The organism is Streptomyces sp. 7R007 (assembly GCF_054850255.1).
Map to the genome: position 1 here is coordinate 222199 of NZ_JBTWMV010000006.1, position 55857 is coordinate 278055.

Annotated in this window: 52 protein-coding genes (2 of these 52 cut by a window edge); 33 read left to right on the forward strand and 19 right to left on the reverse strand. The window is 72.8% G+C overall.

The features are described 5' to 3' along the window. The 6 genes in view from ACYF6T_RS10920 to ACYF6T_RS10945 are tightly spaced (at most 19 nt apart) and all read left to right on the forward strand, a layout consistent with a single transcriptional unit that may run on beyond the window. On the forward strand, positions 1–844 hold the 3' portion of the coding sequence (locus ACYF6T_RS10920; protein ID WP_461695509.1) for an acyl-CoA carboxylase subunit beta. 755 nt of this gene lie to the left of the window's left edge; 844 of the gene's 1599 nt are visible here — the last part of the coding sequence; its start codon lies off the left edge, out of view; it ends in the stop codon at positions 842–844. A gap of 5 nt (positions 845–849) precedes the next feature. Continuing rightward, positions 850–2694, forward strand: a complete 1845-nt coding sequence (locus ACYF6T_RS10925) for an acetyl/propionyl/methylcrotonyl-CoA carboxylase subunit alpha (protein WP_461695511.1) — start codon at positions 850–852, stop codon at positions 2692–2694. A 5-nt stretch (positions 2695–2699) separates the two neighbouring features. Beyond that, the gene (locus ACYF6T_RS10930; protein ID WP_461695513.1) at positions 2700–3824 is read left to right on the forward strand and encodes an acyl-CoA dehydrogenase family protein; all 1125 of its coding nucleotides are present in this window, start codon (positions 2700–2702) and stop codon (positions 3822–3824) included. A 19-nt stretch (positions 3825–3843) separates the two neighbouring features. After that, complete coding sequence (locus ACYF6T_RS10935; protein WP_461695515.1) at positions 3844–5412, forward strand: 4-coumarate--CoA ligase family protein; 1569 nt, start codon at positions 3844–3846, stop codon at positions 5410–5412. Then, entirely contained in the window at positions 5409–6143 is a 735-nt protein-coding gene (locus tag ACYF6T_RS10940) for an enoyl-CoA hydratase family protein (protein ID WP_461695517.1), read from the forward strand. The genes ACYF6T_RS10935 and ACYF6T_RS10940 overlap by 4 nt, the downstream gene beginning before the upstream one ends. Beyond that, positions 6131–6748 (forward strand): TetR/AcrR family transcriptional regulator, encoded by a 618-nt coding sequence (locus tag ACYF6T_RS10945; protein ID WP_461695519.1) that lies wholly within the window; start codon positions 6131–6133, stop codon positions 6746–6748. The genes ACYF6T_RS10940 and ACYF6T_RS10945 overlap by 13 nt, the downstream gene beginning before the upstream one ends. Before the next feature lie 43 nt (positions 6749–6791). Here the strand turns inward: ACYF6T_RS10945 and pdxH are convergent, their stop codons facing one another. Then, on the reverse strand, positions 6792–7421 hold the full coding sequence (pdxH, locus tag ACYF6T_RS10950) for a pyridoxamine 5'-phosphate oxidase (protein ID WP_461695650.1): 630 nt from the start codon (positions 7419–7421) through the stop codon (positions 6792–6794). A 344-nt stretch (positions 7422–7765) separates the two neighbouring features. Between pdxH and ACYF6T_RS10955 the strand changes: the two genes are divergently transcribed. The 3 genes from ACYF6T_RS10955 (at position 7766) to ACYF6T_RS10965 (ending at position 11621) form a co-directional block, all read left to right on the forward strand. After that, positions 7766–8866 (forward strand): citrate synthase 2, encoded by a 1101-nt coding sequence (locus tag ACYF6T_RS10955; protein WP_461695521.1) that lies wholly within the window; start codon positions 7766–7768, stop codon positions 8864–8866. 388 nt (positions 8867–9254) lie between these two features. Next, complete coding sequence (locus ACYF6T_RS10960) at positions 9255–10070, forward strand: GNAT family N-acetyltransferase (protein ID WP_461695522.1); 816 nt, start codon at positions 9255–9257, stop codon at positions 10068–10070. 141 nt (positions 10071–10211) lie between these two features. Beyond that, positions 10212–11621 (forward strand): PAS domain-containing protein, encoded by a 1410-nt coding sequence (locus ACYF6T_RS10965; RefSeq protein ID WP_461695524.1) that lies wholly within the window; start codon positions 10212–10214, stop codon positions 11619–11621. Between the two features lie 46 nt (positions 11622–11667). Here the strand turns inward: ACYF6T_RS10965 and ACYF6T_RS10970 are convergent, their stop codons facing one another. Then, positions 11668–12423 (reverse strand): SIS domain-containing protein, encoded by a 756-nt coding sequence (locus tag ACYF6T_RS10970; protein WP_461695525.1) that lies wholly within the window; start codon positions 12421–12423, stop codon positions 11668–11670. 250 nt (positions 12424–12673) lie between these two features. Here ACYF6T_RS10970 and ACYF6T_RS10975 point away from each other — a divergent pair, with 250 nt between their 5' ends. Together ACYF6T_RS10975 and ACYF6T_RS10980 are read left to right on the forward strand one after the other, a co-directional pair. Next, the gene (locus tag ACYF6T_RS10975; protein WP_461695526.1) at positions 12674–13366 is read left to right on the forward strand and encodes a metal-dependent transcriptional regulator; all 693 of its coding nucleotides are present in this window, start codon (positions 12674–12676) and stop codon (positions 13364–13366) included. Positions 13367–13918: 552 nt separating this feature from the next. Beyond that, entirely contained in the window at positions 13919–14872 is a 954-nt protein-coding gene (locus tag ACYF6T_RS10980) for an alpha/beta fold hydrolase (protein WP_461695528.1), read from the forward strand. Positions 14873–14890: 18 nt separating this feature from the next. Here ACYF6T_RS10980 and ACYF6T_RS10985 read toward each other — a convergent pair whose 3' ends face one another. From ACYF6T_RS10985 to ACYF6T_RS10995, 3 genes are all read right to left on the reverse strand, one after another. Continuing rightward, a complete protein-coding gene (locus ACYF6T_RS10985) occupies positions 14891–16486 on the reverse strand; it encodes a transporter (protein ID WP_461695529.1) in 1596 nt (531 codons plus the stop codon). Next, positions 16483–17253, reverse strand: a complete 771-nt coding sequence (locus tag ACYF6T_RS10990) for an ABC transporter ATP-binding protein (RefSeq protein ID WP_461695531.1) — start codon at positions 17251–17253, stop codon at positions 16483–16485. Before ACYF6T_RS10990 ends, ACYF6T_RS10985 begins: the two co-directional genes overlap by 4 nt. A 93-nt stretch (positions 17254–17346) precedes the next feature. Continuing rightward, positions 17347–18009, reverse strand: a complete 663-nt coding sequence (locus ACYF6T_RS10995) for a bifunctional DNA primase/polymerase (protein WP_461695532.1) — start codon at positions 18007–18009, stop codon at positions 17347–17349. A gap of 309 nt (positions 18010–18318) precedes the next feature. Here ACYF6T_RS10995 and ACYF6T_RS11000 point away from each other — a divergent pair, with 309 nt between their 5' ends. Both ACYF6T_RS11000 and ACYF6T_RS11005 read left to right on the forward strand, forming a co-directional pair. Then, a complete protein-coding gene (locus ACYF6T_RS11000) occupies positions 18319–19704 on the forward strand; it encodes a transcriptional regulator (RefSeq protein WP_461695534.1) in 1386 nt (461 codons plus the stop codon). Between the two features lie 201 nt (positions 19705–19905). Then, positions 19906–21579, forward strand: coding sequence for a hypothetical protein (locus ACYF6T_RS11005; protein ID WP_461695535.1), 1674 nt, complete (start codon positions 19906–19908; stop codon positions 21577–21579). A gap of 22 nt (positions 21580–21601) precedes the next feature. On the opposite strand, the gene ACYF6T_RS11010 is transcribed toward ACYF6T_RS11005, so the two are convergent. Then, a complete protein-coding gene (locus ACYF6T_RS11010; RefSeq protein WP_461695537.1) occupies positions 21602–22909 on the reverse strand; it encodes an ABC transporter substrate-binding protein in 1308 nt (435 codons plus the stop codon). A 117-nt stretch (positions 22910–23026) separates the two neighbouring features. Between ACYF6T_RS11010 and ACYF6T_RS11015 the strand changes: the two genes are divergently transcribed. Together ACYF6T_RS11015 and purU are read left to right on the forward strand one after the other, a co-directional pair. Continuing rightward, entirely contained in the window at positions 23027–23527 is a 501-nt protein-coding gene (locus ACYF6T_RS11015) for an SCO4402 family protein (RefSeq protein ID WP_461695538.1), read from the forward strand. Between the two features lie 60 nt (positions 23528–23587). Beyond that, positions 23588–24469: a formyltetrahydrofolate deformylase gene (gene purU / locus ACYF6T_RS11020; RefSeq protein WP_461695540.1), complete on the forward strand. Its 882-nt coding sequence runs from the start codon at positions 23588–23590 to the stop codon at positions 24467–24469. A 26-nt stretch (positions 24470–24495) separates the two neighbouring features. Here the strand turns inward: purU and ACYF6T_RS11025 are convergent, their stop codons facing one another. Both ACYF6T_RS11025 and ACYF6T_RS11030 read right to left on the reverse strand, forming a co-directional pair. After that, on the reverse strand, positions 24496–25890 hold the full coding sequence (locus ACYF6T_RS11025; RefSeq protein WP_461695541.1) for a zf-HC2 domain-containing protein: 1395 nt from the start codon (positions 25888–25890) through the stop codon (positions 24496–24498). Further along, positions 25887–26456: a sigma-70 family RNA polymerase sigma factor gene (locus ACYF6T_RS11030; RefSeq protein WP_461695543.1), complete on the reverse strand. Its 570-nt coding sequence runs from the start codon at positions 26454–26456 to the stop codon at positions 25887–25889. Before ACYF6T_RS11030 ends, ACYF6T_RS11025 begins: the two co-directional genes overlap by 4 nt. 312 nt (positions 26457–26768) lie before the next feature. On the opposite strand from ACYF6T_RS11030, the gene ACYF6T_RS11035 reads away from it, so the two are divergent. Then, a complete protein-coding gene (locus ACYF6T_RS11035; RefSeq protein ID WP_461695544.1) occupies positions 26769–27185 on the forward strand; it encodes an STAS domain-containing protein in 417 nt (138 codons plus the stop codon). Positions 27186–27330: 145 nt separating this feature from the next. Next, positions 27331–27843 carry an EF-hand domain-containing protein gene (locus ACYF6T_RS11040; RefSeq protein WP_461695546.1) on the forward strand — a complete coding sequence of 171 codons (513 nt, stop codon included), beginning with the start codon at positions 27331–27333 and terminating at the stop codon, positions 27841–27843. On the opposite strand, the gene ACYF6T_RS11045 is transcribed toward ACYF6T_RS11040, so the two are convergent. Then, the gene (locus tag ACYF6T_RS11045; protein WP_461695548.1) at positions 27827–29344 is read right to left on the reverse strand and encodes a class I adenylate-forming enzyme family protein; all 1518 of its coding nucleotides are present in this window, start codon (positions 29342–29344) and stop codon (positions 27827–27829) included. The two genes, ACYF6T_RS11040 and ACYF6T_RS11045, sit on opposite strands and share 17 nt — an antisense overlap. A gap of 86 nt (positions 29345–29430) precedes the next feature. Between ACYF6T_RS11045 and ACYF6T_RS11050 the strand changes: the two genes are divergently transcribed. The 4 genes from ACYF6T_RS11050 to ACYF6T_RS11065 all read left to right on the forward strand — a co-directional run bounded on the left by ACYF6T_RS11050 (position 29431) and on the right by ACYF6T_RS11065 (position 33629). Then, on the forward strand, positions 29431–30639 hold the full coding sequence (locus ACYF6T_RS11050) for an amidohydrolase family protein (protein WP_461695550.1): 1209 nt from the start codon (positions 29431–29433) through the stop codon (positions 30637–30639). After that, positions 30639–31772, forward strand: coding sequence for an acyl-CoA dehydrogenase family protein (locus ACYF6T_RS11055; protein ID WP_461695551.1), 1134 nt, complete (start codon positions 30639–30641; stop codon positions 31770–31772). The genes ACYF6T_RS11050 and ACYF6T_RS11055 overlap by 1 nt, the downstream gene beginning before the upstream one ends. A 5-nt stretch (positions 31773–31777) precedes the next feature. Beyond that, complete coding sequence (locus tag ACYF6T_RS11060; protein ID WP_461695553.1) at positions 31778–32707, forward strand: acyl-CoA dehydrogenase family protein; 930 nt, start codon at positions 31778–31780, stop codon at positions 32705–32707. Positions 32708–33182: 475 nt separating this feature from the next. After that, positions 33183–33629 carry an ATP-binding protein gene (locus ACYF6T_RS11065; RefSeq protein ID WP_461695651.1) on the forward strand — a complete coding sequence of 149 codons (447 nt, stop codon included), beginning with the start codon at positions 33183–33185 and terminating at the stop codon, positions 33627–33629. Between the two features lie 361 nt (positions 33630–33990). Here the strand turns inward: ACYF6T_RS11065 and ACYF6T_RS11070 are convergent, their stop codons facing one another. Next, positions 33991–34917 carry a cyclase family protein gene (locus ACYF6T_RS11070; protein WP_461695555.1) on the reverse strand — a complete coding sequence of 309 codons (927 nt, stop codon included), beginning with the start codon at positions 34915–34917 and terminating at the stop codon, positions 33991–33993. 84 nt (positions 34918–35001) lie between these two features. Here ACYF6T_RS11070 and ACYF6T_RS11075 point away from each other — a divergent pair, with 84 nt between their 5' ends. The 4 genes from ACYF6T_RS11075 (at position 35002) to ACYF6T_RS11090 (ending at position 39563) form a co-directional block, all read left to right on the forward strand. Next, complete coding sequence (locus ACYF6T_RS11075; protein ID WP_461695557.1) at positions 35002–35910, forward strand: SDR family oxidoreductase; 909 nt, start codon at positions 35002–35004, stop codon at positions 35908–35910. 53 nt (positions 35911–35963) lie between these two features. Continuing rightward, complete coding sequence (locus tag ACYF6T_RS11080; protein ID WP_461695559.1) at positions 35964–37115, forward strand: acyl-CoA dehydrogenase family protein; 1152 nt, start codon at positions 35964–35966, stop codon at positions 37113–37115. Further along, complete coding sequence (locus tag ACYF6T_RS11085; RefSeq protein ID WP_461695560.1) at positions 37115–38164, forward strand: Zn-dependent alcohol dehydrogenase; 1050 nt, start codon at positions 37115–37117, stop codon at positions 38162–38164. Before ACYF6T_RS11080 ends, ACYF6T_RS11085 begins: the two co-directional genes overlap by 1 nt. Positions 38165–38294: 130 nt before the next feature. After that, complete coding sequence (locus ACYF6T_RS11090) at positions 38295–39563, forward strand: MFS transporter (RefSeq protein WP_461695562.1); 1269 nt, start codon at positions 38295–38297, stop codon at positions 39561–39563. Here the strand turns inward: ACYF6T_RS11090 and ACYF6T_RS11095 are convergent. Beyond that, entirely contained in the window at positions 39453–40487 is a 1035-nt protein-coding gene (locus ACYF6T_RS11095) for a GlxA family transcriptional regulator (RefSeq protein WP_461695564.1), read from the reverse strand. The genes ACYF6T_RS11090 and ACYF6T_RS11095 overlap by 111 nt on opposite strands. A gap of 72 nt (positions 40488–40559) precedes the next feature. On the opposite strand from ACYF6T_RS11095, the gene ACYF6T_RS11100 reads away from it, so the two are divergent. Continuing rightward, the gene (locus ACYF6T_RS11100) at positions 40560–41864 is read left to right on the forward strand and encodes an MFS transporter (protein ID WP_461695565.1); all 1305 of its coding nucleotides are present in this window, start codon (positions 40560–40562) and stop codon (positions 41862–41864) included. Between the two features lie 7 nt (positions 41865–41871). On the opposite strand, the gene ACYF6T_RS11105 is transcribed toward ACYF6T_RS11100, so the two are convergent. The 6 genes from ACYF6T_RS11105 to ACYF6T_RS11130 form a co-directional block, all read right to left on the reverse strand. Continuing rightward, positions 41872–42450, reverse strand: coding sequence for a flavin reductase family protein (locus tag ACYF6T_RS11105; protein ID WP_461695567.1), 579 nt, complete (start codon positions 42448–42450; stop codon positions 41872–41874). Positions 42451–42493: 43 nt separating this feature from the next. After that, on the reverse strand, positions 42494–43288 hold the full coding sequence (locus ACYF6T_RS11110; protein WP_461695568.1) for an enoyl-CoA hydratase/isomerase family protein: 795 nt from the start codon (positions 43286–43288) through the stop codon (positions 42494–42496). After that, positions 43279–45504, reverse strand: coding sequence for an acetate--CoA ligase family protein (locus tag ACYF6T_RS11115; protein ID WP_461695570.1), 2226 nt, complete (start codon positions 45502–45504; stop codon positions 43279–43281). The genes ACYF6T_RS11110 and ACYF6T_RS11115 overlap by 10 nt, the downstream gene beginning before the upstream one ends. Before the next feature lie 149 nt (positions 45505–45653). Further along, positions 45654–47159, reverse strand: a complete 1506-nt coding sequence (locus tag ACYF6T_RS11120; RefSeq protein WP_461695572.1) for a flavin monoamine oxidase family protein — start codon at positions 47157–47159, stop codon at positions 45654–45656. A gap of 165 nt (positions 47160–47324) precedes the next feature. Then, positions 47325–48512 carry a flavin-containing monooxygenase gene (locus tag ACYF6T_RS11125; RefSeq protein WP_461695573.1) on the reverse strand — a complete coding sequence of 396 codons (1188 nt, stop codon included), beginning with the start codon at positions 48510–48512 and terminating at the stop codon, positions 47325–47327. 155 nt (positions 48513–48667) lie between these two features. Next, positions 48668–50293 carry a subtype B tannase gene (locus ACYF6T_RS11130; RefSeq protein WP_461695574.1) on the reverse strand — a complete coding sequence of 542 codons (1626 nt, stop codon included), beginning with the start codon at positions 50291–50293 and terminating at the stop codon, positions 48668–48670. A 187-nt stretch (positions 50294–50480) separates the two neighbouring features. Between ACYF6T_RS11130 and ACYF6T_RS11135 the strand changes: the two genes are divergently transcribed. The 4 genes from ACYF6T_RS11135 to ACYF6T_RS11150 are packed head-to-tail and all read left to right on the forward strand — an operon-like array spanning position 50481 to position 52848. Next, on the forward strand, positions 50481–50930 hold the full coding sequence (locus ACYF6T_RS11135; RefSeq protein WP_461695575.1) for a DoxX family protein: 450 nt from the start codon (positions 50481–50483) through the stop codon (positions 50928–50930). Next, on the forward strand, positions 50930–51355 hold the full coding sequence (locus tag ACYF6T_RS11140; RefSeq protein ID WP_461695576.1) for a Zn-ribbon domain-containing OB-fold protein: 426 nt from the start codon (positions 50930–50932) through the stop codon (positions 51353–51355). The genes ACYF6T_RS11135 and ACYF6T_RS11140 overlap by 1 nt, the downstream gene beginning before the upstream one ends. Positions 51356–51379: 24 nt before the next feature. Continuing rightward, positions 51380–51985, forward strand: a complete 606-nt coding sequence (locus ACYF6T_RS11145; RefSeq protein ID WP_461695577.1) for a GNAT family N-acetyltransferase — start codon at positions 51380–51382, stop codon at positions 51983–51985. Beyond that, the gene (locus tag ACYF6T_RS11150) at positions 51982–52848 is read left to right on the forward strand and encodes a GNAT family N-acetyltransferase (RefSeq protein ID WP_461695578.1); all 867 of its coding nucleotides are present in this window, start codon (positions 51982–51984) and stop codon (positions 52846–52848) included. The genes ACYF6T_RS11145 and ACYF6T_RS11150 overlap by 4 nt, the downstream gene beginning before the upstream one ends. Here ACYF6T_RS11150 and ACYF6T_RS11155 read toward each other — a convergent pair. Both ACYF6T_RS11155 and ACYF6T_RS11160 read right to left on the reverse strand, forming a co-directional pair. Beyond that, positions 52827–53492, reverse strand: coding sequence for a pyridoxine/pyridoxamine 5'-phosphate oxidase (locus ACYF6T_RS11155; RefSeq protein ID WP_461695580.1), 666 nt, complete (start codon positions 53490–53492; stop codon positions 52827–52829). The two genes, ACYF6T_RS11150 and ACYF6T_RS11155, sit on opposite strands and share 22 nt — an antisense overlap. 10 nt (positions 53493–53502) lie before the next feature. After that, positions 53503–53913 carry a hypothetical protein gene (locus tag ACYF6T_RS11160; RefSeq protein ID WP_461695582.1) on the reverse strand — a complete coding sequence of 137 codons (411 nt, stop codon included), beginning with the start codon at positions 53911–53913 and terminating at the stop codon, positions 53503–53505. Positions 53914–53987: 74 nt separating this feature from the next. On the opposite strand from ACYF6T_RS11160, the gene ACYF6T_RS11165 reads away from it, so the two are divergent. The 3 genes in view from ACYF6T_RS11165 to ACYF6T_RS11175 are tightly spaced (at most 17 nt apart) and all read left to right on the forward strand, a layout consistent with a single transcriptional unit that may run on beyond the window. Beyond that, entirely contained in the window at positions 53988–54797 is an 810-nt protein-coding gene (locus ACYF6T_RS11165; protein WP_461695584.1) for a helix-turn-helix domain-containing protein, read from the forward strand. Continuing rightward, a complete protein-coding gene (locus tag ACYF6T_RS11170) occupies positions 54794–54985 on the forward strand; it encodes a DUF397 domain-containing protein (protein ID WP_461695586.1) in 192 nt (63 codons plus the stop codon). Before ACYF6T_RS11165 ends, ACYF6T_RS11170 begins: the two co-directional genes overlap by 4 nt. A gap of 17 nt (positions 54986–55002) precedes the next feature. Then, positions 55003–55857: the 5' portion of a hypothetical protein gene (locus tag ACYF6T_RS11175; RefSeq protein ID WP_461695588.1), read on the forward strand. Its footprint extends 405 nt past the window's final position; 855 of the gene's 1260 nt are visible here — the first part of the coding sequence; its start codon is at positions 55003–55005; its stop codon lies off the right edge, out of view.

Sequence of the window (55857 nt, forward strand, 5' to 3'; positions counted from 1 at the left end):
GCAGGCGCGGCGGGTGGTGGCACGCCTGAACCACCGCAAGGCGTACGGCGATCCCGGACCCGCCGAGCCGCCCAAGTACGACCCCGAGGAGCTCCTCGGCATCGTCCCCGGTGACCTGAAGGTGCCCTTCGACCCCCGCGAGGTCATCGCCCGCGTCGTCGACGCCAGCGACTTCGACGAGTTCAAGCCGCTGTACGGCACCAGCCTGACGACCGGCTGGGCCACCCTGCACGGCTATCCCGTCGGCATCCTCGCCAACGCCCAGGGGGTGCTGTTCAGCGCGGAGTCCCAGAAGGCGGCCCAGTTCATCCAGCTCGCCAACCAGCGCGACATCCCGCTGGTCTTCCTGCACAACACCACCGGCTACATGGTCGGCAAGGAGTACGAGCAGGGCGGCATCATCAAGCACGGCGCGATGATGATCAACGCGGTGAGCAACTCGAAGGTCCCGCACCTGTCCGTGCTCATGGGCGCCTCCTACGGCGCCGGCCACTACGGCATGTGCGGCCGGGCCTACGACCCGCGCTTCCTGTTCGCCTGGCCCAGCGCCAAGTCGGCCGTCATGGGCCCGCAGCAGCTCGCCGGCGTCCTGTCGATCGTCGCCCGCCAGTCGGCCGCCGCCAAGGGTCAGCCCTACGACGAGGAGGCGGACGCCGCGCTGCGCGCCATGGTGGAGCAGCAGATCGAGTCCGAGTCGCTGCCGATGTTCCTGTCCGGGCGGCTCTACGACGACGGCGTCATCGACCCCCGCGACACCCGAACCGTCCTCGGCCTGTGCCTGTCCGCGATCCACACCGCCCCCTACCAGGGCGCGCGCGGCGGCTTCGGCGTCTTCCGGATGTGAGGCCCGTGATTACTTCCGTACTGGTGGCCAACCGCGGCGAGATCGCCTGCCGCATCTTCCGCACCTGTCGTGAGCTGGGAATCCGGACGGTCGCGGTGCACTCCGACGCCGACGCGGGCGCGCTCCACGCGCGCGTGGCGGACTCGGCGGTACGGCTGCCGGGGGCGGCGGCCGCGGAGACGTATCTGCGCGGCGACCTGATCGTGAAGGCCGCCGTCGCCTCCGGCGCGGACGCCGTGCACCCCGGCTACGGCTTCCTCTCCGAGAACGCCGACTTCGCGCGCGCCGTCCTCGACGCGGGCCTGGTGTGGATCGGGCCGCCCCCCGAGGCGATCGAGGCGATGGCGTCCAAGACGCGCGCCAAACAGCTCATGGGGCTCGCGCCGCTGGACGAGGTGGGCGAGGCCGACCTGCCGGTGCTGGTGAAGGCCGCCGCGGGCGGCGGGGGGCGCGGGATGCGGATCGTGCGCCGCCTGGAGGACCTCGGCGCCGCCCTGGAGGGCGCGCGCGCCGAGGCGGCGAGCGCCTTCGGGGACGGCGAGGTCTTCGTCGAGCCCTATGTGGAGGGCGGCCGGCACGTCGAGGTGCAGGTCCTGGCCGACACGCACGGCACGGTGTGGGCGCTCGGCACCCGCGACTGCTCCCTCCAGCGCCGCCACCAGAAGGTGATCGAGGAGGCACCCGCACCCGGCCTGTCCGCACGGCTCGACGGGGAACTGCGCGCGCTGGCCGTACGGGCCGCCCGCGCCGTCGACTACGTGGGCGCCGGCACCGTGGAGTTCCTCGTCGCCGACGACCGGCCGCACTTCCTGGAGATGAACACCCGCCTCCAGGTCGAACACCCCGTCACCGAGGCCGTCTTCGGCGTCGACCTGGTCGCCCTGCAACTGCGCGTCGCCGAGGGCCACGCCCTGGAGGCCGAGCCGCCACGCGCGCGTGGCCACGCCGTCGAGGCCCGCCTGTACGCCGAGGACCCGGCGGCCGACTGGGCCCCGCAGACCGGCACCCTGCACCGCCTGGCCGTCCCCGACGGCATCCGCCTGGACACCGGCTACACGGACGGCGACACCATCGGCGTCCACTACGACCCCATGCTCGCCAAGGCCGTCGCCCACGCCCCCACGCGCGAGGAGGCGATCCGCAAGCTGGCCGGCGCCCTCGAACGCGCCACGATCCACGGCCCGACGACCAACCGCGACCTCCTCGTGCGCTCCCTGCGGCACAAGGAGTTCACCACCGCCCGCATGGACACCGGCTTCTACGACCGCCACCTCGCGGAACTGACCGAGCCCGCCCGCGACCCGTACGCTCCCCTGGCCGCCGCGCTGGCCGACGCGCACGGCCGCTCCCGCTTCGGTGGCTGGCGCAACGTGCCCTCGCTGCCGCAGGTCAAGCGGTACGCCCTCGCGGGCGAGGAACACGAGGTGCGCTACCGGCACACGCGCGCGGGTCTGGAGGCGGACGGCGTGCGCGTGGTGCACGCCGACGCGCGCCTGGTCGTCCTCGAAGCGGACGGTGTGCAGCGGAAGTTCGAGGTGGCGCGGTACGGCGACCAGGTGTACGTCGGCCCGACCGCGCTGACGGCCCTGCCCCGCTTCCCCGACCCCGCCGCCCAGCACGCCCCCGGCTCCCTGCTGGCCCCCATGCCGGGCACGGTCGTCCGGGTCGCCGAGGGGCTGGCCGAGGGAGCCGCCGTACGCGCCGGAGAGCCCCTGCTGTGGCTGGAGGCGATGAAGATGCAGCACAGGATCACCGCCCCGGTCACCGGCCGGCTGACGGCCCTGCACGCCGTACCGGGACAACAGGTCGAGGTCAACGCATTGCTGGCGGTCGTCGAGGAGGAGCAGTGAGCGTGATGCAGGAAACGCAAGAGCACAGGGACCTGCGGGCCGCGGTCGCCGCCCTCGGCGCCCGTCACGGCCGTGCCTACGTGCGCGAGGAACTCTGGTCCGAGGCGGCCAAACTGGGCTACCTCGGCGTCAACCTCCCCGAGGAGTACGGCGGCGGAGGCGGCGGCATCGCGGAGCTGTCCATCGTCCTCGAGGAACTCGGCGCCGCCGGCTGCCCGTTGCTGATGATGGTCGTCTCCCCGGCGATCTGCGGCACGGTGATCTCCCGCTTCGGCACCGACGCCCAGAAGCGGGCCTGGCTGCCCGGCCTGGCCGACGGCACCCGCACCATGGCCTTCGGCATCACCGAACCCGACGCCGGCTCCAACAGCCACCGCATCACCACCACCGCCCGCAGGGACGGCACCGACTGGCTGCTCACCGGCCGCAAGGTCTTCATCTCCGGCGTCGACATCGCCGACGCCACCCTGATCGTCGGCCGCACCGAGGACGCCCGCACCGGCCGCCTCAAGCCCTGCCTGTTCATCGTCCCCCGGGACGCCGAAGGCTTCACCCGCCGACAGATCGACATGGAACTGCACGCCGTGGAGAAGCAGTTCGAGCTGGTCCTGGACGACGTACGGCTGCCCGCCGACGCCCTGGTCGGCGACGAGGACGCGGGACTGCTGCAACTGTTCGCCGGCCTCAACCCCGAGCGCGTCATGACCGCCGCCTTCGCCATCGGCATGGGCCGCTACGCGCTGGCCCAGGCGATCACCTACGCGCGCGAACGCACCGTCTGGAACGCCCCCATCGGCGCCCACCAGGCCATCGCCCACCCCCTCGCCCAGGCCCACATCGACCTCGAACTCGCCCGCCTGATGATGCAGAAGGCGGCCCACCTGTACGACGCCGGGGACGACGTCGGCGCCGGCGAGGCGGCGAACATGGCGAAGTACGCGGCGGGAGAGGCCTGCGTGAAGGCCGTCGACCAGGCCGTGCACACCCTCGGCGGCAACGGCCTCACCCGCGAGTTCGGGCTCGCCTCGCTGATAACCGCCGCGCGCGTGGCTCGTATTGCTCCGGTGAGCAGGGAGATGATTCTCAACTACGTCTCCCACCAGACCCTGGGCCTGCCCAAGTCGTACTGACCGTTCGCCAGGAGGAACCGTGTTCCGCAGCGAGTACGCCGATGTAGCCCCCGTCGACCTGCCCATCCACGACGCGGTGCTGGGCCGGGCCGCCGAGCACGGTGAGGCGCCCGCCCTGATCGACGGCACCGACGGCACCACCCTCAGCTACGAACAGCTCGACCGCTTCCACCGCCGCATCGCCGCCGCCCTCGCCGAGGCGGGCGTCCGCAAGGGCGACGTCCTGGCGCTGCACAGCCCCAACACCATCGCCTTCCCGACCGCGTTCTACGCCGCCACGCGCGCGGGGGCCGCCGTCACCACCGTCCACCCCCTGTGCACGGCCGAGGAGTTCGCCAAACAGCTGAAGGACTCCGCGGCCCGCTGGATCGTCACCGTCTCGCCGCTGCTGGAGACGGCCCGGCGCGCGGCCGAACTCGCCGGCGGCGTCGAGGAGATCCTCGTCTGCGACAGCGCCCCCGGCCACCGCTCCCTCATCGACATGCTGGCCTCGGCCGCCCCGGAACCGGTCGTCGACATCGACCCCGTCGCCGACGTGGCCGTACTGCCGTACTCCTCCGGGACCACCGGCATCCCCAAGGGCGTCATGCTCACCCACCGCCAGATCGGCACCAACCTCGCCCAGCTGGACTCCGTGATCGACGCCGGGCCCGGCGAGCGCATCCTCGCCGTGCTGCCGTTCTTCCACATCTACGGCCTGACCGCCCTGATGAACGCGCCGCTGCGCAAAGGCGCCACGGTCGTCGTCCTGCCCCGCTTCGAACTGGAGACCTTCCTCGCGGCCATCCAGAACCACCGCATCACCGGCCTGTACGTGGCCCCGCCCATCGTCCTGGCCCTCGCCAAGCACCCCCTGGTCGCCGAGTACGACCTGTCGTCCCTGAAGTACGTCATCAGCGCCGCCGCCCCCCTGGACGCGCAGCTCGCCGCCGCCTGCTCCCGGCGCCTCGGCCTGCCCCCCGTCGGCCAGGCCTACGGCATGACGGAACTCTCGCCCGGCACCCACGTCGTCCCCGTCGAGGCCATGCACGAGGCCCCGCCCGGCACGGTCGGCAAGCTCATCGCCGGCACCGAGATGCGGATCGTCTCCCTCGACGACCCCGACAAGGACCTCGGCGTCGGCGAGTCCGGCGAGATCCTCATCCGCGGCCCCCAGGTCATGAAGGGCTACCTCGGCCGCCCCGACGCCACCGCCGCGATGATCGACGCCGACGGCTGGCTGCACACCGGGGACGTCGGCCACGTCGACGCCGACGGCTGGCTGTTCGTCGTCGACCGGGTCAAGGAGCTCATCAAGTACAAGGGCTTCCAGGTGGCCCCCGCCGAGCTCGAAGCCCTCCTGCTCACCCACCCCGGCATCGCCGACGCCGCCGTCATCGGCGTCTACAACGACGAGGGCAACGAGGTCCCGCGGGCCTACGTCGTGCGCCGGCCCACCGCGCCCGACCTCTCCGAGGGCGAGGTCATGATGTACGTCGCCGAGCGCGTCGCCCCGTACAAACGCGTCCGCCAGGTCAGCTTCATCGACGGCGTCCCACGGGCCGCCTCCGGCAAGATCCTGCGGCGGGAACTCAGGGAGCGCCCGTGACGTCGATCGGCCGTACACGCGCGCGGGGCGTCGAAACCCTCACCCTCGACTCCCCGGCCAACCGCAACGCCCTGTCCGCGGCCCTCGTCGGGGAGCTCGCCGACGCGCTGACCGACGCCGGCAAGGACACCGGCGTACGGGCCGTGGTCCTCACCCACACCGGCGGCACCTTCTGCGCGGGCGCCGATCTGCGCGACCCCCCGCACCCCGACGCCCTCGTGGGACTGCTCCGGCAGATCGTCGAGCTGCGCAAACCGGTCGTCGCCCGCGTCACCGGCCACGTCCGCGCGGGCGGCCTCGGCCTGCTGGCCGCCTGCGACATCGCGGCGGCCTCGGGCGCGGCGACCTTCGCCTTCACCGAGGTACGGATCGGAGTCGCCCCCGCGGTCATCTCCCTGACGCTGCTGCCCCGCGCCGACCCCCGCGCCCTCGCCCGCTACTACCTCACCGGCGAGCGCTTCGGCGCCGCCGAGGCGGTCCGCGCCGGCCTGCTGACGGCGGCGGGCGAGGACGTGGACGCCGTACTGCAACCGGTCCTCGACGGGCTGCGACGGTCCGCACCCCAGGCCCTGGCGGAGACGAAAGCGCTGCTCACGGCTAGGGTGCTGGAAGCCTTCGAACGGGACGCGGAGGACCTGACCGCGCTCTCGGCCCGCCTGTTCGCCTCGGCGCAGGCACACGAGGGCATGACGGCCTTTCTGGAACGACGGGATCCCGCATGGGCGCTGTGAGCACGGTCGGCGACCGTGGAGTGGAACGGACCCCCAAACAGGACCGCAGCCGCGTCACCCGGCAGCGGCTCCTGGAGGCCGCCGTGGCCTGCCTCGCCGAGCGCGGCTGGGCGGGCTCCACGGTCTCCGTCGTCGCCGAACGCGCCGGTGTCTCCCGGGGCGCCGCCCAGCACCACTTCCCGACCCGCGAGGACCTCTTCACGGCGGCCGTCGAGTACGTGGCCGAGGAACGCTCCACCGCCCTGCGCGCCCTGTTCCCGCAGGGCGCCGCGGACCGCCGGGCCGTGGTCGCCGCGCTCGTCGACCTCTACACCGGCCCGCTCTTCCGCGCCGCCCTCCACCTGTGGGTCGCCGCCTCCAACGAGGAGCAGCTGCGGCCCCGCGTCACCGAACTCGAAGCCCGCGTCGGCCGCGAGACCCACCGCATCGCCGTCGACCTGCTCGGCGCCGACGAGTCCCGTCCCGGGGTCCGCGAGACCGTCCAGGGCCTGCTGGACATGGCCCGCGGCCTGGGCCTGGCCAACCTGCTGACCGACGACACCGGGCGCCGGGAACGCGTCGTGACCCAGTGGACGGCCATCCTGGACCGGGTGCTCGGGGACTGAGCGTTCCTCGCGGGCCGAGCGTGTGTCAGGGGCCGAGCCCGTGTCAGGGGCTGAGTCGCTCCACTCGCCAGCTGCCGTCCGCCTCCGCCACGTAGCGCAGCCGGTCGTGCAGCCGGTTCTCCCGGCCCTGCCAGAACTCCACCGACTGCGGGGCCACCCGGAAGCCGCCCCAGTTCGGCGGGACCGGGACCTGCTCGCCCTCCGGGTAGCGGGCCGCGAGCTCCGCGTAGGAGGCGTCGAGCGCGGCGCGCGAGGGGATCACGCTCGACTGCGCGCTGGCCCAGGCGCCGAGCTGGGAGCCGTGCGGGCGGGTGCGGAAGTACGCGGCGGTCTCGTCGCGGCCGGTGCGCCGGGCCAGACCCGAGACGATGACCTGGCGGGCCATCGGATGCCACGGGAACAGCAGCGAGACGTACGGGTTCTCGGCCAGGTCGCGGGCCTTGCGGGAGTCGTAGTTGGTGTAGAAGACGAAGCCCTGCTCGTCGAAGTGCTTCAGCAGCACCGTCCGGGAGGCGGGGCGGCCCTCGGCGTCCGCCGTGGAGACGACCATGGCGTTCGGCTCGAACAGATGGGCCTCCGTCGCGGCCTGCGCGAACCAGCGCCGGAACTGTTCCACCGGAGTGGCGGCCAGCTCGGACTCGGCGAGGCCCTCGGCCCGGTACTGCTTGCGCATGGCGGCGGGATCGGGGGAGACGGGGTCGTGGTCGCTCACGCGGTCATCTTGCCGTATGCCCGGGAGCCGTTCGCCACGGCGTCCGGTGCCGGGCTCTCGGCACGGTGTCGTCCGGCACGGTGTCGTTCGTCACTGAGTGGCACTGAGTGCCGCGATGGCTCCCCAAAGGTGGCACTCGGGGATATCGTGCTGGTGCCGTTCCGGTTGGGTGACCATCCGTACGGGGCATCACCACCGTGGCCACCCAGGACCCCGAGCCGCACCCGGCGACCGGGGATCCAGCGGCCGAGCCGCCCCTTTCCGCCCTGCACATCACTGCCGTACACCTCACGAGGAGCCGCCTGATGTCCGACTTCGTACCCGGACTTGAGGGAGTCGTCGCGTTCGAGACGGAGATCGCCGAACCGGACAAGGAGGGCGGCGCCCTGCGCTACCGCGGCGTCGACATCGAGGACCTGGTCGGCCACGTCTCCTTCGGCAACGTCTGGGGCCTGCTCGTCGACGGGGCCTTCAACCCCGGCCTGCCGCCCGCCGAGCCGTTCCCCATCCCGGTCCACTCCGGCGACATCCGCGTGGACGTCCAGTCGGCGCTCGCCATGCTCGCCCCCGTGTGGGGCCTGAAACCGCTGCTCGACATCGACGCCGCCCAGGCCCGCGAGGACCTCGCCCGGGCCGCCGTCATGGCCCTGTCCTACGTCGCCCAGTCGGCGCGCGGCCAGGGGCTGCCGATGGTCCCGCAGCGCGAGATCGACAAGGCGCACTCCATCACCGAGCGCTTCATGATCCGCTGGCGGGGCGAGCCGGACCCCAAGCACGTCGCCGCCGTCGACGCGTACTGGACCTCCGCCGCCGAGCACGGCATGAACGCCTCCACCTTCACCGCCCGCGTCATCGCCTCCACCGGCGCCGACGTGGCCGCCGCCCTCTCCGGCGCGGTGGGTGCCATGTCCGGCCCGCTGCACGGCGGCGCCCCGTCGCGCGTGCTGCACATGATCGAGGAGATCGAGCGCACCGGCGACGCGGAGGCCTACGTCAAGCAGGCCCTCGACAAGGGCGAGCGGCTGATGGGCTTCGGCCACCGCGTCTACCGCGCCGAGGACCCCCGCGCGCGCGTGCTGCGCCGCACCGCCCGCGAGCTGGGCGCCCCGCGCTACGAGATCGCCGAGGCGCTGGAGAAGGCCGCCCTCGCCGAGCTGCACGCCCGCCGCCCGGACCGGGTGCTCGCCACGAACGTCGAGTTCTGGGCGGCCATCGTGCTGGACTTCGCCGAGGTGCCGGCGCACATGTTCACGTCGATGTTCACGTGCGCGCGCACGGCGGGCTGGTCGGCGCACATCCTGGAACAGAAGCGCACGGGCCGCCTGGTCCGCCCGTCGGCCCGCTACGTGGGCCCGGGTCCGCGCGCCCCGCAGCAGATCGAGGGCTACGACACCATCGCCCGCTGACGACGCGCCCCAGACGCAGACGACCCGCGAGCTCGGTCCCTCCGCCTCGGCGAAGGAGCCGGCCGGACGTACCGGCGAGCTCGCGGGTCGGGTGACTGCTTGGGATTGGGCCGGCTGCACGTTTGCCTCACGTGCTGGTCCGGCACCGCACTTGGTGTGGTGGCGAGCCGCTAGCCCGCAGTCACCTCACGCGTCCGGTTTTCATACATCTGCCGAACCACCTCCCTTCTCGTGTACCCCACACCCTAAGAACCGCCCGCTGCTCGATCAACCACTTTTTTTCCGAAGGAGCGACACGGCTCGTCTCGTCCCGGCCGCCCTGGGTCGGAGCAGCAGACGAGGTCGCTCACCCGTGGATGGGGAACGCTCGCCCACTAGCGTTCGGGGTATGGCGCAGCGGCGAGTGGTACTCAGTGGGTCGGTGTTCGAGGAGCGGATCGGGTATGCCCGGGCCGTGGTGGACGGGGAGTGGGTGCATGTCTCCGGGACGACCGGGTTCGACTACGCGGCGATGACGATCTCCGACGACGTGGTGGAGCAGGCGGAGCAGTGTCTGCGGAACACAGAGGCCGCGCTGGCGGAGGCGGGGTGCACGTTCGCGGATGTCGTACGGGTGCGGTACCTGCTGCCCGAGCGGGCGGACTTCGAGCCGTGCCGGCCGGTGCTGCGGCGGGCGTTCGGGGAGGTGCGGCCGGCGGCGACGATGCTGGTGTGCGGGCTGGCGGACCCCCGGATGAGGATCGAGATCGAGGTGTACGCCCGCCGCCGGGAGCTGCGGATCGAGCCCGTGGTCGGGGAGGCCATGCTGCGGGAGTGGCGGGACGTGCACAACGCCGTCGTGCCGCCGGCCGCGATGTCCCTCGACGAGGCGCGGGAGCGGCTGGTGCGCTACCGGCTGGAGAACGCCTACGTGGGGGACGAGCTCGTCGGCTGCTCCACCGTGCGGCCGCCGGACGGCGAGAAGGGCGTGGCGACCGTCATCGCGCGTGTGCTGCCCGGTTTCCGGGGCAGGGGTTACGGCACGGCCCTGTACGAGCGCTCTCTCGCGCACGCGCGCGTGCTGGGCGCCGAGGTGATCGAGACGTGCGTGCTGGTGGCCAACGAGGACGGGCTGCGGTTCGCCGCCCGGCGCGGGTTCGTCGAGGTGGAGCGGTATGTGCTGGAGGGGGAGCAGGACGAGTGGGCGGACCTGCGGCTGGCCTGAACACGCCCCCGGAGGGAAGGTTGCAACGATTCCTTCAATCTTGGGGAACTCGGTGTGTGCTGCATCACGTTCGAGTTAGATGATGGCGAGTGAGTGAACCGACGCGCCGTACCTGCGGACGCAGCTTGGCAGGGGGTCCAGGTGAGTGCTTCCCGGCGTAGTGGGACCACCGACGAGCTGGGGCCGGACGAGCCCGAGCGGGCCGGCCCCGTGGGCCCGGACGGCTCCGACCTGCTGGCCGCGCTGCTGGACGGGATGGACGCGGCGCTGTGCGCCTTCGACGCCGACGGGATCGTGACGCACTGGAACCGCGAGGCGGAGCGCATCCTGGGCTGGACCGCGGCCGAGGCGGTGGGCCGGCACGGGTTCGCCGGGTGGGCGGTGCGCGAGGCCGACGCCGAGGAGGTCGAGGGGCGGCTGATGTCCGCCATGCACGCCCCCGGCCGGCAGGTGCACGAGTTCGCGCTGCTGACCAAGGACGGCGGACGGGTGCTCGTACGGACGCAGTCGGCGGCCGTGCGCGGGCCGGACGGCAAGCCCGCCGGGCTGTACTGCGCCTTCAGCGAGGTGCACGCGCAGATCGACCTGGAGCGTTCCATCGCGCTGAGCGAGGCCCTGTTCGAGGACGCGTCGTGGGGCGTCGTGCTCGTCGACGCGGATCTGCGGCCGGCCGTGGTCAACGCGCACGCCGCACGGGCGCTCGGCGTCGGGCGTACGTCCGCGCTGGGGCGGCCCCTGGGGGAACTGCTCGCCCAGGGCGTCGAGGAGCTGGAGAGCGCGCTGACGCATGTGCTGGCGGAGGGCGCGCCGCCCGCGCCGGCGGAGATCTGGGTGAGCGTGCGCGCGCCCGAGGGCGAGCAACGGCGCTGCTGGCGCTGCGGCTTCGTACGGCTGGCCTCCCCGCTGGCGGAGGAGCCGGTTCCGCTCGGGGTGGCGTGGCTGTTCCAGGACGTGACGGAGACCAGGCAGGGCGAGCAGGAGGCGGCCCTGCTGCGGTTCCGGACCAATCAGCTGCACCGGGCCGCGCGGGCCGCCGCCGAGTGCGAGGACCCGGCGGAGGCGGCGACGGTCCATCTGGACTTCGCGCTGGCCGGGTTCGCCGATCACGCCCTGATCGACCGGGTGGCGGGCGGCGCGCTCGTCGACGGCGAGTCGAACGGCCCGGTGCGGCTGGTGCGGGTGGCCGCGACGCCGGCCGGCGCGCCGGGGCCGAGCCTGCTGGGCGGGCAGGCCGGGCTTCCGGTGCGGTACGCGGAGGGGCATCCGGCGCTGCAGTGCGTGGACCGGGTCGGCTCGGTGCGGGCCAGCGTGGGCGCGGTCGCGCCGGAGCAGGCCCGGGAGTGGGCGGTGGCCCGGCAGTGGCCCGCGGACACGGTGCACGCGCTGTGCGCGGTGCTGCGCAGCCGGGGCCGGACGCTCGGGGTCGTGACGTTCCTGCGCGGCGGCGGGCGCAGCCAGTTCGAGCGGTTGGACGCGGTGTACGGGGAGGACGTGGCGGTACGCATCGCCGCGGCGCTGGACCTGGCGGAGGTGCTGGGGCGGGGGGAGTAGCCCCGCCCGCGCCCACCGGTGCCCGGGCCCGGACCGGCCCGCCGCGTCAGCGCCGGTAGAAGATCCTGTCGCCGTACTCCTCCATCACCCGGCCGTTCCACTCGTGCCCGCCGTCCACGTTTCCCGAGCGCAGGAGCGGGGGTTCGATGCCGCGTTCCGCCAGGGTGCCTGCGGCCGTCGCCGTGATCGCCTGCATGAGGGCCGAGGTGACGACCGTGGAGGCGGGGGCGAAGGGGGCCGGGATGGTGTCGAGGGTGAGTTCCGCGTCGCCGACGGCGATCTTGGAGTCGAGGACGACGTCGCAGTGGTCCTTGAGGTAGGTGCCGGAGACGTGCCGGGACTTCGTCTGAGAGGCGTACGCCACCGACGTCACGCCGATGACCTTCACGCCGAGCGCGCGGGCGTTCATGGCCATCTCGACGGGCAGGGCGTTGCGTCCGGAGAGGGAGATGATCACCAGGGCGTCCCCGGCGCGCAGCGGCGAGGTGTCCAGGACGGCGCCCGCCAGCCCGTCGACCCGCTCCAGCGCGGAGCCCAGCGTGGCCGGCATCACGTCCACGCCGACCACCCCCGGCACGGCGAGCAGGTTCATCAGGGCGAGCCCGCCGGCCCGGTAGACGACGTCCTGCGCGGCGAGGGAGGAGTGCCCGGCGCCGAAGGCGAACAGGCGGCCCCCCTCGGCGACCGTGTCGGCGAGCAGCGTGCCGGCGGCGACGATGTGCTCGGCCTCCTCGTCGCGGACCCGCTTGAGAAGGTTGATCGCGGCGTCGAGGAACTGGTCGGCCAGTTTGCCGTCGCTCATACGGCTCGGGTCCTTCCGGGACGGAGGGGGGACAGGGCGCGTCTGTGTCGCGGATCACCGTGCGGTCTGGACCACTGCCGTGTCAATACGGCGGACCGCCGGCCGCGCACCGGGCCGGGTACGGGCCCGTAACCCCCCGGTTTCACCGGCACGGCACGGTTGTCAGTGGGATGCGTCAGAATTGAATCCAGGGCCAGCGCACGAGCCGCGAAGCCTTCGCGCTTCCGGCAGATCTCATCGAGGGGCACGTATGTCCGGACTGATCGACACCACGGAGATGTATCTCCGCACCATCCTTGAGCTGGAGGAGGAAGGTGTGGTCCCCATGCGTGCCCGGATCGCCGAGCGGCTGGACCAGAGCGGACCGACGGTCAGCCAGACGGTCGCGCGGATGGAGCGGGACGGCCTGGTCTCCGTGGCCGCCGACCGGCACCTGGAGCTCACGGACGAGGGCCGCCGGCTCGCCACGCGCGTGATGCGCAAGCACCGCCTCGCCGAGTGCCTGCTCGTCGACGTGATCGGCCTGGAGTGGGAGCAGGTGCACGCCGAGGCCTGCCGCTGGGAGCACGTGATGAGCGAGGCGGTGGAGCGCCGGGTGCTGGAGCTGCTGCGTCACCCCACCGAGTCGCCGTACGGCAACCCGATCCCCGGCCTGGAGGAGCTCGGCGAGAAGGACGGCGCCGACCCGTTCCTGGACGAGGGCATGGTCTCGCTGGCCGACCTGGACCCGGGGCTGGACGGCAAGACGGTCGTGGTGCGCCGGATCGGCGAGCCGATCCAGACGGACGCGCAGCTGATGTACACGCTGCGCCGGGCGGGCGTGCAGCCCGGCTCGGTGGTGAGCGTGACGGAGTCGGCGGGCGGTGTGCTCGTGGGCAGCGGCGGGGAGGCCGCGGAGCTGGAGGCGGACGTCGCCTCGCACGTGTTCGTCGCCAAGCGCTGAGGCGTCAACTGCGGAGGCGCATGAGGAAGTTGCGTTGTCCTGCGGTGACGCCGGAAAGTCAAAATTCCGTGCGCCGAATCGCAGCGCTCCGACGACTTGCGTGCAAGGCTGTCGCGTGAGGCATATGACCGGAGGGGGCGGAGGATGTGCCGCAGAGCTGTGGAGGGCCCCGGCGCCGTGCGGCGCCGGGGCCTGTCCTCCCCTGTGCTGACCCGGAGCCCCGAGCTCTCAGGGTCATTCCCCTCGGACCGGTTTCCCCGAGCGGTCCGCCTCCCGCTGAAGATCTCCCCTCGGCAGCGGCGATCATTCCTTGAGTCGGGTCACTCGAACGAGGGGTGTTGGTCACGGAAACGGCATTTTCGAATGCCCATTCGATAGTCTGCGGTGACAGGCCAGGCGGAATCCGCGCTTCAGGAAGGGGTGCCCGAGCGCACGCACGAGTGGTGTGACGGAAGGCAACTGCACGGTGACGGCAGGACACGGTTCACAGGACCGGCCGGCTCGACGAGCGGGAGCGAGCGGTCCGAGCGGAGCTAGGGGGGTGCCAGGACCATGGCGCGACGCATCGACGTGACCGGGGTGGGCGGAGTGCGCCTCGCCGCCTGGGAGTTCGGCGACCCGCCCAAGACCGATCCGACGAGGACCGACGCGTTCAAGACCGACTCGCCCAGGACCGGCGCGGTGATCCCGGCGCAGTCCGCCGCCGCGGAGCCCGGCCATCACCAGGCCGACCGCGCGCCCGGCGTGCTGTTACTGCACGGGCTGATGGGCCGCGCCTCGCACTGGGCGTCCACCGCCCGCTGGCTCAGTGAGCGCCACCGTGCCGTCGCCCTCGACCAGCGCGGCCACGGCCAGAGCGAGAAGTCCCCGCGGGCCGAGTTCAGCCGCGAGGCCTACGTCGACGACGCCGAGGCCGCCCTGGAACAGCTCGGCCTGGCCCCCGCCGTCCTCATCGGCCACGCCATGGGCGCCCTGACCGCCTGGCAGCTCGCCGCCAAACGCCCCGACCTGGTCCGGGGCGTGATCATCTGCGACATGCGGGCCTCCGCGCTCGGCGCGGCCTCGCAGCGGGAGTGGGCCGACTGGTTCAAGTCCTGGCCCGTCCCCTTCGCCACCCTGGCCGACGTGCGCAAGTGGTTCGGCGAGGACGACCCCTGGGTGGAGCGGCCGAACCCGGCGCGCGGGGAGTTCTACGCCGAGGTGATGCACGAGTGCGCCGACGGCTGGCGGCCCGTCTTCGACCTCGACCAGATGCTGCGGTCCCGCGAGACCTGGGTGTACGACGCGCACTGGGAGGAGTTGGCCCAGGTCCAGTGCCCGGCCCTGGTCGTCCGCGGCCTCGACGGCGAACTGGGCCGGGCCGAGGCCCAGGAGATGGTGCGGGTGCTGCCGCGTGGGGAGTACGCGGAGGTGGCCGACGCCGGACACCTCGTCCACTACGACCAGCCGGAGGCGTGGCGGGCGGCGATCGAGCCGTTTCTGGAGCAGGCGTTCAGCGCGCTGTGAGCCCCTGGGCGGGCCGGTCTAGCCCTTGCTCACCGCGACCAGGATCTCCGGCAGCCGCGCCGCCGTCCGCGGAGCGGCAAGCCGCAGCCCCGCCCAGGTGATCGCCGCGCCGTAGGCCGCGCCCACCGGCAGCAGCACCCACCCCCACCGGTCCCCGTCCCTCGCCACGTGCACCCAGATCGCCGCCACGATCACCGGAGCGGACAGCAGGGCCGCCGAGACCATGCCGCCGAAGATGGAGATCCAGGCCAGCCCGGTCTGGCCGGGGACGACGTTCTTGTAGCCCTCCTGCGGGATGGAGTACGGGAAGCGGGCCGAGGTCCACGCGCCGGTCGCCAGCATCGCCCCGAGTAGCGCGAAGGACAGACCGAGCACCTCCGGCAGCCGGGGCCAGTCGCCGAGCATCGCCGTGGTCAGGACGGTGACGAGGGTGGCGTACGGCAGGGTGATCACCAGCAGCGCCAGCGCCCGGCCGCGCAGTTCGACGTACGCGTCCTGCGCGGTGGAGATGGTCAGCGCGACCATCCAGAACGCGGAGGTGTCCTGCCCGAACTGGTTGTACATCTGGATGCCGAGCATCCCCGCGGCGAAGCACGCGAAGTAGACCGACCCCGTGCCCTGCAGCGCGTTGAACACGGGCACGATCAGGCCGATGGCCAGCGAGGTCACCCAGGCCGCCTTGGTCTTCGGATCGCGCCAGACATAGCGCAGGCTGCGTTCCATGACCGTGCCCGTGCGGCCGGCCGGCAGCAGCCGGGACAGACCGGCGGAGGACCGCTCGCGGGCGGCGGCGGGCTCGGCGGACTGGAGCGTGGAGCCGTCGGGCGCGGTCATCAGCCGGGTCAGATGGCGCGCCCACACGGCGATCAGCGCCACCAACGCGCCCAGCGACAGCGCGAGTTGCAGCACGGCCGTCCCGTACGATCCGCCGCTCACGGAGTCCACCGCGCCGATCGCCGACGCGGGCGGCACCCACCGCAGCACGTCCCCCACCGGCTCCAGCTGGGCCAGCCCCGTCGAACCCAGGCGCTGCGCGCCGAAGTTGACCAGCTGCGCGCCGATCGCGATGACCAGCCCGCTGAGCACCGCGAGGTCACGGCCCCGACGGCTGGTCAGCAGACGGATGTTGGCGGCGGCGACGGCCCGCGCCAGCGCCACGCACACCAGCAGCGCGAGCACGACACCGGCCACCGCGACGGCGTAGGCCGCCCCGCCGTGCGCGACCGCCAGCGCCGAACCGGTGAGCAGCAGCAGCGTGAACAGCGGTCCGATGCCGACCAGCGAGGCCGCCAGCAGCGCCCGCACCAGCGGCCGGGGCCGCAGCGGCAGCATCACGAGCCGGGTCGGGTCGAGGGTCTCGTCGCCGCTGGGGAAGAACAGCGGCATCACCGCCCAGCCCAGCGCCAGCACGGCCACCAGCAGCACGACGACGGCGTCGGCGTGCGCGTGCCCGCGCAGGGCGATCAGACCGATCAGCTGCAGCGCGGCGAACAGCAGCACGACGACGGCGGACGCGACGAAGGCGGCCGTACGGCCCCCGGACTGCCGCAGGCCGTTGCGCAGCAGCGACAGCTTCAGCCGTACGACGACGGGGGTGATGCCGGCGCCCGTCATCGGGCCCCGCCGCCCAGCCAGTCCAGGTCGGAACCGGCGTCGCGCCCGCCCGCGCCGACCAGTTCCAGGAACGCCTGCTGCAACGAGGGGGCGGCGCCGCGCACCTCGGCGAGCGTGCCCTGGGCGCGGATGCGGCCGGCCGCCATCACGGCGACCCAGTCGCACAGCGACTCGACGAGCTCCATGACGTGGGAGGAGAAGACGACGGTGGCGCCGGAGGCGGTGTACCGCTCCAGCACGCCCCGGATGGTCTGCGCCGACACCGGGTCGACCCCCTCGAACGGCTCGTCCAGGAAGAGGACTTCGGGATTGTGGAGGAGCGCTGCCGCGAGTCCGATCTTCTTCCGCATGCCGGTCGAGTAGTCGACGACGAGCTTGTGCTGGGCGCCGGCCAGGTCGAGCACGTCGAGCAGCTGGGTGGCCCGCTTGTCCACCTCGGCACCCGGCAGCCCCCGCAACCGCCCGCTGTAGCCGAGCAGTTCCCTGCCCGACAGCCGCTCGAACAGCCGTAGTCCCTCGGGCAGCACCCCGATGCGCGCCTTCACGGCCACGGGGTCGCGCCACACGTCGTGCCCCACCACCTCGACGCTCCCCTGGTCGGGCCGCAGCAGCCCCGTGACCATGGAGAGGGTGGTGGTCTTCCCGGCTCCGTTGGGCCCCACCAGCCCGATGAACTTCCCGGCGGGCAACTCGAGATCGATCCCGGCAACGGCAACCTGCTGCCCGAACCGCTTCCAGAGCCCACGTACACACACGGCCGACGTCATGACAGCCAACCTAGAAGGGGCACGGGGAACCGCGCGACCGGCCACGACGATCCCGCGTCCGCAACCGACGCAAACGCGGCAGATCGGCAGGCGCTATCGATCCCGGCCGCACGCGTAGGCCAGCGGCGAGATCAGCTCCTCCGCGTCCGGCAGCCACCGGTTCGCGGGCGTCGGCCGGCACGCCCACTGAACGGCCCCGCGGGACCCGTACCGCGTGGGCGGCGCGGCCACGTACGCCCCCTCGCCCAGCGCGACGAGGTCCAGCGAGGCCGGCGACCACCCCAGCTTCCGCACCAGGTCGGGCACCTTCACCGACGCGCCCGGCAGCACGAAGAAGTGCATCCGCCGGTCCGGCGTCAACGTCACCGGACCCAGCGTCAACTCCATGCGCTCCATCCGGGCCAGCGCGAGGAACCCCGCCGACTCCGCCACCGAGATCGCGTCGAACGTACGCCCCGTGGGCAGCAGGATCGACGCCGCCGGCTGCTTCTGCCACATGCGGCGCGCCACCGTCGCGCTCCCCGTGGCCTGCGTCGCCCAGTCCTCCCGCGCCGGATGCGCCCCCGGCGCACCGCAGGAGGCGTCACCGCACGAGCAGCGCTGCACCCCGTCGACGGCTTCCAGCCACGTGCCGGGAAAGACGTCCCAGTGGCGCTCCTCGGCGTATCGTACGGCTGTCTCCAGCAGCGATTCCCCGCGCTGCTGCGGAATCTGAGCGGCTTCGGTGCCCGCGATCGTCTCTTCCACGCTCATCACAACTCCCGCGCCCACCTCCGGTTACGGCCGTAGCGCGCGCGGGGGAGGAGCATCGATTCGGCATCTGGGGCGCATGGATGCACGTGTGGGGGCGCGCAGGAGGAACCGGAGCGGGGGCTGGGTAGCCACGACTGGGGCAGGCGACAGCCTTTACCCCGGCAATCCTCGCATGCCTCGCATTTTAGCCGTGTCCGCGGGGCATTGATCTTCAAGGCCGGATCTTTTCGCTCTCCGGGGCGGGAGGTTCGGTCACGGAAGACACGCCAACTCGGTGCGTGGGCAGGCACCGCAGCCACAGGGGGTACGCCAATGGCCGCAAGGCCTCTCGTCGCGCGGCAGCCGAACGAACGGTTGCAGGCGCTCATCCAGGAGGCGGGGTGCTCGAACGCCGGGCTCGCCCGCCGGGTCAACATGTGCGGCGCAGAGCACGGCCTCGACCTGCGCTACGACAAGACGTCCGTGGCCCGCTGGCTGCGCGGACAGCAGCCGCGGGGCCGGGCGCCGGCGATCATCGCCGAGGCGCTGGGCCGCAAGCTCGGCCGTACCGTGACGATCGACGAGATCGGCATGGCCAACGGCAAGAACCTCGCCTCGGGCGTCGGGCTGCAGTTCTCGCCGACCGTGCTCGGAGCCATCGAGCAGGTCTGCGAGCTGTGGCGCAGCGACGTGGGCCGGCGGGACTTCCTGTCCGGCTCGTCCGTCGCCGCCTCCGCCCTCGTCGAGCCCAGCCGCGACTGGCTGATCTCCTCGCCCGACGCGCAGGTGGCGCGCTCGGCGGGGCCGCGGGTCGGGCAGTCCGACGTGGCGGCGGTGAAGGCGATGACGCAGGCGCTGGTGGACCTCGACCACCAGTACGGCAGCGGGCATGTGCGGCCGGTGGTCGTGCACTACCTCAACAGCGTCGTCTCCGGGCTGCTGGCGGGCTCCTACCGGGAGGCGGTGGGCCGCGAGCTGTTCGCCGCGGTCGCCCGGCTGACCGAACTCGCCGGGTACATGGCCGTCGACACCGGCCAACCCGGCCTGGCCCAGCGGTACTACATCCAGGCGCTGCGCCTCGCGCAGGCGGCCGGGGACCGCGGCTACGGCGGTTACGTGCTGGCCGCCTCCATGAGCCACCTCGCCGCGCAGCTCGGAAACCCGCGGGAGATCGCGCAGTTGGCGCGGGCGGCGCAGGAGGGGGCGCGGGGACGCGTCACCCCGCGCGCGGAGGCCATGTTCCACGCGGCGGAGGCCCGCGGCCACGCCCTGATGGGCGACGCGCGGGCGGCCCAGGTGGCGTCCGGGCGGGCGGTCGGCGCCCTGGAGTCGGCCGACTCCGCCTCCGGGGACGACCCGGCGTGGATCGCGCACTTCGACGAGGCCTACCTGGCCGACGAGTTGGCGCACTGCCACCGCGACCTCGGGCAGGCCGAGGCGGCGGCGCGGTGCGCGGAGGAGTCCCTGGCCGGGCTGCCGGAGACCAAGGCGCGCCGGCGGGCCATCGGGTACGTCCTGCTCGCCACCGCCCAGGTGCAGCAGCGCGAGATCGAGCAGGCCTGCAACACCGGCCTGAAAGCGGTCGAGTTGCTGGAGACCCTGCGCTCCAACCGGGGTGCGGAGTACCTGGAGGACTTCCAGCAGCGGCTGGAGCCGTTCCGGGACGAGGCGGTGGTACGGGAGTTCGGCGCGCGGCTGGAGTTGCAGGCCGCGGCGTGAGACCGGTGCGTGAACCCGCGGGAAACGGCGGGTTCACGCGCGGGGTGAGGCGGAAGTGGACATATCCAGCAGGGTGCAGACCGCTTCTGTTACCGCTGTCACAGGAAGGGAGGTCGCGGCCTGAGCTGCGTGGCACCCGGCTCGGGAGACCCGGTAGCGTGAGCCGACGGTTCACAAGGTCCCCCACATGTAGGAGTCCCGGTGACGCAGAGTGGACAGGGCGAGGAGTCCGGGCAACGCCACGCGCGCGAAGGCATCGTGCTGCCTTCCGACGGTGGCGCGCCGCTGATGCCGGGCTCGACGTCCGGCCCCGGCCCGCACCACGGCCCCCAGCCCGGTTCCTACGGCGGCGCCCGGTCCGACGCCCCCTCCGGCCACCCAGGCGGGCAGCAGGGTCCGTACACCGGCCGGCAGCCGGCCCCGCAGCAGCCGGCCGCGTCTCCCGCCGGCGGCCAGGCCTGGGGCACCCCGTGGGGCCCCGGTCGGCAGCAGCCCGGTGAGGACCCGCAGGCCGGCCGGTCCTGGCCCCCCGCGGCCGCCCAGCAGTGGGGCACGTCCGACGCCTGGACCGCCCAGCCGCTCCCCTCCGAGAGCCCGGCCCCCCAGCCGTACGCGCAGCCGGAGCCCGCGTCCTACGCCCCGCAGCAGCCCACGGGAGGCGCCCCGCTGCCCCCGGCCGCTCCCGCCTCCTACGGCTCTGCCGGCACCTACGGCGGCTCCCCCCTGCCCCCCGCCGCCGACGAGGGCGCCACCCAGTACCTGCCTCCCGTCGCCGCCCCCGGCGCCGACGGGGCCACCCAGTACATCCCGCCCGTTCCCGCGGGCCCCCACGAAGGGGCGACGCAGTACATACCCCCCGTCGGCCCCGGGGCGCTGCCGCCCGAGGCCCACGGCGCGGCGCCGTCCGACGCGACGCAGTTCCTCGGCGGGCCCCGGCCGGGCGGCGGGCCCATGCCGCCGGCCGCCGGGCCCGACGCCCAGCCCACGCAGTACCTGCCGCCGGTGACCGACCAGGCCCCCGGGGCGCCGTACGGCGAACGGCAGCCGCCCGCCGAGTTCGACAACCTCTTCCGCAGCGCACCGGGCGGCGAGGGCCCGGCCGCGGCCACGCAGCAACTCCCGCGCGTCGACCAGCAGCAGCCCTCCTACGGAGCGGCGCAGCAGCCGTCGTACGCCCAGCCGCAGACCTCCTACTTCCCGCCGGGGCGTGACGACGACGGCCGGGGCGGCGGCCGGGGCGGGCGTCCCCGCTCGCGGGTGCCGCTGATCGCCGCCGTCGGCATCGGCATCGTCGTGCTCGGCGTCGGCGCCGGGGCGCTGCTGGGCGGCGGGGGCGGCGACGACTCCAAGGACCGGAACCAGACCGTCTCCGCGACCGCGCCCGCGACCGAGGGCTCCGCGTCGCCGTCCGCCGACCCGGCGAAGACGCAGGCGGTCGCCCTGGACAAGCTGCTGGCCGACAGCGGCAACAGCAGGGCGTCGGTGATCGCGGCCGTCGCCGACGTCAAGCGGTGCGCCAACCTCACCCAGGCCGCCTCCGACCTGCGCGCCGCCGCCAAGCAGCGCACCGAGCTGGTCACCCGGCTGTCCGGGCTGTCCGTCGACCGGCTCCCGAACCACGCCGACCTGACCAGCTCGCTCACCAAGGCGTGGCAGGCGTCCGCGGCGGCCGACAACCACTACGCGGCCTGGGCGGACCAGGTCGCCGGCAACAAGAAGGGCTGCAAGAAGGGCCAGGCCCGCACCACCGGCCAGACCGCGGCCGGCAACCGCGAGAGCGGCACGGCCAGCCAGCAGAAGGCCAGGGCGGCCGGGCTGTGGAACGCGATCGCGAAGACGTACGGCCTGACCCAGCGCCAGCCGACCCAGCTGTGACGGGGGCGGCGGGCGCGGGGGTTCAGCTCACGTCCGCCTTCTCCAGGGTCTTCGTCACGTCCAGGAAGCCCTTCTTCGCGGCGACCAGCTGACCCTGCCGGACCGTCTGCAGGGTCACGTCTTCGTTGACCAGGCGGGAGAGCCCGATGACGGCGAGGGCGCCCTCGTCCTGCCACCGCAGGGTGGGCGTCAGGCCGCCCGTCGAGACCTTCAGACCGCCGTCGAGGGCCCGGTGCACCGTGTCGGCGGTGACGTCGCCGCCGCCGAGCGACTCGACGGTCTTCTTGAAGACGGTGTAGGCGATGTACGTCGTCTGCACGCCCGCGTCGGCCGGGTCGATGCGGTTGTCGCCGAACGCCTGCTCGCTGATCACCTTCTTCATGGCGTCCCAGCGCGCGTCGCTCGCCGCCGGGTACCAGCCGGTGACGTACGCCCCCTCGTACGGGCCCCTCGGCCCGCCCGTCTCGTTGATCTCGGTCTGGTCGACGTCGCCGAGCATGGCGGCGGTCTTCACGCCGGAGTTCTTGGTGCGGACGCGCACGAAGGAGTCCATGAAGGTGCTGGTGCGGTCCCCCAGCGCGGGGATCACGCACCCGTGGTGCGCCGGGTCGGCGGAGGCGGCGGAGAAGGCCTTCTGCGCCTGCGCGTCGTAGGAGGTCTGGTCGTCGGCCGCCCGCTGGTCGATCGCCGCCGCGTGCCCGCCGGCCCGCAGGCCGGAGTCGAGCATGGTGGCCAGCTCGTCGCCCGCGATGTTGTCGGGCCGTACCAGGACGACCGGCCCGCAGCTCGCGGCGAGTTCCTTGCCGAGGCCGGCCAGCAGGGTGGGCTGGCCGCCGTTGACGGGGTAGGACAGCGGGCTGGTGAACTCGCCGGTGGTGACGCCGTAGCCGCCTATGTAGGGGATGCCGGCGCCCTCCAGCTCGGGCAGGAAGGAGTCGCTGTACTGGCTGTAGGAGCCGACCACCGCGACGACGTTGCGCTTCACCGCGATCCGGGCGCACTTCGCGGCGGCCACGCTGTCGTTGTGGTCGTTGCAGGTGACGACCTGGAGCTTGCGGCCGTTGATGCCGCCGTGGGCGTTGACCCAGCGGGCGTAGGCCTGTGCGAAGGCCGGCATGCCGGGCTTGTTGGTCGCCTTGGTGTCCTGCGGCGCCCAGGTCATGACGGTGATCGGGTCATCCCCGGAACCCCCCGTGGTACCGGGGATGACCCCGCAGCCGACGGCGAGCGTCGCGCACGCGGCCAGGGCCCCGGCCGCACGGACGGTGGCTCTGACGGGCCGCGTGAGCGTGGGGAGGAAGGTGCTGCGGGTGCGTCGCCTGCCGGTCATGGACACACACGCTTCCGTCACATCGCCAACCTGAGGGTGACCCTTGGTTAGTGATCGGTGACGTGCAGGTGAATTACGGGGGTCGGTGAGGCGCCCGGGAAGAAGAACGTACGATCGATGACCGTGCAAGGTTCGGAGAACTCTTCCCGTCGCGGCCGTCGCTCATCCACCATGGGCGGCATGCCACTGAACGACATGCCGTGGTGGCGCTGGCGCAGCAATGTGCGCTCCGCGCTGCACATGCTCTCCGATCCGGTGTTCCAGCAGAACGTCTGGCTGGCCGGCGTCGACGGGTACGGGGACGTCACCGACGCCGTGTACCGGCTGGTCGAGGACACCTGGCTGGACAACTGGTCCGCCGAGAAGTACGTCGGCACGATCTTCCGTGACTCCCAGGAGGCCGCCCTCGTCGACACCGCCGTGCTGCGCGTGCTGCGGATCATGCACCAGGTGGGCCCGGACGCCCCCGTCTCCGTGTACATGGAGAACCCGGGGTGGCCGGATGCGGTGCGGGCGGCGCGGGACGCGCACGTGCGGATGGCGATGGCCGACGGCGAGGACCCCGACGCGCCGCCGCGCACGCTGGAGGTGCTGCGGATCATGACGCGGTCGGCGTGAGCCGGTCCGCTTGACGGACGGCGATCCGGCGGGGCGCCCGGATATGGGACCCTGTCCTGCATGAACGAGCAGTCCCCCCGAGCCGCCGCGGCAGCCGACCAGTACGTCCTCACCCTTTCCTGCCCGGACAAGCAGGGCATCGTGCACGCCGTGTCGAGCTACCTGTTCATGACCGGCTGCAACATCGAGGACAGCCAGCAGTTCGGCGACCACGACACGGGTCTGTTCTTCATGCGCGTCCACTTCTCGGCGGAGGCGCCGGTGACGGTGGACAAGCTGCGCGCGAGCTTCGCGGCGATCGGTGACTCCTTCCACATGGACTGGCAGATCAACCGCGCCGACGAGAAGATGCGCATCGTCTTGATGGTCAGCAGGTTCGGGCACTGCCTGAACGACCTGCTCTTCCGGGCGCGGATCGGGGCGCTGCCCGTGGAGATCGCGGCGGTGGTCTCCAACCACACGGACTTCGCCGAGCTGGTGGGCTCCTACAACATCCCCTTCCACCACGTCCCGGTGACGAAGGACACCAAGGCGGACGCGGAGGCGCGGCTGCTGGAGATCGTCCGCGAGAACGACGTCGAGCTGGTCGTTCTCGCCCGTTACATGCAGGTGCTGTCGGACGACCTGTGCAAGCAGCTGAGCGGGCGGATCATCAACATCCACCACTCGTTCCTGCCGAGCTTCAAGGGCGCGAAGCCGTATCACCAGGCCCATGCGCGGGGCGTGAAGCTGATCGGGGCGACGGCGCACTACGTGACCGCGGACCTGGACGAGGGGCCGATCATCGAGCAGGAGGTCGAGCGCGTCGGCCACGACGTCACGCCGGACCAGCTGGTGGCGATCGGCCGTGACGTGGAGTGCCAGGCACTGGCGCGCGCGGTGAAGTGGCATGCCGAGCGCCGGATCCTGCTGAACGGCCGACGCACGGTCGTGTTCGCCTAGGGTCGCGACGGGCCCCGGGGGTCCTCCTACATGCGGCTCAGCGACGCCGCCGCGAACAGTACGTCCCTGATCGCCTCGCGGTCGCCCACCTGCCCCGCCGCGGCCTCCGCCGGTGGCACATGGCCCGCGGCCAGGTGGCAGAACTCCACGCCGTCCAGGGCCACGTGCGCCACCTCGAACTCCGTGGAGCCCACCGCCGCCGGTGAGTCCAGCGGGATCAGCCACTCGCCGCCGCCCAGCCCCTCGATCTCCAGCCGCAGCGTTCGGCCCGCCTGGCCGGCGAGGCCCAGGTGGCGGCCGTGGGCCGGCGACGCCAGCCCGCTCTGCCGGCGTCGGGCCAGCGCGGCGGGCAGCATGCGGGCCGCGAGGTCGATCATGCGGTGCAGGTGGCGCGGGGACGGGGGCGCGTAGGGGTAGTCGACCGCGTCGGCGATGTCCTCCGCGTGCACCCAGCACTCGAAGGCGCGGTCCACCATCGCGTCGTGCAGCGGGAGGTGGAAGTCGCCGTAGGAGACGGGGAGCTTCGCCGAGCCCGTGCCGGTGTTGCCGGTGAAGGACACCGTGCGCACCAGGTCGTGGCTCTGCTCGCGCCACGGCGCCCGCACGGAGCGGCCGGGCGGGAAGTGCGAGGTGCGCCAGTACGCCTCCGTGCGCGCGGCCGGTGTCGGCGCCTGGTCGACGAGGTCGCCGAGCGGGTCGTCGAGGCCGAGCGCGAGGGCGATCAGGCCGTCGACCGACAGCAGGTGGGCGATCACGCCGGCGACGGTCGTACGGCGGCTCGTGGCGTCGTCGTCCTCGAACCACCGCAGCCGCACGGGCGCGTGCCACTCGGCGTCCCCAATGTCCTGCAGCAGCGCGTCGAGCCGGGCGGTCTCGGCGTCGTAGGGCGCCGCCCACTCGGGCACCGGGATGCGCGGCGGGCGCCGGTCCAGGCAGCCCTCCAGGACGCGGGTGCGCAGGGCAGGGTCCAGATCGAGGCTCTCCGGCTGGTGCAGCAGGCCGACCGCCTCGCGCAGCCGCAGCGCCTCGTCGGCGCAGGAGCCGCAGCTGCCCAGGTGCTCCTCGACGGCCGCCGTCTCCTCCTTCGAGCAGGCGGCCAGCGCCCACGCCCCGAGCAGGGACTTCAGCACCGGGTGCGCCAGGACGAGCGGGGGCGGCGCCAGGCCCTCCGGCTCGGGCAGCGGCCGTCCGCCGTCCTCGACGGAGGCGCGGGGCAGGGGTATGCGCGGGGACCGGTCCGGGTCCTCGCCGCCCCCGTCGCCGTCGCCCTTGCCGTCGCCGGGGCCGGACGGGCCGTGCGCGCCGGTTGCGTGCCCCGCGGGGGTGTCCTGCCGGCCGCCGTGACCACTCTGCGTCCGCTCGTCCTTGTCGTCGCCGTCCTCGTGGCCCCCGTGTTCGTCGTACGCCTCGAAGCGGGTCACACCGCACCCCCGTGGTCCGGCGGGGTGCCCGCGTCGTGGGCGGTGGACAGCAGTTGCAGGCCCAGGCGCAGGCGGCGGCGGGCCTCGTCCTCGGTGACGCCGAGGTCGCCGGCGGTCTGGCGGTAGTCGCGGCGCTGGAAGTACGCCAGCTCCAGGGCGGCGCGCAGCGGGGCGGGCATGGACTGCACGATGTAGTCGGCGCGGGCGGCGACCGAGGCGCGGCGCACCCTGCGCTCCAGTTCCTCCGCGGAGCCGCCGCCCCGGGCGAGGGCCGCGGTCTCGGTGGCGCGCAGCCGCTGCACGGCGAGGCGGTGGGCCAGCGTGGCCACCCAGGTGCGCAGGGGGCCCTGGCGGGGGTCGTAGGAGTCGGGGTGCTCCCAGACGTGGGCGAAGACGTCACGGGTGATGCCGTCGGCCGCGTGCTCGTCGCCGAGGACGCGGTGGGCCAGGCCGTGCACCAGGGAGGCGAAACGGTCGTAGAGCTCGCCGAGGGCCGCGGCCTCGCCGCGGGCCAGCCGCTGCTGCATCTTGCGGTCCCAGCGGGGCGGTACGTCCTTCTTCGCCATGCGACCCCCTCACCCGCCCGTTCGTTCCGTCCGTCCAGCCTGCGGCCGACGTCTCCTCGAATGTAGTCGGCACGTCTGACAGCGCACGCCCCTTTGTGGCAATGCGCGCCCCCAGCGGAGCCGCAGGTGATAGTGAGGCTTCGCCTACCCGGTCCAGATCTGATCGAACAGGATCGAAGCCGACTAAAACAAGCCTCTTTCGATCGCTTTCCGTTTTCGGGCCCGCGTTTCAGGGAACGGCCGGTGGGCAGCCGCGCTGCAAGGAAGCGTAGGGACGGCTTCCGGTTGCGGGGATTCCGGCGAGCGAAGGGCATGGTGGTGGCGTTCTATGTGACCGACGACGAGCAGGGCGACTGGGCCGTGCTCCGGGTGTCGGGCGAGCTGGACCTGGTGACGTCGCCGGCGCTGCGCCAGCGGGTCCACGACGTGGTCGCCGACGGCCGCCACAGTCTCGTCCTCGACCTCTCCGACGTCTTCTTCTGCGACTCCAGCGGCGTCGGCGTGCTCATCGCCGCCCGCCGGCTGATCCGCTCCTGCCAGGGCCGGCTGCGCCTGATACTGCCCGCCCAGGGCGCGGATGGGGGCACCTCCCGCGCGAGCGAAGCCGAGCGTGGGGGAGGCTCCCACGTCAACCGGGTGCTCGGCGCCCTCGGCGTGCGGCGCCTGTTCGACGTCTACGCCGACCTGGCGGAAGCGGCGACGGAGGAGGCCGGGCCGCTGTCGGCGTGAGCCGTGCCACACGCTCTGCCACATCGTTGTCCCGAAATTCCCCCGGTCTTGGCACAGGCGTCGCTTTCGCGCTCCCCGGCATCCTTTCGCGTCGTACGCTCCCGTCCGGAAGCACCCCGACACGACGTGAGGCGGCACGGAAGACATGGTCAGCAGCGAGTACGAGCGCAGGATCGCCGCCCGGTTCGCCACCTTCGACCAGGACGGCAGCGGCTACATCGACCGCGCGGACTTCAGCGTGGCGGCCCAGGCGCTGCTCGCCGAGTTCGGCACGGCGGCCCGCTCCGACAAGGGGCAGGCCCTGTACGCCGGCGCCGAGGCCTTCTGGCAGGGCATGGCCGGGATCGCGGACCGCGACGGCGACCAGCGCATCACCCGCGAGGAGTTCGTGAACGGCGCGGTCAAGCGGCTGCGCGACAACCCCGAGCGGTTCGCCGAGATCGCCCGTCCCTTCCTGCACGCGGCCCTGGACATCGCCGACGCCGACGGGGACGGCAGGGCCACGGTCGAGGACACCGCGCGCGTGCTGCGCAGTCTGGGCGTGGCCGAGGACGTCGCCCGGGCCACCGCCGCCGCGCTGGACACCGACGGGGACGGCCGGGTCGGCGAGGCGGAGATCGTGCCGGCGTTCGCCCGCTACTTCACCGTCGCCGAGTAGCGCTCGCCGCATAGCGCTCGCGCAGCTTGTACTTGAGCACCTTGCGCAGCGTCTCATTGCGCGGAAGGGCGTCCACCACCTCCAGCCGCTCCGGCAGCTTGTGCACCGACAGCCCTTCCGCGCGCAGGTGGGACACGACGTCCGCGAGGGTCAACTCCGGCGCCCCGGGCGGCTGTTCGACCACCGCGCAGACCAGCTCCCCGCGCTCGGCGTCCGGCAGCCCGATCACGGCGGCGTCCCCGACGGCCGGGTGGGCGGCCAGCAGGTCCTCGATCTCCTTCGCGGAGACGTTCTCGCCCTTGCGGATGATCACGTCCTTCAGCCGCCCGGTGAGCACGAGGTGGCCCGAGCCGGTGAGGTACCCCAGGTCGCCGGTGCGCAGGAAGCCGTCCTCGTCGAACGCCTCGGCCGTCTGCGCCGGGTCCAGATAGCCCTGGCACACGGCCTCCCCGCGCAGCCGCACCTCCCCGTCGACGATCCGTATCTCCATCCCCTCCGGCGGCCGTCCCTCGGTGGTCGCCAGGTTCTCGGCGCTGTCCCCGGGGTCGCCCATGGTGATCATCGGGACCTCGGTCATGCCGTACCCGTGGGTGAGCTGCACGCCCATCTCCCGTACGACGGCGTGGTACACCTCCGGCGGCTTCGGCGCCCCGCCGCCCGCGAGCAGGCGCAGCGTGGGAACGACCTTCCGTCCCGGCTGCCTGCGCTGCTCGGCCAGGAACATCGAGTAGAAGGCCGTCGACCCGCCCGCGACCGTCACCCCGTGCCTGCGGTAGCCCTCCAGCGCGTCCGGCATCGCGAACTGCTCGAACATCACCGCCGGGAAGCCGTACAGCAGGAGCATCACCGTGTAGTCGGGGCCCGCTATGTGGGCGTAGGGGAAGGCCATCGAGCCCACGTCGTCGGCGGAGAGGTGCAGGGCGTGGGCCAGGCAGGAGCCGCCCGCGATCAGCGAACGGTCGGTGTGCAGCACGCCCTTGGGGTCGGAGGTCGTGCCGGAGGTCCAGTAGATCCAGCGCACGGAGGCGCCCTCGACGGGAGGCGGGGGCAGGACGGACGGGTCGCCGTCGGGCAGGTCGTCGTACGCCTCGAAGACCCCCTTGGCGCCGAGCCGCCGGGCCATCTCCGTGTGGTCGAAGCCGCGCCAGGTGCCCGGCACCGCGAAGAACTCCGCCTTCGACTCGCGCAGCGCGAAGCCGACCTCGCGGTCCCGGTAGAAGGGGATGACGGGGGTCTGCACGGCGCCCAGACGGGCCAGCGCGAAGGAGAGCAGGGCCGTCTCGATGCGGGTGGGCAGCTGCCAGGCGACCACCGTGCCGGGGCGCACGCCCATGCCGTACAGGCCGGCCGCCACCCGCTCGGCCCGCGCCCGCAGGTCGCCGAAGGTCAGCGTGCGGTCGTCCTGGAGGAGCACCGGACGGTCGGGGGTGAGCCGGGCGCGGCGGTCCACCAGCTCCCACAGGGTGCGGGCGGAACCCAGGGAGTGCGGGGTGTCGGTCATGTCTGCCCCCTGCTTGGCTGACGACTCGTCAGGTGACATGCTATCTGACGGGTCATCAGATAAGTACCGTCCGGCGGAGGGGAACCATGGCCACCGAACTGCCCCGCATCATCAGCGTCGACGACCACGTGATCGAGCCCGCGCACCTCTTCGAGACCTGGCTGCCGGCCAGGTACCGGGAGAGGGGCCCGCAGCCCCTCACCGCCGGCATCGGCGAACTCGCCTACGTCGGCGGCAAGTACCAGATCACGATGGACCCGGACGGCCCGCCGACCGACTGGTGGATCTACGAGGACCTGAAGTTCCCCTACAAACGCAACATCGCCGCCGTCGGCTTCTCCCGCGACGAGATGACCCTGGAGGGCATCACCCGGGAGCAGATGCGGCGCGGCTGCTGGGACCCCAAGGCGCGGCTGGAGGACATGGACCTCAACCACGTCGAGGGCTCCCTGTGCTTCCCCACTTTCCCGCGCTTCTGCGGCCAGACCTTCGCCGAGGCCCACGACAAGGAGGTCGCCCTCGCCTGCGTGCGCGCCTACAACGACTGGATGGTCGAGGAGTGGTGCGGCGACAGCGGCGGCCGGCTCATCCCGCTGTGCCTGATCCCGCTGTGGGACGTCGGCCTGGCGGTCGAGGAGATCCACCGCAACGCCGCGCGCGGGGTGCGGGCGGTCACCTTCTCCGAGATCCCCACCCACCTCGGCCTGCCGTCCATCCACTCCGGCTACTGGGACCCCTTCTTCGCGGCCTGCCAGGACACCGGCACGGTGGTGAACATGCACATCGGGTCGTCCTCCCAGATGCCCGCCGCCTCCCCCGACGCCCCGCCCGCCGTCCAGGCCTCCCTGTCCTTCAACAACGCCATGGCGTCGATGATGGACTTCCTCTTCAGCGGGGTCCTGGTGAAGTTCCCGACCCTCAAACTCGCCTACTCCGAGGGCCAGATGGGCTGGATCCCGTACGCCCTCGAACGCGCCGACGACGTCTGGGAGGAGCACCGCGCCTGGGGCGGGGTGCGCGACCTGATCCCCGAACCCCCCTCGACGTACTACTACCGGCAGATCTTCTGCTGCTTCTTCCGCGACCGGCACGGGGTCGCCTCGCTGGACGTCGTGGGCCGCGACAACGCCACCTTCGAGACCGACTACCCGCACGTCGACTCGACCTTCCCGGACACCAAGGAGGTCGCCCTCGACCATGTGAAGGGCCTCGACGACGAGACGGTCTACAAGCTGATGCGGGGCAACGCGATCCGCATGCTGGACCTGGACCTGGACCTGGACCTGGACCGCTAGTGGACCTGTCGTACACGCCCGAAGAGGAGGAGTTCCGGGCCGGTTTGAGGCAGTGGCTCGGCAAGGTGCTGCCGACGCTCCCGCCGAAGCCGTCGCCGGCCGACTGGCCCGCACGCAGGGCCTACGACCTCGGGTGGCAGCGGATGCTCCACGACGCCGGGTACGCCGACGTCCACTGGGACGCCTCCCCGACGATCCGGCTGATCTTCCTGGAGGAGACCGAGAAGGCGGGCGCCCCCTATGTCGGCGCGAACTTCGTGGGGTTGCTGCACGCCGGGCCGACCATCGCCGCCGAGGGGAGTCCCGGGCAGCGGGAGCGCTGGCTGCCGCCGATCCTGCGCGGCGAGGAGGTCTGGTGCCAGGGCTTCAGCGAACCGGACGCCGGCTCCGACCTCGCGTCCCTGCGCACGCGCGCGTGGCGCGAGGGCGGCGACTACGTGGTGCGCGGCTCCAAGATCTGGACCTCGCACGCCGAAGTCGCCGACTGGTGCGAGCTGTTGGTGCGCACGGACGCCGAGGCGCCGAGGCACCGCGGCATCACGTGGCTGGCGATGCCGATGGACGCGCCGGGGATCACCGTACGGCCGCTGCGCACCCTCGCCGGATCGGCCGAGTTCGCCGAGGTGTTCCTCGACGACGTGCGGGTGCCGGCCGGCAACCGGGTGGGGGAGGAGAACGACGGCTGGCGCGTGACGATGGTGACGCTGTCCTTCGAGCGCGGCACGGCGTTCGTGGGCGAGGTGGTCGCCTGCCGGCGGGTGCTGGGCGAACTCGCCGCGGAGGCACGGAAGAACGGCCGCTGGGACGACGCGGCGCTGCGGCGGCGGCTGGGGCGGCTGAACGCGGAGTTCCGGGCGCTGTGGCGGCTGACCCAGTGGAACGTGAGCGAGGCGGAGGCGAGCGGGGGCGTGCCGGGGGTGGGGGGCTCGGTCTTCAAGCTGCGGTATTCGCACGCCCGGCAGGAGTTGTACGACGCGGCGGCCGAGGTGCTCGGGGCGGACTGCCTCGACCTCGAACGGCCGTGGGTGGTGGAGCGGTTGTCGTCGCTGTCGTACACCATCGCGGCGGGGACCTCGCAGATCCAGCGGAACATCGTGGGGGAGCGCATCCTGGGGCTGCCGAAGGGGAGGTGAGGGCCGTGCGGTTTCAACTGACGCGGGAACAGCAGGAAGTGCGCCGGGCCGTGCGGGGGGTCGTGGATCGTTGGGCGGGTGCGGGTGGGTCGTGGCCGGCCGCGCCCCGCGGCGGAGCCGCGGATCGACACGGCCCCGCGCCCCTTGAGGGCGTTGCCCGGCCCGGCGAGGGTCCGCCCCGTCTGGACCGGGAGATGTGGCGGGCGCTCGGGGACCTGGGGTTCTTCTCGCTTCGGTTGGACGAAGCCGACGGCGGGGCCGGACTGGGGCTGCCCGAGGCCGTGTTGGCCTTCGAGGAGGCCGGGCGGGGGCTGGTGCCCGGGCCGCTCGTCGCCACGCATCTCGCCGCGGGGGACGTGCCTGGTGCCGCCCGAGGGGAGACCGTCGTCGCCGCCGTGGACGGGCGGATCGTGGAGTGGATGGACGAGGCCGACGTCGTGCTGCGGGGTGCCGAGGGGGCCGTACCGCTGGCGTCGGTCGATCCGTTGACGCCCCTGCACCGGGTGCCGGCGCCGGGGCGGACCGATCCCGTCGCCGTGCTGCTGACCGCCGCCGAGCAGCTCGGCACCGCCGGGCGCGTGTGCGAGCTGGCCGTGCAACACGCCCGGACCCGAGAGCAGTTCGGGCAGCCGATCGGGGCGTTCCAGGCCGTCAAGCACCTGTGCGCCGAGCTGCTGGTGCGGGCCGAGGTGGCCCGCGCGGCCGTCTACGCGGCGGCCGTCACCGCCGACCGGGCGGACATCGCCGCGGCCCGGCTGCTCGCCGACGAGGCCGCCGTACGGGGCGCCCGCGACTGTCTCCAGGTGCACGGCGGCATGGGCTTCACCTGGGAGTCCGAGGTGCATCTGCACCTGAAGCGGGCGTGGGTGAGGGCGCAGCGTGCCGGCGGCGGCACGGAGAGTGAGGAGCTGCTCGCGGCCGATCTGGCGGCCTGAACGCCCCTGGTCTGGGAGCCCGCCGAAGCCGTACCCATGGATGTCGCGGATTGTGGCATGCCGGAATCACGGAGCGTTGATACCGGGTTGTGTCCTAAGGGTGACCCGTCACGTCCCGGAGTCGGCGCCCCGCTCCGGTACCTTCTGTGGGATGCGAGTGGCTGCGAGCACGAGCCGGGCCGGTGTTGCCTCTGGGGCGAGGCCGGATCAGGGCTGTTCGACTGCTCGCGACGGGCGTCGCACAGTATGCCGCACGGGTACTCCTTCGCGCTGGAATATGCCCGAAGCGCTTGTTGGGGTGACTGTACGTCAACCATGCTGTCCCACAAGGGATTCACGTTCCGTGACTCCTGCTCTGGTCGTTGTTCTGGCCATGCAGAAAATGGCTACGATCGTGGCTCTCGCCGTGCTGCGCGCACGGCGTGAGGTCATGTGTCCGCCGGTTCGGATGGTGTGAGCGGTGCAGGTGCTTCAAGTGCAGCTGGAGATCCGGCCCGACCCCGCCGAGGTCGGGCGCGCCCGCAGGTGGGCCCGCTCGCGCCTCGTCGGGTCCGGCATAACGGCCGACGAGCCGCTCGCCGAGACGCTGATCCTGCTCGTCTCCGAACTGGTCACCAACGCCGTGGTGCACACCGGCCGGCCGGCCGTGCTGCGCCTGTCGCTGCCCGGGGTGACGGCGGAGACGGCCACCGTCCGCGTCGAGGTGGCCGACTCCAGCGACCGGGCCCCGGTGCCGCGTTGTCTCGACGGCGACGCGACCGGCGGGCGCGGGCTCGCCCTGGTCGACGGGCTCGCCGACCGCTGGGGCTGGAGCCCCGAGGGTGCCGGCAAGCGCATCTGGTGCGAGCTGGACCGCTGCGGCGCCCGGGGCGCGGGGGGCGGCGCGCTGTCGTACGGCACCGTCGCCTTCGAGGTGGTCTGACCGGCGCGGGTCCGTCAGCGGCGGGGCACGGATGCAGAATCGGCCGCCCCGGGAGGGGGCTGCCGTGGCGGTGCGCCGGGACGTGCTCCCGTGCGCGGTCGTGTCGGGCTCGGCGCGGGCAACAAATCCCCGAACGGCTGTTGACGCACCGTGTCCGGGTGATCACGCTGGTGGTCAGCGATTCGCCGCGAGGGGACGACGAGGGCTTCGGTGACGCAAGTCCTCGACGAGTGTGGGTCGTGACTCGGCGTCGGTCCCCTCGGGGCCTTCGGGGATCGGGGCGGGAGCGTCGGGTCGGTGGGTGGCGCGCGGTGCCGTGCTCGGGGCGGACCATCGCGCGCCGCCGGCCGGACTCCCCGGCTCACAGCACGGCGACGGGGGCCACCGGTGTGCCGGTCGCGCCCACGAACGGCTCGGGCATCGCCGACAGCAGGAACGCGTACCGGCCGCTTTCTCCACAGGCTGTGGACAACTCTTCGAGGTTCCAGTTCTGGCCCTGGAGCATGCCCATCTCCACCAGGTCCAGCGCGTGCACCGGCAGCCACAGGTCCTCGATCTCCGGCGGGAAGATCTCGAAGGTGAGGGTGTCGTTGGCGACGGCGGCCACATCGCGCGCGTGGAACCACTCGGGGGTGCGCACCGAGAGCCCGGGAGACGGGTAGCCGTACCCCTCCTTGTTCCCGGCGAGGTAGACCTGCACCTGCCCGGTCCGTACGAGCACCACGTCCCCCGCGCGCACGCGCGTGCCGGCGAGTTCCTCGGCGGCCTCCAGGTCCTCCGGCGTCACCGCGTGGCCGCCCGCCAGCCGCTCCACGCCCCGCGCGCGGGCCACGTCCAGCAGCACCCCGCGCGAGACGAGGTGCGCCACCTTGTCGATGCCGCCGAACCCGGCGCCCCCGTGGGCGGTCACGGTGCCGGCGGGGCGGCCGTTGTAGAGCCGGCCCGAGTGCGAGACGTGCGTCAGCGCGTCCCAGTGGGTGCCCGCCTGCAGTCCCATGGTCACGGCGTCGTCGCTGCACGCGACCGTCCCCGGGCCGAACAGCTCCTGGTTGACCTGCACCATGACGTGCAGCGGGTTCACCCGCCCCGGGATCATCCCGGTCTGCACGCCGTCCTGCTTCAGGGGCAGGGCGAGGGGCACGCGGCGGCCGGTGCGGACGGTCGCGGCGGCCTCCCGCACCACCTCGTCGGTGATCAGGTTGAGGGTGCCGATCTCGTCGTCGGAGCCCCAACGCCCCCAGTTGTTCACGCGCTTGGCGATCTCGTGGAACTCGGCGGGCAACGACATCGGCCCTCCCCGGGGCTTGTCTGAGGCGGTCTGACGGGTCATAAAATCTAACGGTCCGTCAGAAACCGCGGGAAGGGGCCGGTCGTGGGGAACTTCTTGGCAGGCAAGGTCGTCGCCGTGACCGGCGCCGGGCGCGGCATCGGACGGGCGGTGGCCCTGGCCGCGGCGGCGGAGGGGGCGAAGGTCGTCGTCAACGACTACGGCGTCTCCGTCGACGGCTCCGCGCCCACCAGCGAGGTCGCCGAGGGCGTGGTCAAGGAGATCGAGGCGGCCGGCGGGGAGGCCGTCGCCGTGGCCGACGACGTGTCCACGATGGCGGGCGGCGCGCGGATCGTGGAGACGGCGCTGGCGTCGTACGGGCGGCTCGACGGGGCGGTGTGCGTCGCCGGCATCCTGCGCGAGCGGATGCTGTTCAACATGACCGAGGAGGAGTGGGACCCGGTCGTCGCCACGCATCTCAAGGGAACGTTCACGGTCTTCCGGGCGGCCTCGGCGGTGATGCGCAGGCAGCGGTCCGGGACGCTGATCGGGTTCACCAGCGGCAACCACCAGGGCTCCGTCTCGCAGGCCAACTACAGCGCGGCGAAGGGCGGGATCATCTCGCTGGTGCGCAGCGCCGCGCTGGGCCTGCACAAGTACGGGGTGACCGCCAACGCGGTGGCGCCGGTGGCCCGTACGCGGATGTCCGCCAACGTGCCCACGGAGCTGGCGGAGATCGGGGAGCCGGAGGACGTGGCCGCCCTCGTGGTCTACCTGCTGTCGGACCGCGCGAAGGAGATCACCGGACAGGTGTACACGATCGCCGGGCCGAAGCTGGCGGTGTGGGCGCAGCCGAGGGAACTGCGCGCGGCGTACGCCGAGGGCTCCTCCTGGACTCCGGAGCGGATAGCGGAGTTCCTGCCGGGGTCGGTGGGGGTGGATCCGATGCCGATGCTCCGGCAGGTGGAGGCCATGGAGCGGGCGGCGCGGGACGGGGCACGGCCGAACGCCTGAGAGCTCCCGCCCCCTGAGTCGGCATCCGTGCCCGGCGTCATGAGGAGATGTCAGTGGACTTTGGATTCGCCGCCGAGGACGAGGAGTTCCGGTGGGAGGCCCGCGCCTGGCTCGCGGCGCACGCCTCTGACGCGGACGACCGCCGTGCCTGGGAGCGCGTGCTCGGCAAGGCCGGCTGGATCGGGCTCGGCTGGACCGCGGCCGGGTACGGCAACCGGACCGCCACGCTCACCCAGCAGGTCGTCTGGGCCGAGGAGTACGCGCGGTCCGGGGCGCCGCCCCGCTCCGGGCACATCGGCGAGAACCTGCTCGCGCCCACCCTCCTCGCACACGGCACGGACGAGCAGAAGGCCCGCTTCCTGCCGCCCGTCGCCGCGGGGGAGGAACTGTGGTGCCAGGGGTACAGCGAGCCCGGCGCCGGCTCGGACCTCGCCGGGGTGCGGACGAGGGCCGTGCGGGACTCGGACGGGACGTACCGCGTCACCGGGCAGAAGATCTGGACCTCGCTCGCCCACGAGGCCGACTGGTGCTTCGTGCTGGCGCGGACCGAGGAGGGGTCGCGGCGGCACCACGGGCTGACCTTTCTGCTGCTGCCCATGGACCAGCCGGGGCGGATCGAGGTACGGCCCATCCGGCAGCTGACCGGGACCAGCGACTTCAACGAGGTCTTCTTCGACGGCGCGCACGCGCGCGGGGAGCACGTCGTCGGCGGAGAGGGGCAGGGCTGGCGGGTCGCGATGAGCCTGCTGGGGTTCGAGCGGGGGGTGTCGACGCTCGCCCAACAGGTCGGTTTCGCACAGGAGTTGACGCGGGTGGTACGGACGGCGGTACGGACCGGCGCGGTCGCCGACCCCGTCGTACGCGACGCGCTCGTGCGGCTGTGGGCCGAACTGCGGGCCATGCGCTGGAACGCCCTGCGCACCCTGGGCGGCGGTGGGGACGGGGGCGCGCCGAGCGTGGCCAAGCTGCTGTGGGCCGGCTGGCACCAGCGGCTCGGGGAGCTCGCGGTACGGGTGCGCGGGGCCGAGGCGTCCGTGGGACCGGCGGACTGGTCGCCGTCGGCGCCGTACGAACTCGACCGGGACCAGCACCTGTTCCTGTTCTCCCGCGCCGACACGATCTACGGCGGCTCGGACCAGGTGCAGCGCACGATCATCGCCGAGCGGGTGCTCGGTCTGCCGAGAGAGCCCAAGGGGGCCGAGTGATGCGCGGTGTGGTGTACGACGGCAAACGGGTCGAGGTCGTGGAGGACCTGGAGGTGCGCGACCCGGGGCCGGGGGAGGTGCTGGTGGCGATCTCGGCGGCCGGGCTCTGCCACAGCGATCTGTCGGTGGTGGACGGGACCATACCGTTCCCGGTTCCTGTGGTGCTCGGCCATGAGGGCGCCGGGGTGGTGGAGGCGGTGGGTGTGGGCGTCACCCATGTGTCGCCCGGCGACCATGTGGCGCTGTCCACGCTGGCGAACTGCGGGACGTGCGCGGACTGCGACCGGGGGCGGCCGACCATGTGCCGGCAGGCCATCGGGCGGCCGGGGCGGCCGTTCGCGCGGGGCGGTCGGCCGGTGTACCAGTTCGCGTCCAACTCCGCCTTCGTGGAGCGGACCGTGGTGAAGGCCGTGCAGGCGGTGCGGGTGCCCAAGGACATCCCCCTGCCGTGCGCCGCGCTGATCGGGTGCGGGGTGCTGACGGGGGTGGGGGCCGTGCTCAACCGGGCGCGGGTCGACCGGGGGGAGTCGGTGCTGGTCATCGGCACCGGCGGGATCGGGCTCAACGTCATCCAGGGGGCGCGGATCGCGGGCGCGTCGCGGATCGTCGCCGTGGACGCGAACCCGGCGAAGGAGGCGGTCGCGCGGCAGTTCGGGGCGACGCACTTCCTGACCTCCACGGACGGGGTGAGGGAGATCCTGCCCACCGGGGCCGACCACGCCTTCGAGTGCGTGGGCCGGGTGGAGCTGATCCGGCAGGCGATCGACCTGCTCGACCGGCACGGGCAGGCGGTGCTGCTGGGCGTGCCGGCGGCGACCGCGCAGGCGTCCTTCCTCGTCTCCTCCCTGTACCTGGACAAGTCGATCCTGGGCTGCCGCTACGGCTCGTCACGGCCTCAGCACGACATCGCCCTCTACGCCGAGCTGTACCGCTCCGGACGCCTGCTGCTGGACGAACTGGTCACGGAGACCTACCCGATCGAGGACTTCGAGAAGGCGAAGGCAGACGCGGAGGCGGGCCGGGTGGCACGGGGGGTGCTCACGTTCTGAGCGTGAGAGGGCCGGGGCACGGCGCACACGGCGGTGACCCGGCGGACGGCCGAGACGCTGGTCCGGGGCCTGAGGTGAACGGGCCGTTCGAGTGGGGGGTGTTGTCAGTGAGGGGACTTACTGTCGTGGCATGAGCTACCGCGATGTCGTCTCGCCGCGGGTCCTCGCCTGGGCCTGCACCTCGGTCGGGGCCCGCATGCCGGTGGCCATGGCTCCGCTCGCCGTGGTCTTCCTGGTGCGGGAGCGGCCCGGGGGGTACGCGCTGGGCGCGGTCCTCGCCGCGGCGTACGTGATCGGCGAGATCGTGGGCGCCCCGGTGCTCGGCATGCGGCTGCGTCCCGAGCGGGCCCGCCCGCAACTGGTCGCCGGGCTTGCGACCGGGGCCGCCGGTTTCGCCGGGCTGGGCGCGTTACCGGGCGCGCACCCGGTGGTCCTCGCCGCCTTCGCCGCCCTGGCCGGCGCCGCGCCCGCCGCCTCCACGGGCGCGCTGCGCTCGCTGCTCACCGACCTGGTGCCCGAGCGGGCGGTGCCGCAGGCGCTGTCCGCCGAGTCGATGCTCAACTCCGCCGTCTGGGCCGTCTCCCCGGTCGCCGTCACCGGCCTCGCCCTCGGCGTCGCCCCGCGCGCCCCGCTGCTGCTCGCGGCCGCCCTGATGGCCGCGTCGGTCGGCGGGCTGTGGCTGCTGCCGGCCGGCTGGCGGGCGGAGGGCCGGCGGGCGGGGGAGTCGCCGCTCGCGCTGCTGGCCGCCGCCTGGCCCCTGTTCGTCACCGGCGCGGCCGGCCTCGCCCTGCTGGGCCTCGCCGAACTCGTCCTGCCCGCCCTGCTCGACCAGCGCGGCATCCGCGTCGGCTGGTCCGGTCCGATGCTGACGGGACTGGCCGTGGGCGGCGCGCTCGGGGCCTTCCTCTACGGGCTGCGCGGCTGGCCGGGGACGCTGCGCACCCGGAGCGCCGTGCTGATGGGCGCGATGTCGGCGTGCGTGACCCTCGTCGCGCTGATACCGCACCCGGCCGGGATCGCCGCGGCGCTGGCCGTCGGCGGCGTCCTGCAGTCGGCCGTGCTGCTCACCCGCAACCTGTCGCTGCGCGCGGCCCTCCCGGCGAGCGCGCAGGCCGCCGGGTACGCGGTGATGTACGCGGCCGGCGGCGCGGGCTACGCGGCCACCGGCTCGCTTGCCGGGGCCCTGTTCGACGTGACGCGGCCGTCTACCGCCATCCTGGCCGGCGTGGCCCTCACCCTGCTGCTGACGGCGGTCGGCTGGTGGGGCGAGGCCCGCCGGGTGCGCCGGTCAGCGGACGGCGCCCACCTCGCCGTACCCGAGGAAGCCGCCGCCGCCCTGGCCGGCGGCCCGGAAGGTGCGGCGATACGCGGTGGGCGTGACCCCGAGCGCCGCCTGTAGGTGCTGCCGCATCGACTGCGCCGTCCCGAACCCGGCCTCCTGGGCCACCTGGTCCACGGACAGGTCGGTGGATTCCAGCAGGTGCCGGGCCCGCTCCACGCGCTGCTGGGTGAGCCACTGCCCGGGGCTGACACCGGTCTCCTCGCGGAAGCGGCGGGTGAAGGTGCGCACCGACATGGACTCCTGCGCGGCCATGTCGCGCAGCTGGATCGGCTCGTGCAGCCGGCCCAGGGCCCAGGCGCGGGCCGTGGTCGTGGTGGCCTGCTGCGGGTCGGGCACCGGGCGGTGGATGTACTGCGCCTGCCCGCCGTCGCGGTGCGGCGGTACGACGGTGCGGCGGGCCACCTCGTTGGCGACGGCCGCTCCGTGGTCGCGGCGCACCATGTGCAGGCACAGGTCGATGCCGGCCGCGACGCCCGCCGAGGTGAGCACGTCGCCGTCGTCGATGAACAGCACGTCCGGATCGACGTCGATCCGCGGGAAGAGGCGTTGCAGCTGGTCGGTCTCGGCCCAGTGGGTGGTGGCGCGGCGGCCGTCCAGGTAGCCGGCGGCGGCCAGGACGAAGACGCCGGTGCAGATGGAGGCGAGCCGGGTGCCGGGGCGGATGTGGGCGAGGGCGGCGGCCAGTTCGGGGGTGAGGACGCCCTCCTCGAAGACGGGGCCGAGTTCGTAAGACGCCGGGACGACGACCGTGTCGGCGGTGGCGAGGAGTTCGGGGCCGTTCTCCACGGTGATCGAGAAGTCGGCGTCGGTGCGCACCGGGCCCGGTGGCCGCAGCGAGCAGGTGAGGACCTCGTACAGGCGCCGTCCCAGGGCGTCCCTGGGACGGCCGAAGATGCGGTGCGGGATGCCCAGCTCGAAGGGCAGCAGCCCGTCCATGGCGAGCACGACGACGCGATGCGGACGACCTCTCTCAGGACCCATGGCCCGATCCTAACGAATGCTGTCCTTCGGGCCAGTGGCCGTGATCCTCCCCCGCAGCGGATGCTTTGTGTCGTGACCCAGACAACCGAGGCCGCAGCCGCCGCAGAGGACACCCAGCCGACCAGGACGTTCCGTATCCACCGGGCGTGGTTCGTCGCCGCCGTCACCTTCGTGACGATCGTCGGCGCCGCCGCCTTCCGCTCGCTGCCCGGACTGCTGATCGACCCGCTGCACGAGGAGTTCGGCTGGTCGCGCGGCACGATCGGCGCCGCGGTCTCCATCAACCTGTCGCTGTACGGTCTGACGGCCCCCTTCGCGGCGGCGCTGATGGACCGCTTCGGCATCCGCCGCGTGGTGGCCGTGGCGCTCACCGTGATCGCGCTCGGCTCGGGCATGACGGTGTGGATGACGTCGGCCTGGCAGCTGCTGCTGTGCTGGGGACTGCTGGTGGGCCTCGGCTCCGGTTCGATGGCCCTGGCCTTCGCGGCGACCGTCACCAACCGCTGGTTCACCGAGCGCCGGGGACTGGTGACCGGCATCCTGACCGCCGCGTCCGCCTCCGGCCAGCTGATCTTCCTGCCGCTGCTGTCCTGGATCGTCGAGAAGCACGACTGGCGCCCGGCGGCCGTCACGGTGGCCCTGGCCGCCCTCGCGGTCGTGCCCTTCGTCTGGCTGCTGCTGCGCGACCACCCGGCCGACGTGGGCCAGAAGCCGTACGGCGCCGCGGAGTTCGTGCCGAAGCCGCCGCCCGCGCGGGGGGCCGCGCGCCGTGCCGTCGGGGTCCTGCTGACGGCGTCCCGCACCGGAACGTTCTGGCTGCTGGCCGGCACCTTCGCGATCTGCGGCGCCTCCACCAACGGCCTGATCCAGACCCACTTCGTGCCGGCCGCGCACGACCACGGCATGCCGGTGACGGCGGCGGCCTCGCTGCTCGCGGTGATCGGCGTGTTCGACGTGGTCGGCACGATCGCCTCCGGTTGGTTCACCGACCGCTTCGAACCGCGCCGCCTGCTCGCCGTCTACTACGCCCTGCGCGGCCTGAGCCTGCTGTTCCTGCCCATGCTCCTGGCCCCCTCCGTCCACCCGCCGATGCTCTTCTTCATCGTCTTCTACGGTCTCGACTGGGTCGCCACCGTCCCGCCGACCGTGGCCCTGTGCCGCGAGCAGTTCGGCGACGACAGCGCCATCGTCTTCGGCTGGGTCCTCGCCTCCCACCAGGTGGGCGCCGCCCTGGTCGCCTTCCTCGGCGGCGTCGCCCGGGACGCCTTCGGCTCCTACGACATGGTCTGGTACGCCTCCGGCGCCCTGTGCGCGGCGGCCGCACTGATGGCGCTGGTGATCCGCCGCAAGCCGCGGACCGTCCTGGCCGTGGCGTGACGGCGGCCTAGCGGAAGCGCCCCCTGTGGAACAGCAGGGGTGCGCTCTCCTCGTCGTTCGTGCCCAGTGCCGCCACCCGGCCCACCACGATGAGGTGGTCGCCGCCCGTGTGGACCGCGTGGATCGTGCAGTCGATCCAGGCGAGGGTGCCCGCCAGGCGCGGCGCCCCGGACACGGGTGCCGTGTCGTAGCGCACGCCCGCGAACTTGTCCGCGCCGCTGACCGCGAAGGCGCGGCACAGGTCGGACTGGCCGGCGGCGAGGACGTTGACGCAGAAGACGCCGGCGCGGGCGATGCGCGGCCAGGTCGTCGACGTACGGCCGACCATGAAGGCGACCAGGGGCGGGTCCAGGGACAGGGACGAGAAGGACTGGCAGGCGAAACCGGCGTCGGGCGGGGCGGTGACGATGGTCACGCCGGTCGCGAAGGCGCCCAGGACGCGGCGGAACCCGGCCTGGTCGACAGGAGGGCGTTCGTCCTCGCGGACGCAGCGCAGCTCCGGGCGCGGCAGCGCTTCTACGGGGGCCGGGGTGCCGGCCGACCTGAGGTAGCGGACGGCGGCGGCGGCCGCCCCTGCGTGTCCCATCACGTCTCCCATTGAAGCTGACGGAGCGTCAGATGCATAGGGGTCAGCGGCCCCGGTACTCCGGGGTTCTGCGCTCCACGAAGCTGCGTACGCCCTCCTGGGCGTCCGCCGTCGTCATGTTGATCTCCTGGGCGGCGGCCTCGGCGGCGAAGGCCGTCGCGCGGTCGGCGTCGAGGGAGGCGTTGACCAGCTGTTTGGTCAGGGCCAGGGCGCGGGTGGGGCCGGCGGCCAGCCGTTCCGCCCAGGCGCGGGCCGTCTTGGCCAGGTCCTCGTCGGGCACGACCCGGTTGACCAGGCCGAGGCGTGCGGCGTCGGCGGCGGACAGCGCGTCGCCGAAGAACATCAGCTCCTTCGCGCGCTGCGGGCCGACCAGGCGGGGCAGCAGATACGCCCCGCCGCCGTCGGGGACCAGCCCGCGCCGTACGAACACCTCGATGAACGCCGCCGACTCCGCCGCCAGGACGAGGTCACAGGCGAGCGCGAGATGCGCGCCGAGGCCCGCCGCCGTGCCGTTGACCGCCGCGATCACCGGCTTCTCGCAGTCCAGGACGGCGGCGACCAGGCGCTGGGCGCCGAGACGGAGCATGCGCGCCACGTCCCCGGCGACCCGCTCCCCGCCCCTCGGGCCGCCGCCGCGCAGGTCCGCCCCCGCGCAGAAACCGCGCCCGGTGCCGGTCAGGACGACGGCCCGCACCTCGGGGTCGGCCGACGCCTGCTCCAACAACCGTACGAGCAGGTCGCGTTGGCCGGGAGTGAGGGCGTTGAGCGCGTCCGGCCGGTTTAGGGTGAGGTAGGCGACCCGGCCCTCGGTCGTGTGCAGCAGCTCGGTCACCGGCACACCGCCAGCGCGTCCAGCGCCACGGCGCCCTGTCCCCGGGGCAGCACCATCAGCGGGTTGACGTCGAGCTCGGCGAGCTCGTCCCCGAGCTCCAGCGCCATCCGCTGCACCCGCAGGACGACCTCGACGAGCGCCTCCAGATCGGCCGGCGGCCGCCCCCGCACCCCGTCCAGCAACGCCCGCCCGCGCAGGTCGCCGAGCATGTCCCGGGCCTGCTGCTCGCCGAAGGGCGGCACGCGTACGGCCACGTCGTGCAGCACCTCGACCAGCACCCCGCCGAGCCCCACCGTCACCGTCGGCCCGAACAGGTCGTCGTGGGTGACCCCGACGACCATCTCCACGCCCCGCTCGACCATCTGGCAGACCAGCACGCCGTCCAGCGACACGCCCTCGTAGCGGGCGATGTCGGTCAACTCCCGGTAGGCGTCCCGCACTTGGCTGGCCGATGTCAGGCCCACCTTCACCAGCCCGAGTTCGGTCTTGTGGGCGATCTGCGCGCCGGACGCCTTCATCACCACCGGATAGCCGACCAGCCCCGCCGCCCGCACGGCCGCCGCCGCGCTGGTCACCAGCTGCTCGCGCGGCACGCGGATGCCGTACGCGCGCAGCAGTTGCTTGGCCGCGTGCTCGCTCAGCTGCTGCCCGGGCTTCATCAGCGCCTGCGCCTTGCGGAAGGAGGGCGAGGGAGTGCGCGGCGCCTCGTCGAAGGGGGAGCGGTAGCCGGCGACGAAGCGGTGGTGGTCGAGATAGGCGCGCACGGCGGTGATGCAGTTCGCGGCGGTGCGGAAGGTGGCCACGCGGGAGGAGCCGAGGAGCACCTCGCGGTAGGCCGGCTCGGTGCCGACCGGCGAGCCCCACACCACGCACACCAGCTTCTCCGACTGCTCGGCCGCGTCCACCAGGTCCCGCACGAGCCGGTCGCTCAGCGGCGGGAACGGGCCGGTGATCGGGCAGATCAGCACGCCCACGGCCGGGTCGGCGAGGATCGCGTCGATGATCTTCCGGCCGCGTTCGTCGCCGACCGGATGGCCGCCGTTGTCGACCGGGTTGGCCACGCTCAGGTACGGCGGTATCCACTGGTGCAGCTCGTCCTGCCGGGCCCGCGACAGCACCGGCAGCCGCAGCCCCGCCTCGGTCGCGAGGTCGGCGAAGTGGGCGCCGGTGCCGCCGGAGATGGAGTAGACGACGACGCCGTCGGCCTGCGGCGGCCGGGCGCGGGCCAACAGGGTCGCGGTGTCCTGGAGTTCGTCGAGGCCGTCCACCCGGATCACGCCGAACTGCCGCATCGCCGCGTCCACCACCGTGTCGGCGCCGGTGAGCTTGCCGGTGTGGGAGGCGGCCGTGCGGGCGCCGGTCTCGGTGCGGCCGACCTTCACGGCGACCACCGGCACCCCGCGGCGGGCGGCGCGGTCGGCGGCGAGCAGGAAGGAGCGGCCGTCCTTGAGGCCCTCGACGTAGCAGGCGATGGCGCCGACCTCGGGCTGCTCGGCGAAGTAGGACAGGAAGTCGGCGGTCTCCAGGTCCGCCTCGTTGCCGGTGGGCGCCCAGTGGGAGAGGCGGACGCCGAGTTCCTGGAGGGCGAAGACGGGGCGCCCCTGGTGTCCGGACTGGGTGATCAGGGCGATGGCGGGGCCGTCGAGGTCGTCGCGGAACCGCTCGAAGGCGTTGAGGTTGGTGTTGGGGCCCAGCAGCCGCATTCCGGACTCCTCCACGGCGGCGGCCAGCCGTGCCTGCGCGGCGGCGCCCTCCTCGCCGGTCTCGGCGAACCCGGAGGCGAAGACGACCGCGAACCTGGCTTTGGCCTCGGAGAGTTCCTCGACCACCGGCAGCGGGTCGCCGACCAGCACCACCGCCAGGTCGACCGGCTCGGGCAGGTCGGCGACCCGGGCGGCGCAGGGCAGGCCGAAGACGGACGTCCGGCGCGGATGCACCGGGTGCAGCCGGGCCCCGACCCGCTCGGCCCAGGCCACCAGCTGCCGGGTGATCCCGGTGTTGGGCCGCCCCTCGGCGTCCGAGGCGCCGATCACCGCGACGGACTCGGGCCGGAAGAAGCGGTCCAGATCGGGTACGTCCGCGTACAGCGGCCGCCCGCTGACATCGAGGTCGTCCACCTCGGCGGGCCGGCCGTGAACGGCGGGCCCGGGCTGCTCGCCGCAGGCGATGACCCGGGCCCGGCGGGAGTCGGTGGTGAGGGTGCCGTGGGTTGATCCAAGCATCGGTCCGCCCGCTCCTGTGTGACAGCTGACAACTGACAGCCAATAACTGACGTAGTGTCAGATTAGGTGAACTGACGCAGTGTCAGGAACCGCTGTGCACGCAAAGTTGGTGAACCCGCAACTGGATCAACCACCGGCCCGGCCGGCGCTCAGAGGGCGGCCAGCACCTCCTTCGCCACCCGCTCGCCCGAGCGCACCGCGCCGTCCATGAAGCCCGTCCAGTACGTGGAGGTCTCCGTGCCGGCCCAGTGGATGCCGCCGACGGGGGCGCGCAGGGCGGGGCCGTACTCGGTCAGGACGCCGGGCGGGGCGTAGGCGACCGGGCCGCCGCGGGAGAAGCCCTCGTTGTCCCAGCGCTGGAGGACGAAGGAGGTGGGGGACTTGGCCTTGTCGCCGAAGTAGGTGGCGTAGTCCTTCAGCACGGCCGCCTTCACCTCGTCCACCCCGGCGGCGTCGTACGCCCGCATCTCGTCGGCCTCGATGAAGCCCATCAGGGCGCCGTAGGAGGCGTCGGGCGGGGAGTTGTCGAAGGTGGAGCGGACCACGCCGGAGTCGCTGACGACCTGGCCGTTGAGACCGTCGGCCCGCCAGAACGGGGTGTCGTAGACGGCGATCGCCTTGCCGATGGAGCCCATCGGCATGCGCTGGCCGAGCTGGTCGCGGGCGGCCGGCAGCAGCGGGTCGAAGGCGATACGGCCGGTCAGCGGCAGCGGCACGGCGATGACGACCTTCTTCGCCGTGACCGTGATGCCGTCGGCGGTGACCACGTACCTGCTCCCGGACCGCGCCACCGACCGCACCGGCGCGCCCAGCACCACCCGGTCGCCGAGCGTGGCCGCCAGTTTGATCGGCACCTGCTGGGAGCCGCCGACGAAACGGGACTCCTGGGCGCCGCCCGCGGTGTCGGTGAGGCGCTCCAGGGTGCCGGCGTTGGACTCGTTGCCGGCGGCGGCGATGTAGAACAGGACGTACAGGAGCGAGAGTTCGCGGGGCTGCGCCGAGAAGATCGACGTACAGGCCACGTCCAGCAGGAACTTGGCCGACGGGATCACCGCGTTGGCGTTCAGCCAGCTCTCGAAGGTCTGCTTGTCCCACTCGGCGGCCTTGGCGGCCGTCCAGGGCGCGGCCACCGGCACCGTCTTGGCCATGTCGTCCAACTCGGCCTGCACGATGGCCGCGTTGGCGAGCCCGGCCGCGTCCACGGGCGGCACCGAGCCGAGCAGGCCGTCGGTGGCGTAGGGGGTGCGGGTGCCGTCCTTGTAGAGGAGGTTCTTGCCGGTGTTGTACGTCGTGAAGGTGGCCACGCCGAGCGAGTCGGCGAGCGCCTTGATGCGGTCCTGGGTGGGGCCGATGAACTCGCCGCCGCCCTCGGTGACCCCGCCGTTCGCCAGCGACAGGTTCACCACCCGGCCGCCGACGCGGTCGCGGGCCTCCAGGACGGCCACCGTCTTGCCGCCGGCCACCAGGTCGCGGGCCGCGGTCAGTCCGGCGAGCCCGCCGCCGACGACACAGACGTCCACGTCACGGCTGGTCGCCGCGGTGGCGGTACCCGCGGCGGCGCCGGTGAGGGCGACGGCGCCCGCGGCGGCCGCGGCACCGCCGAGGAGGGAACGGCGGGAGAGGGAGCGGGGGTCGTGCTGTCTTTCACGTGCCACGTGCATCCTCCGTCGTAGAGCCCCGAGGCGGGACTAGAGGTGGGTGGAGCTGGAAAGGTGAGCAGGGCTCACATTCTGGCCCCGTGCGGCGGCGCGGTACAGCACTTCCGGCACATCGGCATCACAGCCAACGGGTCGCGTGCACAGAGGGGTTGGAGAACTCCGTCAGCCGGGCAGGCGGGACAGGGCGTGGCCCTCCCGCTTCACGATCGCCCTCGCGATCTTCTCCGCGTCGATCGCCATCTCGCGGAACATGCCGCTGATCGGGTTGGTGTAGCCCTGGAAGTACAGGCCCGGCACGCCCTCCGGCGTACGGGCGCCGTGCACGACCGGCCTTCCGCGCGCGTCGAGCACGTCGAGGTGGCCGACCAGGCCCTCCAGGCCGCGGGCGTAACCGGTCGCGGCGATCACCGCGTCGGGGGAGAGCCGGGTGCCGTCGGCGAGGATCACCTTGTCGTCCTCGAAGCCGTCGACGGCGGCGACGATCTCGACCTTGCCCGTGCGGACGGCGTCGATCAGACCGACGTCCAGCACCGGGATGGAGCCCTCCTTCACGCGGGTGTAGAGGCCGGTGTCCGGGCGGGGCAGCCCGTGCGCGCTCAGGTCGGGCACGCTCAGCTTGGCCACCGGTCTCGCCAGCCGGTCCACGAGCCCGGTCGGCAGCCGCCGTACGAGGATGCTGGTGCGCTGCGTGGGCCAGCCCGCCGTCGAGCGGCGCACGATGTGCGGGACCGTCCGCACGGCCAGCCGCACCCGCGCGGCCCCGCCCTCCACCAGGTCCACGGCGATCTCCGCGCCCGTGTTGCCCACGCCGACGACGAGCACGTCCCGGCCGGCGTACGGCCGGGCGTTGCGGTACTCGCCCGCGTGCAGCAGCTCACCGCCGTACCCCTCGCGCCCGGGCCAGTCCGGCAGCCGCGGGGTGTGGTTGTAGCCGGTGGCGACGACGACCGCGGCGCCGGTCAGCTCCCGCCCGCCGGTGGCGTGCAGCAGCCAGCCGGAGCCGTCGGGGGAGCGCTCGACGCGGGAGACCTCGACACCGGTGACGATCTCCAGCTCGTGGTGCTCGGCGTACTTCTCCAGGTACCGCACCACGTCGTCCCGGCCGACCCAGCGCCCGAACCGGCGCGGCATCGGCAGCCCCGGCAGGGCCGACAGCCGGCGGGTCGTGTGCAGCCGCAGCCGGTCGTAGTGGCGCCGCCAGGAGGCGCCCACCTGGTCGGACTTCTCCAGGACGACGGCCCGTATGCCCCGGGCCCGCAGCGCGTACGCGACGGAGAGCCCGCCGGGGCCGCCGCCGATGACGTAGACGGGGCGGCCCGACGGGCTCGTGGACGGTGTGGAGTCGGCCATGTGCGCGAGCGTAATCACGCACCAGGTTGATGGGTCTCGGTCAAGACCGGAATTGGTTGCGGATTGATCACGCATGGAGGAGGGGTGGGTGGGGCTTGTGACGTAGGACACGTGGTTGTGTGGGTACGGAGCACGCGCCCCGCCCTCCTACGCGCTCACTTGGCCTTGTAGCCCGTCACCTTGGCGATCCAGGTGATGAAGTCGCCCGGGTCGGTGTTGGCGCCGTGGCCCTGGTCCCAGTAGTACAGGTGGTTCACGTCGTCGCCGAGGTTGTCCAGGCGGGCGGCCAGGTTGGCGGAGATGACGTGCGAGGTGTCCGTGTCGCTGGTGCCCAGGCGGATCCACCAGTGCTTCGAGCGGCGCCCGTTGACCTTCTCCACCAGGTGGTACATCGGGTTCATCAGGGTGAGCTTCTCGGGGATGTCGCTCGCGACCCGCTTGGAGCTGAGCCCGGTGGTGTCGTTCTCGGCGCCGTACGCCGTGAAGTGGCGGGCCTCGGTGGTGCCCGCGCCGAACTCGTTGTTCTCGCCGGCCGACAGGTCGAAGGCGTCGAAGGCCGGGGCGGTCTTCTTGCGGGCGCCGACGTGGGTGAGGTAGTCCGCCCAGGTGAAGGTGGCCTTCTCGCCGTCCCATGAGATGAAGGTGTTCTTCGCCAGGTACGTCTCGCGCTCGGAGTCCGACAGCGCGGCGAGGTAGGTGGTGGCCGACGGCTCCATGTACTGCTTGAGCAGGTACTCGTCGTAGTTGCGGGCGGTCAGCGCGCCGAAGCCGGAGCCCCTGAGCCCGCGCAGCTTCAGGGACGCCTGGTACTCGGCGAACTGCGCCCGGAGCTCCTTCGACACCGTCTGGTCGACGACCTTGCCGGTGGACTGGGTGACGTTCGTGCCCCAGTTCCACTCGTAGGCGCCGTCGGCGTGCTCCAGGTCGGTGATCGGGCACCAGGCGCCGACCGCGAAGATCGCGTCGGAGGCGTCGGCCGCGCCGATCTCCTCCAGGTAGGAGTCGTAGATCGGGCTGTCGCCGGAGGCGCCGAGCAGCGAGGACAGTGCGCCGCCGGCGCTGGTGCCCGCGGAGACGATCCGGTCGACGTCACCGGGGATGCGGCCCTTGTTCGACTTGATGTACCGCACCGCCGCCTTGAGGTCGACGATCGCCGCGGGGGCGGTGCCGTAGTACTCGCCGGAGGAGTTCTTGAGGGTACGGCCGCGGGCGCCGGGCTCGACGACGACGTACCCGGCGGCCAGGGCCAGGAGCTGGTTGGTGGCGAGGGCGCCGCCGGTGGCGTTGGTGTTGCCGTTGGCACCGGGGGCCGAGGCGCTCGACGAGGCGCTCGCGGAGGGCGCCCCGCTCGGCATGCCGCCTCCGGCGCCCATGCCCCCGCCGCCGATGCCGGTGGCGTCGGCCACGGACGACGGCATGTAACCGCCGACCGAGTTCGCGAACAGGATCGGGGCGTCGCTCGCGTCGACGGCCTTGCCGTCGATCTCGACCGGCACGCTCACGTTCAGCGACTGGTAGGTCTCGTCGACCGGCTTGGCGACGTAGGTGATCGCCTTCCAGAAGTGGTAGGTCACCTCGTGGTCGTCGCCGTTGGTGTCGGTGACGGTCGTGGTCAGCTTCGTGTAAGCGTCCGGGTCGAAGACCAGCGAGTTCGACGACGAGGACGACGACGAGCTGCCGGACGCGTTCGCGTTCAGCGCTATGCCGCCGACGGCGGCGACGCCGGCGGTGGCGCCGATCCCCAAGACGACGCTCCTGCGCTTGACGGCCCTGTGCTTCACGGTACGGCTCCCTGTGTCGGTGGGCTTGCGACTGTGAAGGTAGCGAGACTGTCGACGAGATTGCCAACAATCCGCCGCTATTCATGGAGGATGCACAGCTTCATGGCGGACGCACAGGTTTCGCCCAGGCCGGCTTCAGGTGCACCGGCCTTCCCGAGGCGCCCGATCTGACGTACCGTCAGATTCCATGGACACGATCTGGCTCAGTGGCGCCGAGTGGCTGGCCGTGCTGCGGATGGGGCTCGGCCTGTGGTGGCTGGAGAGCTGGCGGCACAAGGACAGGAAGGGCTGGTTCGAGCGCGGCACGGGCATCGCGTGGGCGGCGGACGTGGCGGCCGGACACCGCTGGAACGCGGTCCGTTCGGGCTTCGACGTGGTGGTGAGGCCGCGCCCGCGGACGATGGCGTACATCGTCGTCTACGCCGAACTCGCCCTGGGCCTGGGCCTGACCGCCGGCTTCCTGACCCCGGTCGCGCTGGTCGGCGGCCTGCTGCTGAACCTCCTCTACTTCACCCTCATGATCCACGACTGGGCCGAGCAGGGGCAGAACCTGATGATGGCGCTGATCTCCGTGGTGGCGCTGTTCGGGATGGCGTGGCAGACGTGGTCGGTGGACAGCGCGCTGGGGCTCTTCTGATGGGCGGCACGCGGTACGACGTCCCGGAGGCCGACGCCTTCACCCGCGCCTACTGGGACGCGGCCGCCGAGGGCCGGCTGCTGATCCGCCGGTGCGGGGCGTGCGGGCGGGCGCATCACTACCCGCGGGAGTTCTGCCCGCACTGCTGGAGCGAGGACGTGGCGTGGGAGCCGGCGAGCGGGCGGGCGGTGCTCTACACCTGGTCCGTCGTCCACCGCAACGACCTGCCGCCCTTCGGCGAGCGCACACCGTACGTCGCCGCGGTCGTCGACCTCGCGGAGGGGCCGCGGATGATGACCGAGGTCGTGGAGTGCGGGGCGGGGGAGCTGCGGGCGGGGATGGAGCTGGAGGTGACGTTCCGGGACGGGGTGCCGGTGTTCCGGCCGCCGCGGGGAGGTGCCGGGGCGTTCCGGCCGCGCGGCTGAGACGGAGCGGTTTGAATGGGCGGCATGACCACCGTCCGCAAACAGAACTTCCCCACCCTCAAGGGCCGCGGTCTGCGTCTGCGCCCCTGGGACGCCGACTCCGAGGCCGACGTCGCGGTCTGGTTCCGCGGGCTCACCGACCCCGAGTTCCGGCGCTGGAACACGCCGATCCGGGCCGTCACCGACCTCGACAGCGCGCGGGAGTCGCTGCTGGGCAAGGAGCAGGCCGCGGCCGAGGGCACGGCCGCGTCGTACTGCGTCACCGACGCGGCGAGCGGCAGGACGCTCGGGCACATAGGGGTCAACGCCATCCACCCCGTGCTGCGCAGCGCCCGCGTCGGCTACTGGGTGCTGCCCGAGGCGCGGGGCCGCGGGGTCGCCACCCGGGCCCTCGCCGTCGCCTCCCACTGGGCCCTGACCGACCTCGGCCTGCACCGCCTGGAACTCGACCACGCCCTCGGCCACGAGGCGTCGTGCCGGATCGCCGAACGGTGCGGTTACCGGTACGAGGGGACGCTGCGCGGCGCGATGTTCGAGGCGGGGCGGCACGACGCGTTCCGGGACATGCACCTGCACGGACGGCTGGCGACGGATCCGGAGCCGTCGCCCGAGGGGGCCGGGGCCGCGTGAGCGACTGGCGCCTGACCACCGACGTCGAGGAGTTCCTGACCGACGCCGGGGACTTCCTGCACACCCGCCCGGCCCTGCACACCGTCCCGCTCACGGTGACCGAACGGCTGCGGACACGAGGACCGAGGGCGTACGGCGACGAGCCGCCCCACTTCGGCGTACTGGAGCGCGACGGCACGGTCCGAGCCGCCTTCTTCCGCACCCCGCCCCACCCCCTCAACGTCACGTCCCTGACCGCCGAGGAGGCCGACACCCTCGCCGCCCACCTGGCCCGCCTCGGCCACGCCCTCCCCGGCGTCTCCGCCGAGGTCCCCACCGCCGCCGCGTTCGCCGGGGCGTGGACGCGGCACACGGGAGTGCCCGCCGCGCTGTCCCAGCACAAACGCCTGTACCGTCTGGGCACGTTCACGCCTCCGCAACTCGTCCCCGAGGGCCGCCCCCGCATCGCGACGCGGGCCGACCGGGAGCAACTGGTGTGCTGGTACGGCGAGTTCCAGGAGCAGATCGGCGCCACGGCGGACGGGAGGGGGCCGGCCTGGGCCGAGGACCGCATCGCCTGCGGCGGCATCACGTTCTGGGAGACACCCGACGGCACCCCCGTCTCCATGGCCGGAGCCCTCCCCATGGTCGCCGGGCAGATCCGCGTCGCCCCCGTCTACACCCCGGCCCACCTGCGCGGCCGCGGTTACGCGGGCGCGGTCACGGCCGAGGTCAGCCGGGCGGCGCTGGCGGCGGGCGCGGAGGAGGTCGTGCTCTTCACCGACCTTTCCAACCCCACCAGCAACGCCCTGTACCAGCGCATCGGATACCGGCCCGTGGCGGACTTCGCCGTGTACGGGTTTCAGGGCCAGAGCAGGTCCTGAGCCCAACCGGCCTCCGTGCGGCGGTAGTTCAGCCGTACGTGCCGTCGCCGCTCGTCGCCCTGGAAGAACTCCACCGCCTCCGGCCGCAGCCGGTAGAGCGTCCAGGTCGGGACGGGTGCGTCCGGGTCCTGCCGGGCCCGCTCCCAGGCCGCCTCGGAGGCGTCGGCCAACTCCTCCAGTGAGCCCAGGACTTCGCTCTGCCGTCCGGTCAGCGCGGCGGCCAGGGCGCCCGTCGAGCGGGCGTGCAGGTCGGCCTGGGAGTCCTGGGCCGGGGCGGCGGTGACCGGGCCCCGCAGGCGGACCTGGCGGCCCAGGACCGGCCAGTAGAAGGCGACGGCCGCGTACGGGCGCGCCGCCAGGTGCCCGCCCTTGCGGCTGCTCGCATGCGTCGCGAACGACCACCCCTCCGCGTCCGCCCCGTGCAGCATCACGATCCGTACGTCCGGGTCGCCGTCCGCGTCCGCCGTCGCCAGCGACATCGTGTGCGGCTCCGGCTGCCCCGCCGCCACTGCCTCCGCGAACCACGCCGTGAACAGCGCGAGCGGGTCGGCGGGCGCGGTGGCCGGGTCGAAGGCGGGCAGCGTCGTGACCTCGGGGGCCCACACCCGCAGCGACCTCAGCAGCTCGTGAAGATCCGTTGCCATGCCCCGATTGTCACGTACGGCACAGCTGCGCCGTCACCACGCCGTGCAGCAGCTCCGCGTCCACGAACTCGCCGGGCCCAGGGGCCCCGCAGCGCCAGGCGAGCGGGTACGTGTCGCCGTCCGGCGCCGGTACGCCGACGTACTCGTGCCGCGCGGGCGGCGAGGACCGGGTGAAGCGGCGCACGCCGGGCGGCCAGTCGTGCTCCGCGCTTTCGCCGGGCGCGAGCAGGAAGTACGTCCACCGGCAGCCGTTCGCTTCGCGGATCACCGGGCCCGGGTGGCCGTCGGTGAGGTCGAGGAGGTGGTGGACGACGGCCTCCGCGCGGATGCCGCACATTCTGACGGCGTCGAAGTGGACTCCGGCGAGGCGGAGTTGGAGGCCGGTCCTGGGGACCCAATTCGGGGTGAGTTTCGGCGTCATGGGTATGAGCGTTGCGGTGATTGCGTAGCGTGACCAGGTGAACACGGTCCACAGTGGGGTTTGTGGGGAGGAAGGTGGTCGTCGTGGGATCGATGGGGCGGCGGATCGTCGGTGAGCTGATCCGGGTTCACCGTGCGCGGCTGGGGATCACGCAGAAGGAGGCGGCAGACCTGACGCATGTGTCCGAGTCGTGCTTCGGGTCGTACGAGAGGGCTGAGCGGATCCCTCCGACGGAGTTTCTCAAGGACGCGGACGTGGCGCTTGATGCCCGGGGCGCGCTCATCGCCTGCATCGAGCTGATGGAGACGGAGAAGTATCCGCCCCGGTTCGTGGAGTGGGCGCGACTGGAACGGGACGCACGGGTGATCAGTGCGTACGAGACGATGCTCATCCCAGGGCTGTTGCAGACGAAGGCGTACGCACGGGCTCTGTACGAAGCCCGTCGACCGGCGTACACCGAGGAGCAGGTGCAGCAGCATGTCGACGCCCGGTTGGAACGGCAGGCGGTGCTGATGCGGCAACCGCCGCCGTACGTGGGCTATGTGATCGAGGAGTCGGTGCTGGAACGCACTCTCGGTGGCTCGGCGGTGCTGAAGGAGCAACTGCTGCACTTGCTGGAGTGCAACAGGAGCATGAAGCATCTGACGGTCCAGGTCATGCCGAGCACCCGCCACACGCACGCAGGACTCATGGGGCCGTTCCATCTGATGAGCACCGCCGAGGGACGCAATCTGGTGTACGTGGAGGCGCAGGGCGGCGGTAAGTTGATCCACGAGCCGTTGCAGGTGAGCGATCTGTTCGACCTCTTCGGCATGCTGCGGGCCCAGGCGCTCAACCCGGAGGAGTCCGCGGAGCTCATCGAGAGGAAGGCGGGGCAACTGTGATCAGCAACGAACTGGCCTGGTTCAAGTCTAGCTACAGCGGCAACGAAGGCGAGGCCTGCCTCGAAATAGCCCCCACCCCCACCACCATCCACATCCGCGACTCCAAGCACCCGCACCCCGACTCCGCCTCCCCCACCCTCTCCGTAACGCCCACCACCTGGACGGCCTTCCTCCGTACCGTCCGTTGAGGCGCTCCCTCGGTGCCGTGGCCGTGGGGCTGCTGCTCGGCGCCCTCACCTCGTGCGCCTCCGAGCCCGACCCCACCCTCACCGCGCCGGAGACCTTCTACCTGCGCCCCGTCGGCGACAAGTCCGGCACCCACGACAAGATGCCCTTCCACCTCGCGGCGAGCGGCGGCCGTACGCTCACCGCCGACGCCGAAGGCCCCGTCACCCTGCGCAGGAGCGGGAACTGCACGGGCAGCCCCACACACGTGACCTGTGAGGTCGGCGCCGAGTACGACAACTGGTCCGACAGCCCCCGCGTCTCCCCGGTCGCCGCCAAGGGCAGCAAGGCCGGGGACACCGGCGCCGTACGGTTCACGTACACCACGGCGAAGGGCAAGGAGCTCACCGCCCGCACGAAGGTGGTCGTGGGCGAGCCGGTCGTCGAGGCGCTCACCCCGACCTACCTCACGGGCGTCCGCCCGGACGCCGACCTGACCGAACCGGTCGTCGTACGGAACACCGGCGAGGTCCCGGTCAAGGGCCTCGGCCTCGAACTGAGCGCCAACAACATGGAGTTCGCGGAGAGGTACGGCAACTGCCGTTACCCGGACGTCTCGCACGGCCACATCGCCGTCTGCGAGCTGCCGGATCTGCGCATCGCCCCGGGCGAGACCGTCGTGCTGCGGCCCGCGCTGAGGCTGCGCACCTCCAAGACGGTGATGTACCCGTCGTTCGGCCACGACGTGTGGGCCCTGGACATGGGGCCCGGTCACTACGGCAGTCACCCGAAGGGCGGCGACCACGGCGACGGCCCGGATCTCGTCGCCGAGCCCGGGAAGGCCCCCCGCGGCCCCTTCGTGGCGGGCGGCGGCAGCACCTACCTCGTCCTGGAC

What these genes read in the sequence shown, in the direction of transcription:
- ACYF6T_RS10930 (WP_461695513.1), top strand. Translation starts at nt 2,700, where the DNA reads ATGCAGGAAACGCAAGAGCACAGGGACCTGCGGGCCGCGGTCGCCGCC.
- ACYF6T_RS10945 (WP_461695519.1), top strand. Translation starts at nt 6,131, where the DNA reads ATGGGCGCTGTGAGCACGGTCGGCGACCGTGGAGTGGAACGGACCCCC.
- pdxH (WP_461695650.1), bottom strand. Translation starts at nt 7,421, where the DNA reads ATGCGCAAGCAGTACCGGGCCGAGGGCCTCGCCGAGTCCGAGCTGGCC.
- ACYF6T_RS10955 (WP_461695521.1), top strand. Translation starts at nt 7,766, where the DNA reads ATGTCCGACTTCGTACCCGGACTTGAGGGAGTCGTCGCGTTCGAGACG.
- ACYF6T_RS10960 (WP_461695522.1), top strand. Translation starts at nt 9,255, where the DNA reads ATGGCGCAGCGGCGAGTGGTACTCAGTGGGTCGGTGTTCGAGGAGCGG.
- ACYF6T_RS10970 (WP_461695525.1), bottom strand. Translation starts at nt 12,423, where the DNA reads ATGAGCGACGGCAAACTGGCCGACCAGTTCCTCGACGCCGCGATCAAC.
- ACYF6T_RS10975 (WP_461695526.1), top strand. Translation starts at nt 12,674, where the DNA reads ATGTCCGGACTGATCGACACCACGGAGATGTATCTCCGCACCATCCTT.
- ACYF6T_RS10980 (WP_461695528.1), top strand. Translation starts at nt 13,919, where the DNA reads ATGGCGCGACGCATCGACGTGACCGGGGTGGGCGGAGTGCGCCTCGCC.
- ACYF6T_RS10985 (WP_461695529.1), bottom strand. Translation starts at nt 16,486, where the DNA reads ATGACGGGCGCCGGCATCACCCCCGTCGTCGTACGGCTGAAGCTGTCG.
- ACYF6T_RS10990 (WP_461695531.1), bottom strand. Translation starts at nt 17,253, where the DNA reads ATGACGTCGGCCGTGTGTGTACGTGGGCTCTGGAAGCGGTTCGGGCAG.
- ACYF6T_RS11000 (WP_461695534.1), top strand. Translation starts at nt 18,319, where the DNA reads ATGGCCGCAAGGCCTCTCGTCGCGCGGCAGCCGAACGAACGGTTGCAG.
- ACYF6T_RS11010 (WP_461695537.1), bottom strand. Translation starts at nt 22,909, where the DNA reads ATGACCGGCAGGCGACGCACCCGCAGCACCTTCCTCCCCACGCTCACG.
- ACYF6T_RS11015 (WP_461695538.1), top strand. Translation starts at nt 23,027, where the DNA reads ATGACCGTGCAAGGTTCGGAGAACTCTTCCCGTCGCGGCCGTCGCTCA.
- purU (WP_461695540.1), top strand. Translation starts at nt 23,588, where the DNA reads ATGAACGAGCAGTCCCCCCGAGCCGCCGCGGCAGCCGACCAGTACGTC.
- ACYF6T_RS11030 (WP_461695543.1), bottom strand. Translation starts at nt 26,456, where the DNA reads ATGGCGAAGAAGGACGTACCGCCCCGCTGGGACCGCAAGATGCAGCAG.
- ACYF6T_RS11035 (WP_461695544.1), top strand. Translation starts at nt 26,769, where the DNA reads ATGGTGGTGGCGTTCTATGTGACCGACGACGAGCAGGGCGACTGGGCC.
- ACYF6T_RS11040 (WP_461695546.1), top strand. Translation starts at nt 27,331, where the DNA reads ATGGTCAGCAGCGAGTACGAGCGCAGGATCGCCGCCCGGTTCGCCACC.
- ACYF6T_RS11045 (WP_461695548.1), bottom strand. Translation starts at nt 29,344, where the DNA reads ATGACCGACACCCCGCACTCCCTGGGTTCCGCCCGCACCCTGTGGGAG.
- ACYF6T_RS11050 (WP_461695550.1), top strand. Translation starts at nt 29,431, where the DNA reads ATGGCCACCGAACTGCCCCGCATCATCAGCGTCGACGACCACGTGATC.
- ACYF6T_RS11070 (WP_461695555.1), bottom strand. Translation starts at nt 34,917, where the DNA reads ATGTCGTTGCCCGCCGAGTTCCACGAGATCGCCAAGCGCGTGAACAAC.
- ACYF6T_RS11085 (WP_461695560.1), top strand. Translation starts at nt 37,115, where the DNA reads ATGCGCGGTGTGGTGTACGACGGCAAACGGGTCGAGGTCGTGGAGGAC.
- ACYF6T_RS11090 (WP_461695562.1), top strand. Translation starts at nt 38,295, where the DNA reads ATGAGCTACCGCGATGTCGTCTCGCCGCGGGTCCTCGCCTGGGCCTGC.
- ACYF6T_RS11095 (WP_461695564.1), bottom strand. Translation starts at nt 40,487, where the DNA reads ATGGGTCCTGAGAGAGGTCGTCCGCATCGCGTCGTCGTGCTCGCCATG.
- ACYF6T_RS11105 (WP_461695567.1), bottom strand. Translation starts at nt 42,450, where the DNA reads ATGGGACACGCAGGGGCGGCCGCCGCCGCCGTCCGCTACCTCAGGTCG.
- ACYF6T_RS11115 (WP_461695570.1), bottom strand. Translation starts at nt 45,504, where the DNA reads ATGCTTGGATCAACCCACGGCACCCTCACCACCGACTCCCGCCGGGCC.
- ACYF6T_RS11125 (WP_461695573.1), bottom strand. Translation starts at nt 48,512, where the DNA reads ATGGCCGACTCCACACCGTCCACGAGCCCGTCGGGCCGCCCCGTCTAC.
- ACYF6T_RS11135 (WP_461695575.1), top strand. Translation starts at nt 50,481, where the DNA reads ATGGACACGATCTGGCTCAGTGGCGCCGAGTGGCTGGCCGTGCTGCGG.
- ACYF6T_RS11140 (WP_461695576.1), top strand. Translation starts at nt 50,930, where the DNA reads ATGGGCGGCACGCGGTACGACGTCCCGGAGGCCGACGCCTTCACCCGC.
- ACYF6T_RS11145 (WP_461695577.1), top strand. Translation starts at nt 51,380, where the DNA reads ATGACCACCGTCCGCAAACAGAACTTCCCCACCCTCAAGGGCCGCGGT.
- ACYF6T_RS11155 (WP_461695580.1), bottom strand. Translation starts at nt 53,492, where the DNA reads ATGGCAACGGATCTTCACGAGCTGCTGAGGTCGCTGCGGGTGTGGGCC.
- ACYF6T_RS11160 (WP_461695582.1), bottom strand. Translation starts at nt 53,913, where the DNA reads ATGACGCCGAAACTCACCCCGAATTGGGTCCCCAGGACCGGCCTCCAA.